Annotated in this window: 52 protein-coding genes (1 of these 52 cut by a window edge); 25 read left to right on the top strand and 27 right to left on the bottom strand. The window is 72.1% G+C overall.

Translation table 11 applies throughout. From position 1 onward, the window contains the following. From ACWD38_RS00260 to ACWD38_RS00230, 7 genes are all read right to left on the bottom strand, one after another. Positions 1 to 386, bottom strand: the 5' portion of a protein-coding gene (locus tag ACWD38_RS00260) for a sulfotransferase family protein (protein WP_184479193.1). The gene continues 277 nt to the left of window position 1, outside the view; only the first 386 of its 663 coding nucleotides appear in the window; the start codon lies at positions 384 to 386; its stop codon lies off the left edge, out of view. Between the two features lie 62 nt (positions 387 to 448). After that, positions 449 to 1,735, bottom strand: coding sequence for a sulfate adenylyltransferase subunit 1 (locus tag ACWD38_RS00255; RefSeq protein ID WP_450122984.1), 1,287 nt, complete (start codon positions 1,733 to 1,735; stop codon positions 449 to 451). Next, positions 1,735 to 2,646, bottom strand: a complete 912-nt coding sequence (cysD, locus tag ACWD38_RS00250) for a sulfate adenylyltransferase subunit CysD (protein WP_184479191.1) — start codon at positions 2,644 to 2,646, stop codon at positions 1,735 to 1,737. The genes ACWD38_RS00255 and cysD overlap by 1 nt, the downstream gene beginning before the upstream one ends. Then, positions 2,646 to 3,422 carry a 3'(2'),5'-bisphosphate nucleotidase CysQ gene (locus tag ACWD38_RS00245; protein WP_450122983.1) on the bottom strand — a complete coding sequence of 259 codons (777 nt, stop codon included), beginning with the start codon at positions 3,420 to 3,422 and terminating at the stop codon, positions 2,646 to 2,648. The genes cysD and ACWD38_RS00245 overlap by 1 nt, the downstream gene beginning before the upstream one ends. Further along, a complete protein-coding gene (locus ACWD38_RS00240) occupies positions 3,419 to 4,315 on the bottom strand; it encodes a TSUP family transporter (protein ID WP_184479189.1) in 897 nt (298 codons plus the stop codon). The genes ACWD38_RS00245 and ACWD38_RS00240 overlap by 4 nt, the downstream gene beginning before the upstream one ends. Then, positions 4,300 to 5,781 (bottom strand): adenylyl-sulfate kinase, encoded by a 1,482-nt coding sequence (gene cysC / locus ACWD38_RS00235; RefSeq protein ID WP_450122982.1) that lies wholly within the window; start codon positions 5,779 to 5,781, stop codon positions 4,300 to 4,302. The genes ACWD38_RS00240 and cysC overlap by 16 nt, the downstream gene beginning before the upstream one ends. Positions 5,782 to 5,945: 164 nt before the next feature. Further along, positions 5,946 to 8,897 (bottom strand): alpha-L-rhamnosidase, encoded by a 2,952-nt coding sequence (locus ACWD38_RS00230; protein WP_184479187.1) that lies wholly within the window; start codon positions 8,895 to 8,897, stop codon positions 5,946 to 5,948. A 419-nt stretch (positions 8,898 to 9,316) separates the two neighbouring features. Here ACWD38_RS00230 and ACWD38_RS00225 point away from each other — a divergent pair, with 419 nt between their 5' ends. Next, positions 9,317 to 10,777 carry an MFS transporter gene (locus tag ACWD38_RS00225; RefSeq protein WP_184479186.1) on the top strand — a complete coding sequence of 487 codons (1,461 nt, stop codon included), beginning with the start codon at positions 9,317 to 9,319 and terminating at the stop codon, positions 10,775 to 10,777. A gap of 19 nt (positions 10,778 to 10,796) precedes the next feature. Here ACWD38_RS00225 and ACWD38_RS00220 read toward each other — a convergent pair whose 3' ends face one another. The 4 genes from ACWD38_RS00220 to ACWD38_RS00205 are packed head-to-tail and all read right to left on the bottom strand — an operon-like array spanning position 10,797 to position 13,324. Beyond that, positions 10,797 to 11,054 (bottom strand): hypothetical protein, encoded by a 258-nt coding sequence (locus ACWD38_RS00220; RefSeq protein ID WP_184479185.1) that lies wholly within the window; start codon positions 11,052 to 11,054, stop codon positions 10,797 to 10,799. Then, positions 11,051 to 11,272: a non-oxidative hydroxyarylic acid decarboxylases subunit D gene (locus ACWD38_RS00215; protein ID WP_184479184.1), complete on the bottom strand. Its 222-nt coding sequence runs from the start codon at positions 11,270 to 11,272 to the stop codon at positions 11,051 to 11,053. Before ACWD38_RS00215 ends, ACWD38_RS00220 begins: the two co-directional genes overlap by 4 nt. Before the next feature lie 30 nt (positions 11,273 to 11,302). After that, positions 11,303 to 12,727 carry a non-oxidative hydroxyarylic acid decarboxylases subunit C gene (locus tag ACWD38_RS00210; protein ID WP_184479183.1) on the bottom strand — a complete coding sequence of 475 codons (1,425 nt, stop codon included), beginning with the start codon at positions 12,725 to 12,727 and terminating at the stop codon, positions 11,303 to 11,305. 9 nt (positions 12,728 to 12,736) lie between these two features. Continuing rightward, positions 12,737 to 13,324 (bottom strand): non-oxidative hydroxyarylic acid decarboxylases subunit B, encoded by a 588-nt coding sequence (locus ACWD38_RS00205; protein ID WP_184479182.1) that lies wholly within the window; start codon positions 13,322 to 13,324, stop codon positions 12,737 to 12,739. A gap of 139 nt (positions 13,325 to 13,463) precedes the next feature. On the opposite strand from ACWD38_RS00205, the gene ACWD38_RS00200 reads away from it, so the two are divergent. Next, positions 13,464 to 13,919 carry a MarR family winged helix-turn-helix transcriptional regulator gene (locus ACWD38_RS00200; RefSeq protein WP_343071369.1) on the top strand — a complete coding sequence of 152 codons (456 nt, stop codon included), beginning with the start codon at positions 13,464 to 13,466 and terminating at the stop codon, positions 13,917 to 13,919. 502 nt (positions 13,920 to 14,421) lie between these two features. After that, positions 14,422 to 16,179, top strand: a complete 1,758-nt coding sequence (locus tag ACWD38_RS00195) for a GAF domain-containing protein (protein ID WP_450122981.1) — start codon at positions 14,422 to 14,424, stop codon at positions 16,177 to 16,179. A 291-nt stretch (positions 16,180 to 16,470) separates the two neighbouring features. On the opposite strand, the gene ACWD38_RS00190 is transcribed toward ACWD38_RS00195, so the two are convergent. After that, entirely contained in the window at positions 16,471 to 16,644 is a 174-nt protein-coding gene (locus tag ACWD38_RS00190; protein ID WP_184479180.1) for a hypothetical protein, read from the bottom strand. A gap of 370 nt (positions 16,645 to 17,014) precedes the next feature. Here ACWD38_RS00190 and ACWD38_RS00185 point away from each other — a divergent pair, with 370 nt between their 5' ends. Then, positions 17,015 to 17,722, top strand: a complete 708-nt coding sequence (locus ACWD38_RS00185; RefSeq protein ID WP_184479179.1) for a response regulator — start codon at positions 17,015 to 17,017, stop codon at positions 17,720 to 17,722. A 37-nt stretch (positions 17,723 to 17,759) separates the two neighbouring features. Here the strand turns inward: ACWD38_RS00185 and ACWD38_RS00180 are convergent, their stop codons facing one another. After that, entirely contained in the window at positions 17,760 to 19,001 is a 1,242-nt protein-coding gene (locus ACWD38_RS00180; protein ID WP_450122980.1) for an acyl-CoA dehydrogenase family protein, read from the bottom strand. 40 nt (positions 19,002 to 19,041) lie between these two features. Beyond that, positions 19,042 to 20,166: a dimethylsulfone monooxygenase SfnG gene (sfnG, locus tag ACWD38_RS00175; protein ID WP_343071368.1), complete on the bottom strand. Its 1,125-nt coding sequence runs from the start codon at positions 20,164 to 20,166 to the stop codon at positions 19,042 to 19,044. Positions 20,167 to 20,706: 540 nt separating this feature from the next. Between sfnG and ACWD38_RS00170 the strand changes: the two genes are divergently transcribed. Further along, positions 20,707 to 21,192, top strand: coding sequence for an NUDIX hydrolase (locus ACWD38_RS00170; protein ID WP_184479176.1), 486 nt, complete (start codon positions 20,707 to 20,709; stop codon positions 21,190 to 21,192). 162 nt (positions 21,193 to 21,354) lie between these two features. Here ACWD38_RS00170 and ACWD38_RS00165 read toward each other — a convergent pair whose 3' ends face one another. Continuing rightward, on the bottom strand, positions 21,355 to 22,536 hold the full coding sequence (locus ACWD38_RS00165; RefSeq protein WP_221315805.1) for a family 43 glycosylhydrolase: 1,182 nt from the start codon (positions 22,534 to 22,536) through the stop codon (positions 21,355 to 21,357). Between the two features lie 516 nt (positions 22,537 to 23,052). On the opposite strand from ACWD38_RS00165, the gene ACWD38_RS00160 reads away from it, so the two are divergent. The 11 genes from ACWD38_RS00160 (at position 23,053) to ACWD38_RS00110 (ending at position 32,409) form a co-directional block, all read left to right on the top strand. Then, complete coding sequence (locus tag ACWD38_RS00160; RefSeq protein ID WP_184479174.1) at positions 23,053 to 23,871, top strand: CoA-transferase; 819 nt, start codon at positions 23,053 to 23,055, stop codon at positions 23,869 to 23,871. After that, a complete protein-coding gene (locus ACWD38_RS00155; protein WP_184479173.1) occupies positions 23,868 to 24,638 on the top strand; it encodes a CoA-transferase subunit beta in 771 nt (256 codons plus the stop codon). Before ACWD38_RS00160 ends, ACWD38_RS00155 begins: the two co-directional genes overlap by 4 nt. Next, complete coding sequence (locus tag ACWD38_RS00150) at positions 24,635 to 25,816, top strand: thiolase family protein (protein WP_184479172.1); 1,182 nt, start codon at positions 24,635 to 24,637, stop codon at positions 25,814 to 25,816. The genes ACWD38_RS00155 and ACWD38_RS00150 overlap by 4 nt, the downstream gene beginning before the upstream one ends. 14 nt (positions 25,817 to 25,830) lie before the next feature. Beyond that, a complete protein-coding gene (gene pcaH, locus ACWD38_RS00145; protein ID WP_184479171.1) occupies positions 25,831 to 26,580 on the top strand; it encodes a protocatechuate 3,4-dioxygenase subunit beta in 750 nt (249 codons plus the stop codon). Further along, positions 26,580 to 27,149, top strand: a complete 570-nt coding sequence (gene pcaG / locus ACWD38_RS00140) for a protocatechuate 3,4-dioxygenase subunit alpha (RefSeq protein ID WP_184479170.1) — start codon at positions 26,580 to 26,582, stop codon at positions 27,147 to 27,149. Before pcaH ends, pcaG begins: the two co-directional genes overlap by 1 nt. 7 nt (positions 27,150 to 27,156) lie before the next feature. Continuing rightward, a complete protein-coding gene (gene pcaB, locus ACWD38_RS00135) occupies positions 27,157 to 28,485 on the top strand; it encodes a 3-carboxy-cis,cis-muconate cycloisomerase (RefSeq protein ID WP_450122979.1) in 1,329 nt (442 codons plus the stop codon). After that, complete coding sequence (gene pcaD / locus ACWD38_RS00130) at positions 28,482 to 29,267, top strand: 3-oxoadipate enol-lactonase (RefSeq protein WP_184479168.1); 786 nt, start codon at positions 28,482 to 28,484, stop codon at positions 29,265 to 29,267. The genes pcaB and pcaD overlap by 4 nt, the downstream gene beginning before the upstream one ends. Before the next feature lie 199 nt (positions 29,268 to 29,466). After that, the gene (gene pcaC / locus ACWD38_RS00125; protein WP_184479167.1) at positions 29,467 to 29,856 is read left to right on the top strand and encodes a 4-carboxymuconolactone decarboxylase; all 390 of its coding nucleotides are present in this window, start codon (positions 29,467 to 29,469) and stop codon (positions 29,854 to 29,856) included. A gap of 135 nt (positions 29,857 to 29,991) precedes the next feature. Continuing rightward, a complete protein-coding gene (locus ACWD38_RS00120) occupies positions 29,992 to 30,789 on the top strand; it encodes an IclR family transcriptional regulator (protein WP_184479166.1) in 798 nt (265 codons plus the stop codon). Positions 30,790 to 30,898: 109 nt separating this feature from the next. Further along, complete coding sequence (locus tag ACWD38_RS00115; protein WP_450122978.1) at positions 30,899 to 31,408, top strand: MarR family winged helix-turn-helix transcriptional regulator; 510 nt, start codon at positions 30,899 to 30,901, stop codon at positions 31,406 to 31,408. After that, positions 31,405 to 32,409, top strand: a complete 1,005-nt coding sequence (locus tag ACWD38_RS00110; RefSeq protein ID WP_221315803.1) for an MsnO8 family LLM class oxidoreductase — start codon at positions 31,405 to 31,407, stop codon at positions 32,407 to 32,409. Before ACWD38_RS00115 ends, ACWD38_RS00110 begins: the two co-directional genes overlap by 4 nt. Before the next feature lie 32 nt (positions 32,410 to 32,441). On the opposite strand, the gene ACWD38_RS00105 is transcribed toward ACWD38_RS00110, so the two are convergent. From ACWD38_RS00105 to ACWD38_RS00085, 5 genes are all read right to left on the bottom strand, one after another. Then, on the bottom strand, positions 32,442 to 33,479 hold the full coding sequence (locus ACWD38_RS00105) for a DUF3616 domain-containing protein (protein ID WP_450122977.1): 1,038 nt from the start codon (positions 33,477 to 33,479) through the stop codon (positions 32,442 to 32,444). 138 nt (positions 33,480 to 33,617) lie between these two features. Beyond that, entirely contained in the window at positions 33,618 to 34,538 is a 921-nt protein-coding gene (locus ACWD38_RS00100) for a sugar kinase (protein ID WP_450122976.1), read from the bottom strand. Between the two features lie 79 nt (positions 34,539 to 34,617). After that, positions 34,618 to 35,832: a D-mannonate dehydratase ManD gene (gene manD / locus ACWD38_RS00095; RefSeq protein WP_184479163.1), complete on the bottom strand. Its 1,215-nt coding sequence runs from the start codon at positions 35,830 to 35,832 to the stop codon at positions 34,618 to 34,620. Continuing rightward, on the bottom strand, positions 35,829 to 36,851 hold the full coding sequence (locus tag ACWD38_RS00090) for an alcohol dehydrogenase catalytic domain-containing protein (RefSeq protein ID WP_450122975.1): 1,023 nt from the start codon (positions 36,849 to 36,851) through the stop codon (positions 35,829 to 35,831). The genes manD and ACWD38_RS00090 overlap by 4 nt, the downstream gene beginning before the upstream one ends. A gap of 76 nt (positions 36,852 to 36,927) precedes the next feature. After that, positions 36,928 to 38,256, bottom strand: coding sequence for an MFS transporter (locus ACWD38_RS00085; RefSeq protein ID WP_184479161.1), 1,329 nt, complete (start codon positions 38,254 to 38,256; stop codon positions 36,928 to 36,930). 177 nt (positions 38,257 to 38,433) lie between these two features. Between ACWD38_RS00085 and ACWD38_RS00080 the strand changes: the two genes are divergently transcribed. Then, positions 38,434 to 39,177 carry an IclR family transcriptional regulator gene (locus ACWD38_RS00080; protein ID WP_184479160.1) on the top strand — a complete coding sequence of 248 codons (744 nt, stop codon included), beginning with the start codon at positions 38,434 to 38,436 and terminating at the stop codon, positions 39,175 to 39,177. A 368-nt stretch (positions 39,178 to 39,545) separates the two neighbouring features. Beyond that, on the top strand, positions 39,546 to 39,776 hold the full coding sequence (locus tag ACWD38_RS00075) for a hypothetical protein (RefSeq protein WP_184479159.1): 231 nt from the start codon (positions 39,546 to 39,548) through the stop codon (positions 39,774 to 39,776). Between the two features lie 3 nt (positions 39,777 to 39,779). Here ACWD38_RS00075 and ACWD38_RS00070 read toward each other — a convergent pair whose 3' ends face one another. Genes ACWD38_RS00070 through ACWD38_RS00060 form a run of 3 tightly spaced genes read right to left on the bottom strand, consistent with a single transcriptional unit; the run spans position 39,780 to position 42,738 of the window. Beyond that, positions 39,780 to 40,364 (bottom strand): GNAT family N-acetyltransferase, encoded by a 585-nt coding sequence (locus ACWD38_RS00070; protein WP_184479158.1) that lies wholly within the window; start codon positions 40,362 to 40,364, stop codon positions 39,780 to 39,782. After that, the gene (locus ACWD38_RS00065) at positions 40,354 to 41,871 is read right to left on the bottom strand and encodes an APC family permease (RefSeq protein WP_343071367.1); all 1,518 of its coding nucleotides are present in this window, start codon (positions 41,869 to 41,871) and stop codon (positions 40,354 to 40,356) included. Before ACWD38_RS00065 ends, ACWD38_RS00070 begins: the two co-directional genes overlap by 11 nt. Positions 41,872 to 41,913: 42 nt before the next feature. Then, complete coding sequence (locus ACWD38_RS00060) at positions 41,914 to 42,738, bottom strand: GPP34 family phosphoprotein (RefSeq protein WP_184479157.1); 825 nt, start codon at positions 42,736 to 42,738, stop codon at positions 41,914 to 41,916. Positions 42,739 to 43,212: 474 nt separating this feature from the next. Between ACWD38_RS00060 and ACWD38_RS00055 the strand changes: the two genes are divergently transcribed. Then, positions 43,213 to 45,138, top strand: a complete 1,926-nt coding sequence (locus tag ACWD38_RS00055) for an ABC transporter ATP-binding protein (RefSeq protein ID WP_184479156.1) — start codon at positions 43,213 to 43,215, stop codon at positions 45,136 to 45,138. 368 nt (positions 45,139 to 45,506) lie between these two features. Here the strand turns inward: ACWD38_RS00055 and ACWD38_RS00050 are convergent, their stop codons facing one another. Then, complete coding sequence (locus tag ACWD38_RS00050) at positions 45,507 to 45,995, bottom strand: MarR family winged helix-turn-helix transcriptional regulator (RefSeq protein ID WP_184479155.1); 489 nt, start codon at positions 45,993 to 45,995, stop codon at positions 45,507 to 45,509. Between the two features lie 82 nt (positions 45,996 to 46,077). Here ACWD38_RS00050 and ACWD38_RS00045 point away from each other — a divergent pair, with 82 nt between their 5' ends. Continuing rightward, positions 46,078 to 46,869: a dioxygenase family protein gene (locus tag ACWD38_RS00045; protein WP_450122974.1), complete on the top strand. Its 792-nt coding sequence runs from the start codon at positions 46,078 to 46,080 to the stop codon at positions 46,867 to 46,869. Between the two features lie 117 nt (positions 46,870 to 46,986). On the opposite strand, the gene ACWD38_RS00040 is transcribed toward ACWD38_RS00045, so the two are convergent. Next, positions 46,987 to 47,958: a PHP domain-containing protein gene (locus ACWD38_RS00040; RefSeq protein WP_450122973.1), complete on the bottom strand. Its 972-nt coding sequence runs from the start codon at positions 47,956 to 47,958 to the stop codon at positions 46,987 to 46,989. Between the two features lie 81 nt (positions 47,959 to 48,039). On the opposite strand from ACWD38_RS00040, the gene ACWD38_RS00035 reads away from it, so the two are divergent. Together ACWD38_RS00035 and ACWD38_RS00030 are read left to right on the top strand one after the other, a co-directional pair. After that, on the top strand, positions 48,040 to 48,918 hold the full coding sequence (locus ACWD38_RS00035; RefSeq protein ID WP_184479152.1) for a LysR substrate-binding domain-containing protein: 879 nt from the start codon (positions 48,040 to 48,042) through the stop codon (positions 48,916 to 48,918). Between the two features lie 69 nt (positions 48,919 to 48,987). Then, complete coding sequence (locus ACWD38_RS00030; RefSeq protein ID WP_184479151.1) at positions 48,988 to 50,052, top strand: tartrate dehydrogenase; 1,065 nt, start codon at positions 48,988 to 48,990, stop codon at positions 50,050 to 50,052. A 191-nt stretch (positions 50,053 to 50,243) separates the two neighbouring features. Here the strand turns inward: ACWD38_RS00030 and ACWD38_RS00025 are convergent, their stop codons facing one another. Further along, the gene (locus tag ACWD38_RS00025) at positions 50,244 to 52,067 is read right to left on the bottom strand and encodes a cellulase family glycosylhydrolase (protein WP_450122972.1); all 1,824 of its coding nucleotides are present in this window, start codon (positions 52,065 to 52,067) and stop codon (positions 50,244 to 50,246) included. 154 nt (positions 52,068 to 52,221) lie between these two features. Between ACWD38_RS00025 and ACWD38_RS00020 the strand changes: the two genes are divergently transcribed. Beyond that, positions 52,222 to 52,791 (top strand): TetR/AcrR family transcriptional regulator, encoded by a 570-nt coding sequence (locus ACWD38_RS00020; RefSeq protein WP_450122971.1) that lies wholly within the window; start codon positions 52,222 to 52,224, stop codon positions 52,789 to 52,791. 38 nt (positions 52,792 to 52,829) lie between these two features. After that, positions 52,830 to 54,005: a GDSL-type esterase/lipase family protein gene (locus tag ACWD38_RS00015; RefSeq protein ID WP_221315801.1), complete on the top strand. Its 1,176-nt coding sequence runs from the start codon at positions 52,830 to 52,832 to the stop codon at positions 54,003 to 54,005. 37 nt (positions 54,006 to 54,042) lie between these two features. On the opposite strand, the gene ACWD38_RS00010 is transcribed toward ACWD38_RS00015, so the two are convergent. Then, positions 54,043 to 54,846 carry a hypothetical protein gene (locus tag ACWD38_RS00010; RefSeq protein ID WP_450122970.1) on the bottom strand — a complete coding sequence of 268 codons (804 nt, stop codon included), beginning with the start codon at positions 54,844 to 54,846 and terminating at the stop codon, positions 54,043 to 54,045. Between the two features lie 256 nt (positions 54,847 to 55,102). On the opposite strand from ACWD38_RS00010, the gene ACWD38_RS00005 reads away from it, so the two are divergent. After that, entirely contained in the window at positions 55,103 to 55,816 is a 714-nt protein-coding gene (locus ACWD38_RS00005; RefSeq protein ID WP_450122969.1) for a GntR family transcriptional regulator, read from the top strand. Positions 55,817 to 56,101: the final 285 nt, after the last annotated feature.

Genomic DNA, 56,101 nt, shown 5'->3' with positions numbered 1-56,101 from the left:
CGCTCGATGGTGGGGCGCAGCTTCGTGGTGAACGCGTCGTCGGCGTCGCCGGGCGGGTCCTGCACGAACTGGTAGATCGTGTTGTAGGTGCTGTCGTACCAGCGCTCCGGGTCGCGCGTGGTCAGCAGGACCTTGGCGTCGGGGTAGGCCGCCATCAGTTCCCGCCAGAACGTACAGCCAGGCCAGTCCACAGTGGACTTGTAGCCGCCGAGGACCTGGTCCCAGTCGACCGGGCCGTCCAGGGCGCGGGCCCAGTCCTGCATCCGCTCGGGTTCCGCGATGACCTCGAACATGTGGTAGCACGGCCCGAAGCCGAGGTGCTCCAGCGCCGACTTGATCGACGCCGTTCCGGTGCGGCCGAACCCGGCCCCGATGATCTTCACCATGGTGTTGCTCCTTGTTGTGCTCGCCCGAGCGGTCGGGCCTTCCCGCTGTCCCCAGCGCGCGGTCAGCGCGCCTCGGTGATCATCACCGCGCCGACGGTGGCGTGCGTGGACTCGTCGATCAGCAATCCCCCGCCGGTGAGCCGGTTGCGCTCGTAGGGGTCGCAGAACACCGGCTGCGCCAGCCGCAGCCCCACCTCGCCGATGTCGTTGAGCCCGAGCTCCCGCGCCGGATCGCGTCGCAGCGTGGTGACGTCGACCTGGTGGTGCACCTCGGTGACCACGGCCTTGACGGTTCGCGTGGTGTGCTTGAGCAGCAGCCGCGCGCCCGGCCGCAGCGCGGACTTCGCGCTCATCCAGCACACCCGCACCGACAGCTCGGTGGCCGCGGCGGGCGCGACGTCCGGCGCGCACAGCAGATCACCGCGGCCCACGTCGATCTCGTCGGCCAGCCGCACCGACACCGACTGCGGCGCCCGCGCCTCCGCCAGCGCGCCGTCGGCGGTGTCCACCGAGGTCACCCTGGTGCGCAGCCCGGAGGGCAGGTGCAGCACCTCGGCGCCCTCGTGCACCCGGCCACCGCTGATCTGCCCCGCGTAGCCCCGGTAGTCCTGCCCCTGCGCGCGGATCACGTACTGCACCGGCAGCCGGAAGTCGCCCGCCGACCGGTCCTCGTCGATGTGCACCTGCTCCAGGTGCTCCAGCAGCGCCGGGCCGTCGTACCACGGCATCTCCGCGGACCGGTGCACCACGTTGTCGCCGCGCAGCGCCGAGATCGGGATGGCCGCGACGTCGCGCAGCTCCAGTTCGTCGGTGAAGCGCGCGAACTCCGCGGTGATCTCGTCGAACACGCCCTGGTCGTAGCCGACGAGGTCCATCTTGTTCACCGCCAGCACCAGCCGCGGGACCCGCAGCAACCCGGCCAGCACGGCGTGGCGGCGGCTCTGCTCGGTGAGCCCGTTGCGGGCGTCGACGAGCACGATCGCCAGGTCCGCGGTGGACGCCCCGGTGACCATGTTCCGGGTGTACTGGGCGTGGCCCGGGGTGTCGGCGATGATGAACGCCCGGCGCGCGGTCTCGAAGTAGCGGTGCGCCACGTCGATGGTGATGCCCTGCTCGCGTTCCGCGCGCAGCCCGTCGGTGACCATCGCCAGGTCGAGCACCTCGTCGCCGCGTTCCTTGCCCGCCAGCTCCAGCATCTCCAGCTGGTCGGCCAGCAGCGAGCGGGAATCGTGCAGCAGCCTGCCGATCAGGGTGCTCTTGCCGTCGTCGACGGCACCGGCGGTGGCGAACCGCAGCAGGCTGTCGGCGGGCGCGAAGACCTGCTGCTCGGCGTCGGTGGACAGGCTCATCAGAAGTATCCCTCTCGCTTGCGGTCCTCCATCGACGCGGCGCTCGCGCGGTCGTCGGCGCGGGTCTGGCCGCGCTCGGTGACCTTCGTGGCGGCGATCTCGGCGATCACCTCGGCGACCGTGGCCGCCGTGGAGGGCACCGCGCCGGTGCAGGTCATGTCGCCGATGGTGCGGAACCGCACGGACTTCTCCACCAGCGGCTCGTCCGGGTCGCGGTGCACGAACGGGTTGTCGGCGAGGTACATGCCGTCGCGTTCGAAGACCTTGCGCCGGTGGGCGAAGTACAGGCCGGGCAGTTCCACCCCGTCCTGGTCGATGTAGGTCCAGATGTCTCGCTCGGTCCAGTTCGACAGCGGGAAGGCGCGCACGTTCTCGCCCGGCGAGATCAGCCCGTTGTAGAGGTTCCACAGCTCCGGGCGCTGGTTGCGCGGATCCCACTGGCCGAAGGCGTCCCGGAACGAGAGCATCCGCTCCTTGGCCCGCGCCCGTTCCTCGTCGCGGCGGGCCCCGCCGAACAGCGCGTCGAACCGGTGCTCGCCGATGGCGTCGAGCAGCGTCACCGTCTGCGCGCGGTTGCGGCTCGCGCCGCGGCCTTCCTGCTCCACGACGCGCCCGGCGTCGATGGAGTCCTGCACGGAGGCCACGACCAGGCGCACGCCGAGCTCCGCGGCCCGGCGGTCCCGGAACTCCAGCACCTCGTCGAAGTTGTGGCCGGTGTCGACGTGCAGCACCGGGAACGGGATCGGCGCGGGCCAGAACGCCTTCTCCGCGAGCCGCAGCAGCACGGCCGAGTCCTTGCCGCCGGAGAACAGCAGCGTGGGCCGGTCGAACTCGGCCGCGACCTCGCGGATCAGGTGCAGCGCCTCGGATTCGAGGATGTCCAAGCGGGACAGTGCGGGTTCGGCGGGCATCACGAGCTCCCCTCGGGACGGGTCGCGGCCGAGCGGGACAACGCCGTCAGCAGCGGCTCGGCCAGTTCCGCACGGCACACCAGCAGGTCCGGCAGCCACGGGTCGGGCCGGTCGTAGACGAGCGGGGAACCGTCGAGGCGGCTGGTGTGCAGCCCGGCGGCGCGGGCGACGCCGATGGGGGCGGCGCTGTCCCACTCGTACTGGCCGCCCGCGTGCACGTAGGCGTCGACGTCGCCGAGGACGACGGCGGCGATCTTCGCGCCCGCCGATCCCATCGGCACCTGTTCCGCGCCGATGGCGGCGGCGACCTCGCCGACGAACTCCGGCGGGCGGCTGCGGCTCACCGCGACGCGCGGCGCGCCGGCCCGTTGCGCGGGCGGCTTCGGCGGCGCGCCGGTGTCGAGGACCAGCCCTCTGGCGGGCAGCGCGACGGCGGAGGCGAGCACGTCGTGGCCTTCGGCGAGCGCCACGTGCACGGCCCAGTCGGTGCGGCCCGGCTCGGAGAACTCCCTGGTGCCGTCGAGCGGGTCCACGATCCACACCCGGCCCGCGGGTTCCCGCGCGGGCCCGGCTTCGCCGTGCTCGGAGAGCACCGCGTCGTGCGGGCGCTGCGCGGCTAGGGCGTTCACCAGCAGTTCGTGCGCGGCGGCGTCGCCCTCGTCGCCGAGGGTTTTGCCGTCCACTTCGGACTGTCTGCGCTCGCGGAGCTCCAGGAGGCACTGACCCGCCTCGTTCGCCAGCCGCGCGGCGAGTTCGTGATCATCGTCCGCCTTCACCCGGTTCCTCCTTCTGCGCCGGCGTCGATTCGGTCTCCCGCCGGGGCCGGCGCCCGATCGCGGGAGAACTTCCCGGACGTCGTGATCGCCGCGGCCAACGCGACCACCGTCCCCAGTGCGGCGGCCAGGACCGCCCCCAGTCCGAGCAGCATCGAGCCGGTCACCGCGAGCATCCCGCCCAGCAGCACCCGCACCGGCCGGTCCGGGATGCGCGCCGACAGCAGTGCGCCGGCGAGCACGCCCGGCAGCGAACCGGCCAGCAACGACCCGACGAGTCCGAAGTGGACCTCACCGTGCAGCAGGTGCCCGAGCGCCGCGACCAGCACCAGCGGGACCGCCTGGACGAGGTCGGTGCCGACCAGCCGGGCCGAGCTCATCGCCCGGTCGAGCAGCAGCAGGCACACGATGACGATCGAACCCGAGCCGACCGAGGTGGTGCCGACGATGAATCCCGCGACCGCGCCCAGCAGCACCGTGGGCACCGGCCGCACCCGCGGCCCGCCGCTCGCGCTGCCACGACCGCGGTCCAGGTACATCCGGACCACCAGGGTCGCCGCGGCCAACAGCACCGCCACGGCGCTGACCGCCTTGAGCACCGATCCGGTGCCCGCGCCCAGCGATCCCGCCAACACCGAGCCGACCGCCGCGCAGGGCAGCGAACCGAGGCACAGCAGCCCCACCGTCGGCAGGTGCACCGTGCGGCGGCGCAGGTGCACCGCGGCGCCCACCGGTTTCATCACGGCGCTCGCGACCAGGTCCGTGGACACCGCGGCCAGCGGCGGCACGCCGAACACCAGCGTCAGCAGCGGCATGGTGAGAGCTCCGCCGCCCATCCCGGTCAGTCCGACCAGCAACCCGGTCAGCAGACCGGTCAGGGTCACTCCCAGGTCCACGACCCCACCCAGCCCCGCTCCCGCAGCAGCGCCACGACCCGGCCGACGGCTTCGTCCTGGGACAGTCCGGAGGTGTCGAGCACCAGGTCGGCGTCGGCGGGTGCCTCGTAGGGCGCCGACACCCCGGTGAACTCGGGCAGCGCACCGGCGCGGGCCTTGCGGTACAGGCCCTTGCGGTCGCGGCGTTCGCACTCGCCGAGCGGGGTCGCCACGTACACCAGCACGAACCCGCCGCACTCGGCGACCATCCGGCGCACCGCGTCCCGGTCGTCCTCGTAGGGCGCGATGGGCGCGCAGATCGCGGCGCCGCCGTGGCGGGTCACCTCGGAGGCCACGAAACCGATGCGCCGCACGTTGCGGCTGCGATCGGCGGCGGAGAACCCGAGGCCCTCGCACAGGGTCCGGCGCACGACGTCCCCGTCGAGCAGCGTCACCGCCCGGTGGTCGTGCTGGCTGAGCACGTCGCGCAGCGCGCGGGCCAAGGTGGACTTGCCCGCGCCGGAGAGCCCGGTGAACAGCACCGTGAACCCGCGCCGGTTCAGCGGCGGGTGCAGCCGCCGCTGCTGCTCGGCGATCTCCGGGGTGGTGAACCAGGACGGCAGCGGGGCACCGTCGTCCAGGCGGGCGCGCAGTTCGGCGGTGCTCAGGCCGCCGCTGCCGGGCCCGATGCCGGCGCGGGTCCAGCGGTCCTCGGAGTCCCGGAGCATCTCGGGCGGTTCGACCACGGGGATCGGGCAGCCGTCCACCTGCCGCTCGGTGATCAGGTGGGTCGCGCCGTAGGCGGCGGCGACCTGGGCGGCCAGCGCCGCATCGCCGTCCGGGTCGGCGCGGCGCGCCAGCGGGACCGGCACGATCGTGGTGCCCGCCGGGAGGTGCGGGCGGGCGGCGAGCAGGGCCTGCACCAGGATCTCCGGTCGCGGCCCCGTCATCCGCGGCAGCAGCAGCACGTGCGCGTCGAGTTCGGCGGCGAGTTCGCGGACCTGCGCGAGTTCCCGATGGTGCAGCGGCTCGTCCGCCACCAGCCCGAGCACCGGGCCCGCGGGCAGTCCCGCCCGGACCTCCGCGGCCGGGGGGCGCATCCGGCGCAGCGCTCCACCGGGTGCGGCGGCCGGGCGCAGCGGACCGGAGACGTGGCAGGTGGTGCCGTCGGACCAGGGGGCGATGTTGCGCAGCAGCGCGACCGGGGCGCCCTCGGCGTCGCGCAGTTCGATCTCGTCGGCGGTGGCGACCTCGGCAGGGACCGGCAGCGTGATCGGCGCGGGCCACGGCGTCCCGTCGCTCAACCGCCGCCGGGTGCGCACCGATTCGGCCTCGGCCGCGTCCAGGAATCCGCCCAGCGGCGGGAAAGCACCGTCGAGCAGCAGTTCCACATCGGACAGCTCAGCGGGTTCGGGCACCCAGCCGAGGACCGTCACGTCCTCGGCGAGGTCGTCCGAACATTCAGGCTCCGCTCTGTTCGCGCTCACACGCACCTCTGTCCGCTGTTCGGGGCCGACTGGATCCATACCGTGGCCGAGACGACCGTGCGGGAGAACCCCGGTGACCATTTCTCGCCAGATCGCGTTATTCCCACCACGGTTGGATCAATTCCACCGCAACTGCGGGTGAATTCCGGCATTGCTCGCGAAATTCACCGCTCCTCCCCCGCGTCCGCGCGCGGGAGCGTCGAGCGGAACGTGCGCACCCCCGGCCCCACCTCGAAGATCCCGCGGCCGTCCCGAATCCGGCTCGCCCCGGCGATCCGGCCGGGCACGTGCACCTGCGCCGTGGTGTTCGGCGGAATCCGCACGGTGAGGGTGAATTCCCGGCCGTCGCGGCGCCAACGGGACTCGACGCGCCCGGCCGGAGTGGTGTAGTGGCCCTCGACCCAGCGCAGTTCGCCCACCACCTTCGGCCGAATGCGCAGCGTCCGGAACCCGGCGGACCCCGCCGCCTGGGTGATCCCGGCGAGTCCGGTGTGGAACCACTCGTCGAGCTGCGTGAGGATCATGTGGTTGAGCGAGTTCCGCATGTCCCACTGCTCCGGGATCGTCGTGAGCCCGCCCGGATTCGCCGCGGTGTCCCGCAGGAACGCCCCGTAGCTCGGTTCCGCGTCCTGCCGGGACACCTCCCACAGCACGTCGTCGCGGTCGGCGTCGCGCAGCGCCCGCACCACCGGGCCGAGCCCGAGGTGCCCTGCGCGCAGGTGCGGGCCGTCCGGCGTGCGGATCCGTTCGACCAGGGCCGCAAGCACCCGCTCGCGTTCGGCCGAAGGCACGATACCGGCGTCCAGCGGCATCGCCTGCGCCGCTTGCGTCGCGCCCGCCTCGGTGCCGTCCCCGCTGTAGCGGCCGAGCTCCGGGACGTAGAACCGCCGGTGGAACGCCGCGGCGATCTCGTCGGCGAGCTCCCCGAATTCCCGGGAATCCGCGTGATTCCCCAGAATTCGCGCCATCTCGGCCAGCGATCGGGCCGTGGCGTGATAACCCCACGTTCCGGTCAGTTCACCGGAGGTCTCCTCCGCGGCGACCCAGTCTCCCAGCTCCCCCGTCACCAGGTTCGCGTGCGCCTTGCGACGGCGCAGGTAGTCGAGGAAGCCCGTCATGTTCGGGTAGTGGTCCGCCATCGTGCGGGTGTCGCCGTAGATGCGGTGCAGCAGCCACGGCACCAGCACGATCGCGTTGCCCCAGTTCACCTCGTCGCCGAACGCGCCCTGGTAGCCCCAGTCGTAGACGGGGGCCTTCAGCGCCACGTTGCCGACGTCCGGCCCGCGGCCCGCTTGGCCCTCGGCGAGGTGGCGCTGCATCGTCGGCAGGTACGCGGCGAGGTCGAAGTGCCGCGACAGCACCCCCATCGGATGCGTGTAGTCGGCGCCGTAGGCCAGCTTCTCCCGTCCCGGGCAGTCGGTGAGCACCGACATCAGGTTGGACGCCACCGAGAAGTGCGCCATCCGGTGCAACCGGTCGAGGCGTTCGTCGGAGGTGCGGACCGCTCCGGCGCGCGGCGCGTCCGCCCGCAGCTGCAAGCCCAGCACCTCGGGCCGCACCGGAGCCGTGACCTCGACGAACCTCATCGCGAAGTACTGGAACGACGGGCGCCACCGCTCCCCGCGCGGCAGGCCGCACGCCGTGTAGGTGTGCAACACGTCGGTGCCGCGCTGATCGTTGCGGATCGAGGTCTGGTCCACGGTGCCGTCCGGGTGCAGCGACTCGCCGGGCCGCAGCGTCACCACCGTGCCCGGCGGCACCGGCGGCAGCCGCAGCTGCGGCCAGCCCGCGATGTTCTGCCCGAGGTCGAACACCCAGCGGCCGGGCGACACCTCGTGCACCGCGACCGGCCGCCACTCGCGGACCACGCGGACCGGCGGGGCCTGGCGCCACACGAGTTCCGTGGTGCCGTTCGGCGGGGTGGTGCGGACCGCGTCGACCCAGCCCGTGGGCGTGCCGTCGCGGCGCGGCGCGGACGCGGAATGATCGGCGCCCGGCAGGTCCCAGCCGGGCTGTTCGCGGCGAGCGTCGTGGTCGGTGCCGGAGAACCAGTTGTCGGTCACCACCGGCCCCAGCGCGACGCGCCAGTCCGGCCCGCTGACCACCGCGCTGCACCCGTCCGGGCCGGTGATCTCCAGCCTGGCGAGCAGCCGGGGCGAGACCGCCGCGCCCGCGGTCGGTTCCCACTCCGCGACCGGATCGCCGGAGCCCACCACCGGGGCACCCGCCGGATGCCCGTGCTCCAGCGGCGGGGTGATGATCAGCCCGCGGGCGTCGACCGCCGCGATCTGCCTGCTCTCCCAGCACTGCCGGGTACCGACGGTGACGGAGCTCCCGACGTGGTGCGCCGCGGGTTCGGCCACTCGGATCCGGTCGGCTCCCGGGTGCACCGGCACCAGCAGCGCACCCGTGGCGGGTTCCTCGCTCGTCCACCACGAGTAGGGGTCGCGCGCGCCGCCGTTGGTGCCGTGCCGGTGCACGTGCGCGGTGCCGTGGCCGAGCGCGACGCCCAGGGTGTTCTCGCCGTCGTGCAGCAGCTCCGTCACGTCGTGCACCCGGTGTTCCGCGGAGCGCTGGTAGTTCGAGTTGCCCGGCGCCAGCACCTCGTCGGTGACGGGCCGCCCGTTGAGGGTGACGACGTGGACGCCGAGCCCGCACACGTGCAGCCGCGCCCGGCTCACCGGCGCCCGCGCGGTGAACGACCGCGCGAAGATCGGCAGCGGATCACCGGGTTCCCGTTCGGGGTGGGCGATCCAGCTCGCCTCGGCCCAGTCGCACCGGGTGAGCAGCCCCAGCTCCCAGTGGGACCAAGCGCTCCACGTCGACCAGCGGTCGTGCTCGTCGCGGACCCGCACCCGCCAGCGGAGCCGTTGCCGGGCGCCGGGTTCCGGCCCGGCGTAGCGGACCTGGGCGAGGCCGGACTCGACGATCCCGGTGTCCCACCAGACCGCGCCGTCCGGATCGGTGACCACCACGTGGCAGGCGGTCTGCACGCCGCCGGGTTCGTCGTCCTCCGGTACGAAGGACCAGCTGAGCACCGGCGCGAGGTCGTCGACGCCGAGCAGCGGCCCCGGCCGCCCGTCGATGCGCGGGTTCTCCGGGCGGATTCCGGTCATCGGCCACTCCAGCACATCGCCCCACCGGTCATCGCCCAGTGTTCTACGCACCACCACGCCCGCCGTCAATCGTCCACAATGGATAAACACGGCTCGCCCGGGCGGCCGGATGGCGAAACCCGCCTATCGTTGATCTTGCCCTGGGAGCGACGTTGTTGTCTTTGTCCTGTCAGCGGCGAAGCCGCTGAGCAGCGACCAGCCAGAGCAAGCCGACCACCAGCGGGTTCTCAGTTGCTTCCTCGCGAGGACAGCTTTTTCCCTCGTGGCGGAGCCACTTGGGAAAAAGATCCCGCAGCGAGGAAGCAACTGAGGTTCCGCCACCCGACCCCTACCCAGGCCAAGAACAGTGCCGGTAAGAGTGCGGACACCTATTCTCGGTGGGTCGAGGAGGTTCCAGTCCAGCTCCTGGAGAGGACCGCATGAGCAGCCCGGATCCCACCGCGTCCATCCCGCTGGCCAGCAGCGCCGGCCGGTGGATCATCGTCGGCACCATCCTCGGTTCCGGAGTGGCGTTCCTGGACGGCTCGGTGGTGAACGTGGCGCTGCCCGCCATCGGGCGCGACACCGGCGGCGGGTTCGCCGTCCTGCAGTGGGTGCTCGACGCCTACCTGCTCACGCTGAGTTCGCTGCTGCTGCTCGGCGGCGCGCTCGGGGACCGCTACGGCCGCCGCCGGGTGTTCCAGGCCGGGCTGGTCGTGTTCACCGCCGCCTCCCTCGGCTGCGGGCTCGCGCCCAGCGGGGAGGCGCTGATCGTGGCGCGACTGGTGCAGGGCGTCGGCGGTGCACTGCTGGTCCCCGGCAGCCTCGCGCTGATCAACTCCACCATCGCCGCCAACGACCGGGGCCGCGCCGTGGGCACCTGGGCCGGGCTGACCGGGGTGTCCTCGGCGCTGGGACCGTTCGTCGGGGGCTGGCTCGTCGACGCGGTGTCCTGGCGCTGGGTGTTCTTCATCAACGTGCCGCTGGCCGCGGTCGCCCTGTTCGTCACCGCCAAGCACGTGCCGGAGACGCGCAGCGGTCGCGCGGGAACACCCGACCTGGCCGGGGCGGGCAGCGTCACGCTCGGACTCGCCGGTGCGATCTACGCGCTCATCGAACTGCCCGCGCGCGGCTGGAACCCGCTCACCGTCCTCGCGCTGGCCGCCGGTGTCGCCGGGCTCGTCGCGTTCCCGCTGATCGAACGCCGCACCCGGGACCCGATCCTGCCGCTGAACCTGTTCGCCTCGCGGCAGTTCACCGGCGCGAACCTCACCACGTTCACCGTCTACGCCGCGCTCAGCGGCGCGTTGTTCCTGCTCTCGCTGCAGCTGCAGCAGACGCTGGGGTATTCGGCGCTGCGCGCCGGGGTGGCTACCCTGCCGATCACCGTGATCATGCTGCTGATCTCGGGCCGGATGGGGGCGCTGGCCCAGCGCACCGGGCCGCGGTTGCCGATGACGATCGGCCCCTTCGGTTGCGCCGCCGGGCTGGCGCTGATGACGCTGGCGGTGCCGGGTTCCAGCTACCTCACCGGCGTGCTGCCCGGTGTGGTCGTGTTCGGTCTCGGCCTGTCGATCACCGTCGCGCCGCTGACCTCCGCCGTACTGGCCTCCGTGGAGCAGGATCGCGCCGGGGTGGCCTCCGGGGTGAACAACGCGATCTCCCGGCTGGCCGGGCTGGTCGCGGTGGCGGTGCTGCCGCTGGTGGCGGGGATGACCGAACCAGGCGGCACCGTCGGTGCCGGGTTCGGGCTCGCGATGCTCATCTCGGCGGCGGTGTGCGCGCTCGGCGGCGTGCTGTCCTGGTTCACCATCGGCACGCGGCGCGTCGAGGTGGAGCCGCTGCCCCTCCCCGGCCTCAACCACGCCTGCCAAGACCCCTGCACCCGCGAACGCACCTGAGCGCCCCACCGCGGGCTCGTCACAGCACGCGGTCGAACGTCCACTGGTGCGGCGGCCGGGCCGCGAGGTGCGGCGGAGGTTCCGGCAGCACCGGTGCCTCCGCTGCCGCGAAGTGGGCGATGAGCACCACCCGTTGCTGCTCCGACCGGTACAGCCGCACGTCGCGGCAGCCTGCCGCGCGCACGGCGGGCACGGCGTGCTCCCGCGCCCAGTCGAGCAACCGGTGCTGCTCGCCGGGCACGACCCGCACCTCCCACATCAGCGCGACCTCGTTCATGAGCGCAGCGGCGGGATCGCGGGCATCTCGGAGGCGGCGTCGATGTCGCGCTGCGTCATGCGGAACGCCTCCGGGTACGACTCCCGCTCGGTGCGGCGGGCCGGTTCGGTGCTGCGCCAGAAGTAGCGGCACCGCTCGCAGCGCCACACCTCCCACACGCCCTCGACCGGCGACACGGCTTGCCTGGTCAGGTCCTCAGCGGCACAACGCGGGCACATCGGGCACTCCTCTCGTTCGGCGACGTCGCATCACTTCTCGCGCAGCAGGGTCCGCAGCTTCTCCACCCACCGGCCGGTTTCGGGCAGGTCCCGGACGGGCTGGCCGTAGTGGCCGCGCACGTCGGGGGCGACGGGCGTCGTCGCGTCGATCACCAGCTTGTTGCTGATGCCGGAGGGCTGCGACCCCGGATCGAGCTCCACGACCGACATGTTCGGCAGGTTCACCAGGTCGCTCGCCGGGTTCACCTTCGTCGACAGCGCCCACATCACCTGCGGCAGGTCGAACGGGTCCACGTCCTCGTCGACGACGATCACGACCTTCGTGTAGCCGAGCCCGTGCGGGGTCGTCATCGCCCGCAACCCCACCGCGCGGGCGAATCCGCCGTAGCGCTTCTTCGTCGACACGATCGCCAGCAGCCCGTGGGTGTACATCGCGTTGACCGCCTGCACCTCGGGGAAGTCCGCGCGCAGCTGCTGGTACAGCGGCACGCAGGTCGCCGGGCCGATCAGGTAGTCGATCTCGGTCCACGGCTTGCCCAGGTAGAGCGATTCGAAGATCGGACCGGTGCGGAACGAGATGCGGTCGATGCGCACCACCGGCATGTTCCGGCCGCCGGAGTAGTGCCCGGTGAACTCGCCGAACGGCCCTTCGATCTCCCGCTTTCGCCCCACGACGACGCCTTCCAGCAGGACCTCGCAGCCCCACGGCACGTCGAACCCGGTCAGCGGGCCGGTCGCGATGGGCGCCGGTGCGCCGCGCAAGGCGCCCGCCATCTCGTACTCGGACTGCTCGTAGCCCAGCGGGGTGCCGCCGACGACGGTGAGGATCGGGTCGTTGCCGAGCGCGATGGCCACCGGCAGGTCCTCGCCGCGCTCCTCGGCCTTGCCCAGGTGCAGCGCGATGTCGTGCATCGGCACCGGTTGCAGGCCGAGCTCGTTACGGCCGGTGACCTCCATCCGGTACACGCCGACGTTCTGCTTGGCGAAGTTCTCCGGATCGTCCGGGTCGCGCGAGACCACGGCGGCCTTGTCCAGGTAGAAGCCGCCGTCGCCGTCGTTGAGCCGGAACAGCGGCAGCACCTCGAACAGGTCCACCTCCGCGCCTTCGCGCGAGTTCGCCAGGAACGGCGGATCGGCCCGGCGTTCCGGCGGCACCGGGAAGTCCTCCCAGCGCCGGATGAACTCCTGGACCTGCTCGCGGGTCGAGGTCGTCGGCGGCAACCCCATCGCGATCGCGTGGTTCGCCCAGGAACCGTGCGCGTTGAGCGCGATGCGCGCGTCGGTGAACCCGGTGACGTCGTCGAAGTACAGCGCGGGCGCCCCTTCGCCGAGCCGCGAGACCGCGTTGGCCGCCGCGCCGAGATCGGGCTCGGGGTCGACCTGCTCGGAGATCCGCAGCAGCTGCCCCTGCTCGTCGAGCGCGTCCAGGTAGGACCGCAGGTCGTCGTGGGCCACTTCTCCTCCTCAGGGTCGGTCGCCGCGGCGGGCTTCGGCGAGCCCGTTCCAGCGGCGGGCGCCGGGCATGGGCAGCTCGAACTGGTCGAGCACCCGCGCCACGACGTGGTCGAGCACGTCGCTCACGGTTTCCGGGTGGTCGTAGAAGGCGGGCATCGGCGGCACCAGGACCGCTCCCATCCGGGAGAGCGCGAGCATGTTCTCCAGGTGGATCTCGCTCAGCGGCGTCTCCCTGGGCACCAGGACGAGCTTGCGCCGCTCCTTGAGCACCACGTCGGCCGCGCGGCCGACGAGCCCGTCGGCGTAGCCGATCCGGATGCCCGCGAGGGTCTTCATGCTGCACGGCACGATCACCATGCCGTCGGTGCGGAACGAACCGGACGAGATCGACGCGCCCTGGTCACCGGATCCGTGCACCACGTCGGCGAGCTCGGCGACCTCGCGCGCGGTGTGTCCGGTCTCCAGCTCGATCGTCGTGCGCGCCCAGCGGCTCAGCACCAGGTGCGTCTCCACGCCGGGCTGCTCGCGCAGCGCGCGCAGCAGGCGGACTCCGAGCGGCGCGCCGGTGGCCCCGGTCATCCCGATGATCAGCCGCACGCCGCCCTCCATTCGTTCGTATGCGAACGTTCGTGTACAGACTACCACTGGTCGCGGCGAGGTCCCGAGATAACGACCTCCCCGATGGCACTGATCTCGTAGGATGCGAGCCCACCGACCCGCCATCGAGGAGTGCGTTGTGCAGCTGGAAAACGCGGTGTTCCACCTGATGCGCCGAGTCATCCAGGACCACGGCGCGCGCTGGCAGGCGCGGTCGCCCGAGCTCACCAAGCCGCAGTACGCCGCGCTCACGGCGATCGACGAGAGCCCCGGCATCGAGCAGGCCGCACTGGGCAGGCGGGCGGCGATCGACAAGGCGACGCTGGCCGCGATGCTCACCCGCCTCGAACAGCGCGGCCTGGTGGTGCGCAGCGTCGACCACTACGACCGCAGGCGCCGCCAGCTGGAGCTGACCGCCGACGGCCGCCGCGTGCTCCGCGACACCACCGCGCTGGCCGACTCGATCAACAGCGGGATGCTGGACCGCCTCAGCCCGGAAGAGTCCGACCGCCTCCGCGAACTGCTCGCCAAGCTCGCCGCCGACGACTCGGGCGAACTGGCCCCACCCCCGGAAGGTTCCCCGGCGCCCGCCTGAGCACGGATCTTCATCCTCGGTGTCCCGCGAGCGCTGCGGCAATGACCCGGCACGCAGCCGGGCCGACCGCGGGTTCTCACGCGCGGATGGCGATTTCGCGGTACAGGGAAGAGAAATCGATCCCGCAGCGAGGAAACCGCCGAGAGACTCCCCCGCCCTCCCCTGCTCAGGGTCAAGATCAAAGGCAGGGTCCGAGCCACCGCCACGCGCCCCTGCGCAGGCCGACCCGGGACCCCCTCTAGAACGACTAGCTGGCGACGGAACGGTCGGTCACACTCGGGTCATACGCTCGACCCCGCGCCGACGGCACGCGGCCGGCACACCGAGCACAGGCACGTCCTCCGCGGGCACGACTGCGGGCTCCGGCATCGCGGCTCGCGCCCTCCGACGATCCGGCACGAGCTCGGCCGCCGGCCCCACTCCCCCAGCCGCCCGGCACCCGGACGAGCGGCGCGTCCCTCCCGGAAACGCCGCGCGCTCCGCCCACACCGATGGATCAGCGATGTCCGATGCCTCCCGTCCCGACCCGGTCACCGACCGGCTGCAAGAGGTGGCCTCCACCCTCGGCGACCTGCGGCTGGACGAACTGCTGGGCGAGCTCCAGGAGCGGCTGGCCCGGGTGGTCAGCACGCGGGACCGGATGCAGGACCTGCTGGACGCGGTGCTGGCCATCGGCACCGAGCTCGACCTAAACACCACGCTGCACCGCATCGTGTCGGCCGCCGCGGAACTCGTGCAGGCCCGCTACGGCGCGCTCGGGGTGCTGGGCCCCGGCGGGGAGTTCACCCAGTTCGTGCACGTCGGCATCGACGCCGGCACGGCGGCCCGGATGGGGCCGACGCCGCGCGGACGCGGCCTGCTCGGCCAGGTCACCCGGGACCCGCGCCCGCTGCGGCTCGCGGACCTCGCCCAGCACCCGGCGTCGATCGGCTTCCCCGAGGGGCATCCGCCGATGCGGAGCTTCCTCGCGATCCCGATCCGGGTGCGCGACGAGGTGTTCGGCAACCTGTACCTGACCGAGAAGCTCGACGGCGGCGAGTTCGGCCAGGACGACGAGGTGGTGCTGCGGGCGCTGGCCGCCGCGGCCGGGGTGACGGTGGAGAACGCGCGGCTGTTCGACCAGGCCCGGCTGCGGCACCGCTGGTTGCAGGCGTCCAGCGAGATCACCACGGAGCTGCTGTCCGGCGTCAGCACGGCCGATGGCCTGCGCCTCATCGCGCAGCGCGCGATGGAGATCTCCCGCGCCGACTGCGCGCTGATCGTGCTGGCCCGCCACGGCACCTCCTCCGGGCAGGCCCGGGTGGAGGCGGTCGCCGGGGAGGCCGACATCGAGGTGGGAATCCCGGTGAGCACGGACGGCCCGGTGCTGGCCAGCCTCACCGGGGACACCCCGGTGTTGGAGGCCGACGTGTCGGCGGCCCCGGTCAACGGGCTCAAGCACGTGCTGCCCGGCTACGGTCCGGCGCTGGCGGTGCCGCTGCACTCGGGCGAAGCGGGCGCGGGCGCGGTGATCGCGTTGCGCCGCAAGGACAGCAGGCCGTTCGGGCCGGGTCAGGTCCCGCTGCTGGCCTCGTTCGCGGACCAGACGGCGATCGCGTTGGAGCTGGCCGCGAAGAACCGGGCGCAACGGCAGCTCGACGTGTTCGGCGACCGGGATCGGATCGCCCGCGACCTGCACGACCACGTGATCCAGCGGTTGTTCGCGACGGGCCTGAGCCTGCAGGGGACGTTGCGCCGCGCCACCGACACCGACGTGCGGCGCCGGTTGCAGCAGTCGGTGGAGCAGCTCGACGACACGGTCCGCGAGATCCGCACCGCCATCTTCGACCTGCACTCGGCTCCGGAGGCCGACGATCCGGTGAGCCTGCGCCGCCGGTTGCTCGACACGGTGGCGGACGCGAGCAGCGGGGCCGGTTTCACCCCGGCGGTGCGGATGTCCGGCCAGATCGACACCGCGGTGCCCGCGGCGTACTTCGAGCACGCGGAGGCGGTCGTGCGGGAAGCGGTCACCAACGCGCTGCGCCACGGCGAGGCCACCGCGATCACCGTGTCCATCGACACCGGCACGGACCTGACGATCGAGGTCCGCGACAACGGCCGCGGACTCGGCGCCGGCTCGTCCGGGAACGGCCTGCGGAACCTCCGCGACCGGGCGGTCCAGCTCTCCGGGACCCTGGAGCTGACCGACGCGGACCCGACGGGAACCCTGCTGTCCTGGCGCGTCCCCCTGCTCACGCCCCCCGAACCGGACCCCACCTGACCCCCGGTCGAACCTGCTTCAACCTCCCGCAATTTCGCGAGAGATCACCGAGCCCCGCAGGCCCGCAGTGATCACCAGCGCGAAGTGTCCTCACTGGTCACGGCACCTTTTCCAAGGGCGCACCAGGCTCCGTTCGGGTGCGAACTTCTTTCGATTTCTCGCGAAATCGCGAGGAATCCGACACGCCGGAGTGGGCGCGGTCCGTCCGGAGTGGGCGGTTCGGTGGTGCTGGTCGCCGATGGGCGTCCCGGGCGGGTGCGGGGGTGCCTCGTGGCGCCGGGGCCGGGTGTTTCAGCCGCCCAGCCAAGTGGCGACGAACTTCGCGACGCGGCTGACCCGGCGCACCTTCGGCTCGGTGCCCGCGACGCCGTGGATCTCCCAGTGCTGACCGCACTCCGGGCACGTCCACGGACCCAACCGGCTCGCGTCCGGCTCGCACGGATGGCCCCGTCGTCCTCGCCGCATCCCGCCGCCCCTCCAACCCCGAGTGCCGCCGCGACCGCAGGGGCCCGCGACGATGATCAGCACCGATGACACCACAGCGCAGCGAGAGTCGGAACCACTCCCGGCCCCGGTCATCCGACCGGGGGTGGGACCTTTGACCGTGTTACGCGGTGTGTCCGTTTCGTACCCTCGAACAGGTGAAGAGAACTGGGGGCGACCGTGGTCACCACGCGGGACGGGAGACGGTCGGATGACGACGCGCAGGAGCACCACCACCGGAGTGCGGATCAGCTGACCCGCCGCAACCGAGCGACGCGGGAGCCGCGGCGCTTAACCTGGGGAAAAGGGGGTCAGGCACTCGCGCACCGCGGGTGGAAGCGGGGGCTGCGGCATGGACACGACCGACGACGTCCCGGAGGCACCGGGCACCACCGAGGCGCGCGACGGGGGCGGCGGGCAGACCCGCATCGCCCTCGTCGACGACCACGAAGTGGTGCGCCGCGGCATCGCCGACCTCCTGGAGGACGAATCCGACTTCACGATCGTCGCCGAGGTCGGCACGGTCCGGGAGGCGCTGGTGCGGTTGCCCCCGGCGCGCCCCGACGTGGCGGTGCTGGACGTGCGGCTGCCGGACGGCAACGGCATCGAGCTGTGCCGGGACCTGCTGTCGGTGCTGCCGGGCGTGCGCTGCCTGGTGCTGACGTCGTTCTCCGACGACGAGGCACTGCTGGACGCGATCATGGCCGGCGCCTCCGGCTACGTGCTCAAGCAGGTGCTGGGCTCCGACCTGCGCTCCGCCATCCGCGAGGTAGCGGCCGGGCGGTCGCTGCTGGATTCCAGCACGGCCACCGCGGTGCTGGAACGCCAGCGGCGCAAGCACGCCCAGGACGACCCGCTGCGCGGGCTCACCGAGCAGGAGCGGGCCGTGCTGGAGCTCATCGGCGCGGGCATGACGAACCGGCAGATCGCCGAACGGATGTTCCTCGCCGAGAAGACGGTGAAGAACTACGTCTCGCAGCTGCTCTCGAAGCTCGGCATGCAACGCCGCACCCAAGCGGCGGTGCTGGCCACCGAGATCCGCCAGTCCAGGCCCGGTTGAGCGAACGGGGCCCGGACCGGCGGGACGAGCGGTCCGGTCACGTGTACCAGGTCGGCTCGGGGATCTCACCGAGCAGCGTGTAGCGGCCCACTTCGACGCGCTTGTACGCCACCGGGTCGTGCAGCGAGTGGGTGCGCAGGTTGCGCCAGTAGATGTCCAGGCCCGTCGAGTTCGACGTGGCCCGCGCCCCGGTCACCTCGAAGATCTTCGTGGCGATCTCCAGCCCGGTGGCCACGATCCGCTCCTTCGCCGCGGCGATGAGCACCGCCGCCGCACCGCGCTGCTCGGCCGTCACGCTCGCCCGCTCCGCGTGCAGCAGCCCTTCGATGCGCTCGCCGGCGCGGTCCACCAACGCCTCCGCCGCCCACAGCTTCGCCTGCAGATCGCCGTAGGCGTCGAGGACGTAGAACTCCTCGGTGGCGCTGTCCTTGTCGTCCCCGCCGAACGGCCAGGCGCGGGTCTTCTCCTTCGTGTAGGAGGTCGCCGCGTCCAGCGCGCCCTGCGCGATGCCGAGGTAGAAGTTCGCGAACACCAGCTGGATCGTGGGCGTGTTCAGCGTGTTGTAGACCAGCGGCTGGAACTCCTTGTCGACGTACCCGGCCGCCGACGCCCACGGCACCCGCACCCCGTTGATCTCGACGCTGCCGGATTCGGTGAGCCGCTGGCCCAGGTTGTCCCAGTCGTCGCCGTAGACGATGGCCTCCTGGTCGGAGGGCACGATGGCGAAGATGTGCTTGTCGGTGCCCTCCAGCACGCCTTCGAGCACGGTCAGGTCGGAGACCTTGCTCCCGGTCGAGAAGGACTTCCGCCCGGTGTAGACGATCTCGTCGCCCTCGTCGGTGATGACCACGTCGGAGTCGCGCGGGTTGACCGCGCCGCCGAAGAACAGGTCGCTCTCGGTGTAGAGCCGTTCCACGGCGTCGATCTGGGCGTCGGTGCCGACCAGGCGCACCGCCCACGCCCACAGGTAGTGGTAGCCGAGCAGCTGGCCGATGGAGCCGTCGCCCTTGGCTACCTCGCGGATCACCTCGTAGGCGGTGCTCCAGGTCTGCCCGCCGCCGCCGTGTTCGACGGGGCCGAGCAAGGTGACCAGCCCGGATTCCTTGAGCAGCCGGACTTCGGCGTGCGGGGTGGCGCCCGCGCGGTCGCGGGCGACGGCGTCGGTGGCCAGCAGCGCCGCCACGTCCTGCGCCCGTTCCAGCCAGCCCTCCCTGGTGCCGGGCCGCTGTCCCCAGCGCCCGGCGGTGTCGTTGACGGTATCGGCCTCAGTGGTGCTCATGTGCGTTTCTCCTTGCTGTGCGGGGAAGGAATCAGGTGCTTCAGGAGACGCCGATCGGGTCGCCGGTGCGGTCGAGGTCCGCTTCCAGCTCGCGGACGATGGGCAGCACGTGCTTCCCGAAGTGCTCGACGTCTTCGAGGTAGTGCAGGAATCCGAGCAGCAGCAGGTTCGCGCCGCGCTTCTTGTACTCGATGATGCGGTGCGCGATCTGCTCCGGAGTACCGATCAATCCGGTGCGGAATCCGTCGTTGTACTGGACGAGGTCGGCGAATTCGGAATCCGCCCACATTCCCTTGCCGTCGGAGGTCGATTTCCCGGCTTGGCGCACCGATTTCCGGAATCCTTCGACGGCGTCCACGTCGGCCTTGTCGACGATCTCCTTGAGCACGGCCTTCGCCTCGGATTGCGTCTCCCTGGCGATGAGGAAACCGTTGAGCCCGAAGCGCACGGTGCGCCCGTTGGCCGCGGCCCCTTCCCGGACATCGGCGACCTGCTCGCTGAATCCGTCGAAGTCCTTGCCGTTGCTGAAGTACCAGTCGGAGACGCGCCCGGCCAAGGTGCGCGCCGCCGAGGAATTGCCGCCCTGGAAGATCTCCGGGTGCGGCCGTCCCGGAACGTCGAACGGCTGCGGACGCAGGCTGAAATCGCGGATCTGGTAGAAGTCCCCGGCGAGGTCGAAGTTCGACTCCGTCCACAATCCGCGCAGCACCCGGATGAATTCCTCGGTGCGCCGGTAGCGCTCGTCGTGCTCCAGCCACGGCTCGCCGAGGCCGGTGAACTCCTCCTTGAGCCAGCCGCTGACGATGTTCACCGCGAACCGGCCTTCGGAGAGGATGTCCGCGGTGATGCCGAACTTCGCCAGGATCGCCGGGTGCCACAACCCCGGGTGAGCGGCCACGATGAGCTTGAGCCGCTCGGTCGCCAACAGCAGTCCGAGGCTGAACGCCGCCGGGTCGTGCTGCTGCGCGGCGCCGTAGCTGGAGGCGTAGCGCACCTGGCTCAGCGCGTATTCGAATCCGCTTCGTTCGGCGAGCACCGCGAGTTCCTTGTTGTACTCGAATCCGAAGTTCGTGCGCTGTTCGATCTTGCTGGTGACCAGGCCACCGCTGACGTTGGGCACCCAGTAGGCGAATTTCAGCGGCTCGGCAGGGCTGTCTGCGGACACGTTCGTCTCCCGTCGTGGAGCAGGCGGCGCGAGCGGTGCGCGGGAAGGATTTCCGGGCATCGCGGGGAAAGGGGAACCGGACCGTCGAACATCGCCGGTCCGGATTCGGATCGGCGGAAACGGCCGAGTGGAACGGGAACGCCGGGCGGGGCCGCGCGGTGCGGCGCCCGATCGGCGATCACCGGAGAGGAAAGGAACTGATGTCGCCTCCGAAACGAGGCGCGACGATCAGATCAGCGACGACAGCCCTGCGCGCCGACGCGGGCGAAATCCACGTGGCGCCTTCTGGTCAGTCTGGTCGCGATGAACACCATTTCATCCGACCAGAGCACCGGAATGGTGTCAACAGCGCAACGGGGCGGTTCCACTCATCGGACACCCGTCACCGTTCGATCCACAGTGGATGATCGACCGACCGGATCGGGCGGTCGTGGAGATCTCCGCGCGGCGAAGCGCGACTTGCCGCCCCGCGCCCGGTAACGTGATCGGTTCGATCATCGGCGGACGCCCCGCCGGGAGACGCAGGAAGGGGATCCCGCCATGGCCAAGTTCACCTGGCACACCCGCGCCGTCCCGAAGGGCCTACCCGTCCGCCAGGTGTACGGCTTCCTGTTCGCACCGGACGGACGGGTGCTGATCCGGGTGGACGGCGCCAAGCACTCGCTGCCGGGCGGTCGCCCGGAACCGGGCGAGTCCGCCTACGTGGACATCCTGCGGCGGGAGACCTACGAAGAGGTGACGCTGGACATCGCCGAGCCGCACTACCTCGGCTACCAGTGCGTCGACGACGGCTTCGCGCCGTACGCGCAGGTGAGGATGGTCGCCGAGATCAGCGGCGTGCACCCGCCGGAACCGGACCCCGACAACGGCCGCACCTACCTGCGGCTGCTGGTGCACCCCGGCAAGGCCGGAGACCTGCTCAACTGGGGCGAGACCGGCCACCAGCAGGCCTCGGCCGCCGCGAACGCGGCCATCGGCGTGCTCGGACTCCCCCACGAGGGCCTGCCGGAAAGCGGCTACCTCTGAGGAGTCCTCGCCGTCCCCGCGCGCACGAGCGGCCGCGCGACGGCGACCGGTACCCCGGCCGCGAGCACCCGGTGACCGCGGCGGCGCTGGACACGATCAGCACCCTCGCGCAGGACCTGCTCCCGCAGTCGCGGTGAGGCTCGCGCCGACGGCGGGGCACGCTCAGCGCCGCCGGACGTAGATCCGGTCTCCGTCCGGTCCGGTCCACTCCATCCGCACCACGCCCGGCACCGCGGAGTCCCCGACGCGCGAGTCGTGGGACCAGTAGCCCGCGGCCGGGTTCCGGAAGAACGTCGCCCACAGCCCGCCCTCGGCGTCGACGAAGAGGTTGTTGTGACCGGCGCCGACACCGGCGGTCCAGCGCTTCGAGTACGGCCCTTCGAACGCGTCCGACACGGCGATGATCGCGTCGTACTGGCACTGCTTCCCGTCCCGCACGTCGTAGGCGTACCGGTCCGCACCGGCCTCGCGGCTCCAGGCGGCGTGCACCAGGTAGTACTTCCCCTCGTGCTTGAGCACGTACGCGCCTTCGAGGTACGGCTCCTCCGAGTACCGCGTCTGCTGGAACTTCGGGAGGTCCGTCTTCGGGACGATGTCCTCCATGTCGTCCTGGAAGCGCGCGTACAGGTCGTTGTGCAGCACCAGCCACGCCCGGTCGCCCTCGGTGTGCAGGCCGCCGTCGATGTGGAAGTAGACGTCCGGATCCACCCCGTCCGGCGCGTCGCCCACCAGGTCACCGAACGGCTTGTCCAGGTTGCCCTCGGCGACCCGGTACGGCCCCCCGATGCCGCCTTCGCTCTTGAGCAGGAACGTGCCGACCTTGCGGGAGTGATCGCCCATGCACGCGACGACGTACCAGGTGCCGCGGAAGTGGTGCACCTCCGGCGCCCACACGTTGCCGCGCTTGCCCTGCTCGTCGTGCCAGTACTCCTGCCACGGGGCGACCACGGTGCGTCCGGGCTCGTTCTCGCCCGCGAACTCCGGTGACCACACCTTGCCCTTCTCCGCCTCGGGCCTGATCCCGGTCGTGTCCACCAGCGTCCACGGCCCGTCCAGCGCCGCGGCGGTCCACACGAAGATGCCGTCGTTCCACGGGGACGGACCGGAGCGGCCGGCGGGACGGGTGGTGCCGGTGGCGACGTAGATCGGACTTCCGTCGACGACGAAGCAGTTGACGTAGGTGTCCCGGATCCAGATCCTGTCGAGCTCCTCGTCCCGAGGCCGCAGTTCGAGGTCGAGCACGCACGAGTTGTCCCCGCGCGGCCACAGGTCGTCGCGGGTGTCCGCGGTGCCGTAGGGCTCCTTCTCCGGCCAGTTCGGCGGATGCTCCTGGTGCGCGGACATCGGTTCCTCCCGGTCGTGTCGACTCCTGGGCCGACGCCTCCCTTCCCCGGCGAAAGCCCCGCCGGACAGCACACCGCACTCGCCCGCCACCGCAGCGACCGCCGAGCACCCGTGAGGGAAAACCTCCGCACCCACCCGCGCGATCCGAGTGAACGGACCGTTCGTCCAATCCGGTTGGACGAACGGTCCGTTCACTCCATCCGACTCCACCGCCGCGCGGGCCGGCCGCACCGATCTGAGCGGGTGAACGGACCGCTTGTCCAATCCCGTTGGACGAACAGGCCGTTCACTCCGAACCGCAGCCGCACTGATGCACTGCTCATCGCGCCATGCGACGAATCTCCGCATGGCGCACGGGCTTTCCCGAGTGAACGGACCGTTCGCCCAACGAGATTGGACGAACGGTCCGTTCACTCCGCTTCCGCCGCCTCGGTGGGTGCTTGACCGCCGCGGGCTCGCCGCATAGCGTTCGCAGGAAGCACATCTGTTCACTATGCGCACGATCGGAGCGGATCGGTGGCACGCATCCTGACCCTGAGCGAGGCGATCTCGGAGCTGGTCGCCGACGGCGACTCGATCGCGCTCGAGGGCTTCACCCACCTCATCCCGGTCGCGGCCGGGCACGAGATCATCCGGCAGGGCAAGCGGGACCTCACGTTGTGCCGGATGACGCCGGACATCGTCTACGACCAGCTCATCGGCGCCGGGTGCGCTCGCAAGCTGGTGTTCTCCTGGGGCGGCAACCCCGGCGTGGGATCGCTGCACCGGTTCCGGGACGCGGTGCAGCACTCCTGGCCGCGCCCGCTGGAGATCGAGGAGCACAGCCACGCGGGCATGGCCAACCGCTACGCCGCAGGCGCCTCCGGGCTGCCGTTCGCGATCCTGCGCGGCTACACCGGCACCGACCTGCCCGCGCAGACCGACTCCATCAAGACCGTGACCTGCCCGTTCACCGGCGAGGTGCTGGCCGCGGTGCCCGCGCTGAACCCGGACGTCGGCGTCGTGCACGCCCAGCAGGCCGACCGCGAGGGCAACGTGCAGATGTGGGGCATCACCGGCGTGCAGAAGGAGGCGGTGCTCGCCTCGAAGCGATCCTTGGTGACCGTCGAGGAGATCGTCGACGAGCTCACCCCGCGTCCGGGTGCGGTCGTGCTGCCGAAGTGGGCCGTCACCGCCGTCGCCGAAGTCCCCGGCGGAGCCCACCCCTCGTACGCGCAGGGCTATTCGGAACGCGACAACTCCTACTACCGGCGCTGGGACGCCCTCTCGCGGGACCGCGCGGAGTTCGAGTCCTGGCTGAAGACCGAAGGACTCGCCGAGAGGAGCGCACGATGACCGGGACGTTCACCGCCGACGAGATGATGAGCGTCGCCGCCGCGCGCTCGCTCACCAACGGCGCCGCCTGCTTCGTCGGCATCGGCCTGCCCAGCACCGCCGCGAACCTGGCGCGGCGCACCCACGCGCCCGAGCTGGTGCTGATCTACGAATCGGGCACGCTCGGCGCCAAACCCGACCGGCTGCCGCTGTCCATCGGCGACGGCGTGCTCGCCGACACCGCCGACTCGGTGGTGAGCGTGCCGGAGATCTTCAACTACTGGCTGCAGCCCGGCCGCATCGACTTCGGCTTCCTCGGCGGCGCGCAGATCGACAAGTTCGGCAACATCAACTCGACGATCATCGGCGGGGACTACGCGGACCCGAAGGTGCGGCTGCCCGGTGCGGGCGGCGCACCGGAGATCGCCGCGTCCTGCCGCGAGGTGCTGGTGGTGATGCGCCAGAGCACCCGCAGCTTCGTGGAGTCCGTCGACTTCATCAGCTCCGTCGGCTACGGCACCGGCAAGGGCGACCGGGAACGGCTGGGCCTGCGCGGGCGCGGACCCGTGAAGGTGATCACCGACCTGGGCATCATGGAACCGGACCCCGAGACCTGCGAGCTGACGCTGACCCGGCTCAGCCCCGGCGCGGACGTCGAGCAGGTGCGCGCCGCCACCGGCTGGGACCTCGCGGTGGTCCCCGAGCCCGCGGTGCAGCAGGCTCCGAGCGAGACCGAGCTGCGGGTGCTGCGCGAGTTGAAGGCGACGATCGAAGGAGATCAGGCATGACCGAGGCCGCCTACGTCCTCGATTCGGTGCGCACCCCAGTCGGCCGCTACGGCAAGGGCCTCGCGGCGGTGCGCCCGGACGACCTCGCCGCGCACGTGGTGCGCGCCCTCGTGCGGCGCGCGCCCGGCCTGGACCCGGCGCGCGTCGAGGACGTCGCGTTCGGCAACGCCAACGGCGCCGGCGAGGACAACCGCAACGTCGCGCGGATGGCGGCGCTGCTGGCGGGCCTGCCCACGAGCGTCGCGGGCGCCACCGTCAACCGCCTGTGCGGCTCCGGGTTGGAGGCCGTGATCGGCGCGAGCCGGGCCGTGGAGACCGGGGACCAGGAGCTCGCCATCGCCGGCGGGGTCGAGTCCATGAGCCGCGCACCGTGGGTGCTGCAGAAGCCGGAGGGCGGTTTCCCGCGCGGCCACGAGACGCTGCACTCGACCACGCTGGGCTGGCGGATGACCAACCCGGAGATGCCCGAGCGGTGGACGATCGCGCTGGGCGCTTCCGCGGAGCAGCTCGCCGACCGCTACGGGCTCACCCGCGAGCAGCAGGACGAGTTCGCGGTGCGCAGCCACCGGCGCGCCGCCGCGGCGTGGGACGCGGGGGCGTTCGACCGCGAGGTGGTGGCCGTCCCGGACACCGAGCTCACCCGCGACGAGGGCGTGCGGCCGGACAGCTCCGTCGAGGCGCTGGCGAAGCTCAGGCCCGCGTTCCGCGCGGACGGTACGGTCACCGCGGGCAACTCCTCGCCGCTCAACGACGGGGCCGCCGCGCTGCTCATCGGGTCCGAGTCCGTCGCCGGTGAGCTCGGCGCGACGCCGCTGGCGCGCATCGCGGGCCGCGGGGTGGCCGGGGTCGACCCGGACGTGTTCGGCATCGGGCCGGTAGCGGCGGCGAACACCGCGCTGCGCCGCGCGGGCATCGGCTGGGGCGACCTGACGGCGGTGGAGCTCAACGAGGCGTTCGCCGCGCAGTCGCTGGCCTGCCTCGCCGAGTGGCCGGAACTGGATCCCGAGATCGTCAACGTCCAGGGCGGTGCCATCGCGCTCGGCCACCCGCTGGGGGCGTCGGGAGCGCGCATCCTGGGGTCGCTGGCCCACCAGCTGCACCGCGCCGGTGGCGGCTGGGGCCTGGCCGCCATCTGCATCGGCGTCGGGCAGGGCCTGGCCGTGGTCCTGCACGCGTGAAGGAGGAGTCGACGATGCCAGCCGAGACCACCCCGCAGCGTTCCGAGCTGCTGCTGCCCCGCTACCGGCGCGACGACGCCTCGCACCCGGCGCTGAACACGCCCGAATACCGCTCCTCGGCGTTGCGGTACCCGAAGCAGCCGCTGCAGCTGCTGCCGCAGTACCTCACCGAGGTCACCGGCCCGCTGCTCGGCCACGACCGGGTCGCCGAGACCGATCACGACCTGACGACCGGCCACGAGGGCGAACCGCTCGGCGAGCGGATCATCGTCAGCGGCCGGGTGCTCGATTCGGACGGCAAACCCGTGCCGCACACGCTGATCGAGCTGTGGCAGGCGAATTCGGCGGGCCGCTACCGGCACGCCGGGGACCGGCACCCGGCTCCGCTGGACCCGAACTTCACCGGTGTCGGGCGGGCCATGAGCGACGAGCAGGGCGAGTACCGGTTCGTCACGATCAAGCCCGGCGCCTACCCGTGGCGCAACCACGACAACGCGTGGCGGCCGGCGCACCTGCACTTCTCGTTGTTCGGGCAGGCGTTCACGCAGCGGCTGATCACCCAGATGTACTTCCCCGGCGATCCGCTGTTCCACCAGGACCCGATCTTCAACTCGGTGCGCGATCCGCGGGCGCGCGAGCGCATGATCAGCCGGTTCGACCTGGACGGCACGGTGCCGGAGTGGGCGCTGAGCTACAAGTTCGACATCGTGCTGCGCGGCAGCGCGGCCACCCCGTTCGAGGACGACGAGGAGGACGACGACTGATGGCGGATTCCGCTGAGGTCACCACGCCGTCGCAGACGGTCGGCCCCTTCTACGCGCTGCCCGACGGTCTGCTGTGGCCGGACGGCCCAGAGGTCGTCCCGGCGGGCGCGCCGGGAGCGGTGGTGGTGCGCGGCACGGTCCTCGACGGCAACGGCGATCCGGTGCCGGACGCTGTGATCGAGATCTGGCACGCCGACGAGCGCGGCAGGTTCTCGCACCCCGCGGATCCGCGCGGGGAACCGGCCTCGTTCCAGGGATTCGGTCGCTGCGGCACCGATCCCGAGGGCGGGTTCTGGTTCCGCACCGTCAAGCCGGGCCCGCTGCCGACGCCGGACGGGCGCACCGAGGCTCCGCACCTGAACGTGACGGTGCTGGCCCGCGGCATGCTCAACCGCCTGATCACCCGCGCGTACTTCCCCGACGAGGCCGCCGCCAACGAGGCCGACCCGGTGCTGTCCGAGGTGAGCCCGCAGCGCCGGGGCACGCTGGTGGCGGTGGCCGAGCCGGACGGGGTGCGCTTCGACATCCGGTTGCAGGGCGACGCCGAGACCGTCTTCTTCGAGCTCTGAGGCCGCCGTGTTCAACCCGATGTTCAGCACCCCGGACGCCGAGCGGCGCACCGGCCGCGCCGCGTGGGTGCAGGCGATGCTCGACTTCGAGGCCGCCTTGGCGCGGGCGCAGGCGCGCGCCGGGGTGATCCCGGCGGCCGCCGCCGACGAGATCGCGGCGCATTGCCGGGCGGAGGAGTTCGACCTGGATTCCGTCGCGCGGCGCGCGGTCGCTTCGGCGACGCCGGTGATCGCGCTGGTCGGCGACCTCACCGAACTGCTCGACCCCGCCGCTCGCCCCTACGTGCACGTCGGGGCGACCAGCCAGGACGTGCTGGACACGGCCGCGATGCTGGTCGTGCGCCGCACGTTGCGCGGGGTGCTGGGCGACCTGCGCGGCGCGGCGGACCGGTGCGCGCGGCTGGCCGAGCAGCACCGCGGCACGCTGATGATCGGGCGGTCGCTGCTGCAGCAGGCGCTGCCGACGACGTTCGGGCGCCGGTGCGCCGGCTGGCTCACCGCGCTCACCGAGGCCACCGCCGCACTGGACCGGGTCGTGTCGCGGCGGCTCGCGGTGCAGTTCGGCGGCCCGGCGGGCACGTTGGGGTCGCTGGGCGATCAGGGCGTGGCGGTGCTCGGACACCTCGCCGCGGAGCTCGGACTGGCCGAGCCGGTGCTGCCGTGGCACACCGACCGCACCCGAATCGGTGAGCTGGCGGGCGCGCTGGGAACGGTCTCGGGCGCGCTCGGCAAGATCGCGCTGGACGTGGAGCTGCACGCGCAGACCGAGGTCGGTGAGCTCGCCGAGGGCAGCTCCGGCGGCTCCTCGGCGATGCCGCACAAGCAGAACCCGGCCGGGTCGGTGCTGATCTCCGCCGCGACCCATCGCGTTCCGGGCCTGGTGTCGACCTTGCTCGCGGCGATGCCGCAGGCGCACGAGCGAGCGGCCGGGTCGTGGCAGGCGGAGTGGGAGCCGTTGGCGGAGCTGCTGCGGCTGGTCGCGGCTTCCGCCGCCGGGACGGAGCGGCTGCTGTCCGGTCTTCGGGTGAACACCGGGCGCATGGCGTCCAATGTGGACATCACGGCGGGTCTGGTGATGGCCGAGAGCGCGTCTTCGGCGCTGCGCGGTGAACTGGGCCGCACCGAGGCGCAACGGGTGGTGCGGGAGCTGTGCGCGCAGGTCGTCGAACGCGGCGGCACGCTGCGCGCGGCGCTGCTCGGCGACGACCGGGTGCGCGCCGCGCTGTCCGAAGCGCAGATCATCGAGGCGACCGAGCCCGGCGACCACCTGGGCGCTGCGGGCGCGTTCATCGATCGCGCGCTGGCGCTGCACGAATCGGGAGGGAATCCGCAATGACCCCGCACTACGAACTCGCCGGCCCCGAAGGTGCAGAGGTGGTCGTGCTGTCGAACTCGCTGGGCACCGACCTCGGCCTGTGGGACGCGCAGCTGCCCGCGCTGGCGGAGCGCTTCCGGGTGCTGCGCTACGACCAGCGCGGCCACGGCCGCACCCCCGCCGCGCCCGGCCGCTACGACCTGGCCGACCTCGGCGGCGACGTCCTGGAACTGCTCGACCACCTCGACGTGGAGCGGGCGCACTTCGCCGGGGTGTCGCTGGGCGGCATGACCGGCATGTGGCTGGCCGAGCACGCCCCGCAGCGCCTGGACCGGCTCGCGCTGATCTGCACCTCCGCCGAGCTCACCCCGCGCCAGGCGTGGCGCGACCGCGCCGCGCAGGCCCGGCGCGACGGCACGGCGTCCATGGTGGACGGATCGCTCGGCCGCTGGTTCACGCCCGCGCTGGCCACCGACCCGGACGTCGTGGCCCGCTTCGGCGGCGCGCTCGCGGCCTGCGACGACGAGGGGTACGCGAGTTGCGCGGAGGCCATCGCGGAGCTGGACCTCGTCGACGGGCTCCCGCGCATCACCGCGCCGACGCTGGTCATCGCCGGTCGCGACGATCCGGCCACTCCCCCGCCGCACGCGGAGCGCATCGGCGCCGCGGTGCCCGGCGCGCGGGTGGAAGTGCTGACCGACGCCTCCCACCTGGCCAACGTCGAACGCGCCGAGACCGTGAACCGCCTGCTGCTGCACCACTTCACGCGGAGCCTGCACGAGTCCTCGCACGACGCCCCCTGATCAGCACCACCATTGACCTTGCCGACCTCAAGTGAGCGGCGTAGGCGGCGAGAACAACAGGTACACCGCGGGTTCGCGGCGACGACGGCACTGTCCCGCGTGGCGGAGCCACTCGAAAAACGATCCGACAGCGAGAAGGCGGCCGAGGTTCCACCACCCGACCCCCGAAGCAGAACGAGACGACGACGGGACTGCACAGATGACCGACGACACCACCCGGCACCAGCGAGGAATGGCGGTGCGCCGGGACGTGCTCGGCGACGCGCACGTCGACCGCGCGGTGGCGAACACGACGGAGTTCACCGCGGGGTTCCAGGACTTCATCACCCGCTACGCGTGGGGCGAGTTGTGGACCGGCGAGGGCGTTGCGCGCCCGACCCGCAGCTGCCTGACGCTCGCGATCCTCGCGGCGACCGGCTGCGAGGAGGAGTTCGCGATGCACGTGCGCGCCGCCCGCCGCAACGGCGTGTCGCAGGAGGAGATCCGCGAGGTCCTCATGCACGTGGCCGTCTACGCCGGGGTGCCGAAGGCGAACCGCGCCTTCGCGCTCGCCCGCGACGTGCTGGCCGCGGAGGAATCCGCCGGGTGAGTCGACGCGGGACGCCTGATCGCCGCCGGTCAGCGCGCGGCGGCGGCGGGGACGGGTACCGGGGTGGTCCGTCCGGTATGCAACGGTGGTGGCGGGACGGCGGCGTCCGGCCACACCGGATGAGCGAGGAGAGCGATGGAACCGGCTTCGGAATCGAGCGGCTACGTGCAGTCGCTGGCGCGCGGCCTCGCGGTGATCCGCGCCTTCGACGAGTCCCGGCCGGAGATGACGCTCAGCGACGTCGCCCGCGCCACCGACCTGTCCCGCGCCGCGGCCCGCCGCTTCCTGCACACCCTGGTGCAGCTCGGCTACGTGTGGACCGACGGCCGGGTGTTCGCGCTGACCCCGCGCGTGCTGGAGCTCGGTTTCGCGTACCTGTCGAGCGTGTCGCTGCCGGAGATCGCGCAGCCGCACCTGGAGCGGCTGGTCTCGCGGGTGCACGAATCGGCGTCGGTGTCCGTGCTCGACGGCGAGGACATCGTCTACATCGCCCGGGTTCCGACCAGCCGCATCATGACCGTCTCGATCAACATCGGCACCCGGTTCCCCGCCTACGCCACCTCGATGGGGCGGGTGCTGCTGGCGCACCTGCCCGCGGAGCGGCTCGACGAGTTCCTGGCGGGGGTGCGGCTCGATCCGCTCGGCCCGCACACCGTCGGCAGCGCCGAGCAGCTGCGCGCCGAGCTCACCCGCATCCGGGAGCAGGGCTGGGCGCTGGTCGACCAGGAGCTGGAGGCCGGGCTGCGCTCGATCGCGGCGCCGATCCGGGACCGCTCGGACCAGGTGGTCGCGGCGGCGAACATCTCCTCGCACGCCAGCCGCACCACCGGCGAGCAGGCGCGGGAGAACCTGCTGCCCGCGCTGCTGGAGACCGCCGAGGCGATTCGCGCGGACCTGCGCGTGGCGCCCCGCTCGGCGTCGGCCGCGCGCTGATCCTGCGCTGAGGGCCGCTCCCCCGAGTGCCCTTCGACCCGGCTGGGTCCGGCCTCCGCCGAGATACCGGTACGATACCGGTATCAGCACCGGAGTGAGGGAGGACGTCTTGGCCGAGCCGCCCGCTTCCCGCGACGACCGGATCTCCGGCGACGACCAGTGCGACGCGCTCGACGTGATCGAGTTCCAGACCGCGGTACTGGTGCGGAACCTGGAGATGCTGTGCCGCCGCGGCGACCTCTACCAGGAAGTCGACCGCGCCGGGTATCTGCTGCTGCGGACCCTGATCGCGCGCGGCCCGCAGGACATCACCTGCCTGGCCGCCGCGCTCGGCCTCGACCCGTCGACGACCGGCAGACAGGTGCTGGCGGCCCAGCGGTCCGGGTGCGTCACCCGCACACCCTGCGAGGCCGATCGGCGCCGCTCGATCGTGCACATCACCGAACAGGGCGCCGCAGCCGTCGACGCCGTGCACGCCCGCCGCCGAGCGGGCACCGCGGCCATGCTCACCGGCTGGAGCGAGCAGGACCTGCGGACGCTGTCCGACATGGTCACCCGCTACAACCAGGCCATCGCCGACGAATTCCTCGACACCGACCCGCCCGGAGGGGCTTCGTGACCACACCGCACGTCCCGCTCAACGTCCTCGACCTCGTGTCCGTCAGCGACGGTTCCACGATGGCCGACGCGATCGCCTCGTCCATGGCGGCGGCCGAGCTAGCCGACGAGCTCGGCTACTCGCGGGTCTGGTACGCCGAGCACCACAACACGCAGTACCTCGGCGCCACCGCCACCGCCCTGCTCATCGCCCAGGCCGCGGGCCGCACCGAGCGGATCCGCGTCGGGTCCGGCGGCATCATGCTGCCCAACCACGCGCCGCTGCAGGTCGCGGAGTCGTTCGGCACTCTCGCCCAGTTGCACCCCGGCCGCATCGACCTCGGCCTGGGTCGCGCGCCCGGCACCGACCAGCTCACCGCGCAGCTGCTCAACCGCTCCGGCTCGGACGCGCAGAGCTTCGCGAACTCCCTCTACGACCTCACCGGCTGGTTCGGTGACGAAGGCCGCGCGCACAGCGCCCCCGTCACGGCCGGCCCCGCAACCGGTACGCACGTGCCGCTGTGGGTGCTCGGGTCGACGGTGAACGGCGCGTCCATCGCCGGGCAGCTGGGGCTGCCGTTCGCGGTGGCCTCGCACTTCGCCCCGGCGGGTCTCGACGAGATCCTGGACGTCTACCGCTCGTCGTTCTCCACCGAGGCCCCCACCGCGCAGCTCACCGAACCGCGCGTGATGGTCGGCGTCAACGTCGTCGTCGCCCCCACCGACGAGGAGGCCACGCGGCTGTGGACCACCGCGCAGCGCATGTTCCTCGACGTGCGCAGCGGAAACCGCCGCGGCCTGCAGCCGCCGACGGAACCAGAGGAGGTCGGCGGCGAGCACGAGCGCCGCTTCGCGGACTCGATGCTGAGCATCAACGCGATCGGCTCCCCGGCGACGGCGGTGCGCGAACTTGAGGCGCTGGTCGACCGCACCGGAGCGGACGAGCTCATCACCGTCACCTACTGCCACGACCCGGCCGACCGGCTCCGCTCCCTGAAACTCCTCGCGGGCTCCTGGTTCTGAGGCCCTTCGACCTGCTCGACGGGCCGGGCCGCTCAGTCCAGGCGGAGCACGTCGGCCAGGACCGTGCCCGGAGCCGGGAGGCGAGCGGGGGCTGGGCTGTCGTGGACGACGAGGACGTCGCCGTCGGGTAGCACGGTGATGCCTTCGGGGTGGTCGTCGCCCTCGCCGAAGGGCAGGTCGGCTTCGCGGACCAGTTCCGCGCCGCGCACCACGTCGGGGGCGTCGAGGGTCGCCGCGCCGGGCCAGCGGTACAGGCGCACCGGGCCGTCCAGCGCCATCGACGGCCCGGCCAGCACCAGCAGGTCGTCGCCGTGCGGGCACAGGTCGCGCACTCCGAGGCCGTCGAGGTCGAGGAAGTGCTTGGCGTAGCGGCGCGAACCGTCGACCTTGCGCAGCACCAGCTCCCCGTCGTCCTCGCGCGGAGCGAGCCGCAGCACCACGGCCCATCCGCGCAGGACCGGTCCGCGCAGGCCGAGGAAGACCCGTTCCGCTCCGGGTTCGCCGTGCACGGCGATGCCCTCGACGTCGAAACCGTTGTCCTTGCCGGGAATCGCGAGGAACGGGCCCAGGTGCGGATCATCGGCGAGCAGGTCCCGCAGTCCCGGTTCACCGAGCGCGGCGCTGCGCTCGCCGTGCGGGCCGCGGCGCATCGGGACGCCGTCGGCGGACAGCGCGACCCGGGCGAGGACCCGGCGGCTCGGCTCCGCCGACACCGTCGCCAGGCGCTTGGCGGCCTTCGCGTCCGAGTGGTGCGCCTTGGGCTTCTTGCGCTTGGCGCTGTGCGAACCGACCGCCCACAGGAACGGACCGCTGCGCGCCAAGCCCTCGATGTCGATCTCGTCGTCGGCCGAGCCGGGCAGCTCCAGCACCTCGGTCAGGTTGAACGAGGTGTGTTCGGCGTACTCCACCTCCCGGGCTCCGGTGCGCGTGAACCGTTCGACCGTGGAGGTCTCGTCGCCGCCGACCCACAGGTGCCTGCCGTCGGTGCGGACCGCGGACAGGTTGACGTGCGTCTCCGCGCGCACGGCGTCCGCGTGGAAGCGCAGTGCGGCCGAACGTGTGATGCCCATGGTTCTTTGTACACCGGACCTCACCCGTTCAGCGCAGCGACCGGTGGGCCGGATTTCGGCTGCGGGCCGGGGAAATCATGCCGGGCCGCCACTTCGGACGAACTCGCTCACTCCGGGCGAATCGCGTCACGCGCCGGCTCACCCGCGCTTGGGCAGCACCGAGTCGGCGACGATCGCGCCCGGATGCCGGATCACCGTCGCCGCCAGCTCCTGCGCCCGCCGCGCGGCCTCCACCGGTTCGGCACCGGTGAGCCTGCCCGCCAGGTACGCGGCGTCGAACGCGTCCCCGGCCGCGGTGGAGTCCACGACGGTCTCCACCGGCACCGCGGGCAACCGGACGACCCGGTCCCCGTCGAGCACCGCGCAGCCCCGCGCGCCGTCCTTCACCGCGATGTCGGGCACGCCCGCCGCGCGCAGGCGTTGCACGGTGGACTCCACGTCGGCGTCGGCGAACAACGCCTGCTCGTCGGAGAAGGTGGGCAGCGCGATCGACGTCAGCTCCCACAGCTGCCGCACGTGCTCGGCGGCCTCCGCAGCGTTGCGCCAGCCCGCCGGGCGGTAGTTGCTGTCGAACGCCACCCGGCCACCGCCGTCGCGGAACCGCACCAGCGCGGCGCCCAACCGCTTGCGGGCACGGGGCGTGAGGATCTGCAGGCTGATCGCCGACAGGTACACCACGTCGTAGTCGCCGAACTCAGGTTCCGCGCCGGAGTCCTCGTCGAACAGACCGCGCGCCGCCGACTGCGAGCGGTAGTAGGTGAACGAGCGCTCCCCGTGCTCGTCGGTGCGCACCAGGTACAGGCCGGGCTGGGCCGCGGGCACGCGGCCGATCCGGTCGGTGCCGAGCCCTTCCGCGCGCATCGCCGCCAGGATCCGGTCGCTGTAGTGGTCGTCGCCGAGCAGCGTCGCGTAGTCCACCCGCAGCCGATCCGGCGCGGTGACCCGGGACAGGTAGGTCGCGGTGTTGAACGTGTCGCCCGCGCAGCCCATCGACAACGCGTCCGCACCCCGGTGGGTGAGCTCGATCATGCACTCGCCGATCGCCAAAACCCGGATCACGCCCGGTCCTCCCTGTCGTACTCCGCCCCGGCGGACACCGGGGCGGTCCACGCGATTCTCCCGCGAGGGCGCCGCGTGCTCACCAGTCGTGCATCGAGCCGTCGCGCAGGCGGTTCACCGGCAGGTACTTCGGTTCGTACGGGTAGCGGGCGGCGGCCTCCTCGTCGATCTCAACGCCGAGGCCCGGCGCGTCGCCCGGATGCATGTACCCGTCCCGGAAGGCGTAGTTCGTCTTGAAAACCTCGCTCGCCGGTTCCAGGTGACCCATGTACTCCTGGATTCCGAAGTTCGGCACCGTGATGTCCAAGTGCAGCGCGGCGGCGAACGAGATCGGCGAGAGGTCGCCCGCGCCGTGCGACCCGGTCCGCACCCCGTGCAGCGCGGCGAGGTCGAACACCTTGCGCAGGTGCGTGATGCCGCCGGTGTGCGACACGGAGGTCCGGATGTAGTCGATCAGCCGCTCGGTGATCAGGTGCTGGCAGTCCCAGATGGAGTTGAACACCTCGCCCACCGCGACGGGAGTGGTGGTGTGCTGCCGGATCGTGCGGAACGCCTCCTGGTCCTCCGCCGGGGTGGGGTCCTCGATCCAGAACATCCGGTAGGGCTCCAGCGACTTGCCCAGCTGCGCCGCCTCCAGCGGGGACAGCCGGTGGTGCACGTCGTGCAGCAGGTGGAAGTCGTAGCCGAACCGCTCGCGCACCGCCCGCATCAGCTCCGGCGCGAATTCCAGGTAGGCCGGGGTGTGCCAGACGTTGTCCGAGGGCATCGCGGCGTCGGCCGGTTCGTAGGTCGCACCGGTGCCCGGGTGGTGCAGCCCGTAGGTGCTCTCCAGTCCGGGGATCGCGGCCTGCACGCGGATCGCCCGGTAGCCCTGCTCGCGGTAGGCGGCCACGTCGTCGAGCAGCTCGTCCACGCTCTGCCCGCTGGCGTGGCCGTAGATCAGCACCCCGTCGCGGGCGGCGCCGCCGAGCAGCCGGTGCACCGGCAGGCCCGCCTCCTTGCCGAGGATGTCCCACAGCGCGCAGTCCACGGCGGCGATCGCGGTCATCGTGACCGGGCCGCGGCGCCAGTACGCCCCGCGGTAGAGGTACTGCCAGATGTCGTTGATGTGCGCCGAATCCCGGCCGATCAGCAGCGGGCACACGTGGTCGCGCAGGTACGACGCCACGGCGAGCTCGCGGCCGTTGAGCGTGGCGTCGCCGAGTCCCGTCACCCCGTCCGCGGTGGTGATCTTCAGGGTGACGTAGTTGCGGCCGGGGCAGGTCACGATGACTTCGGCTGCGGTGATCCTCATGCGGACTCCTCGGACAGGACGGCGATCTTCAAGTGGTCTCGTTCGGTCAGGGCGGTCTGCAGCGCGCGGTCGGCCTGCTCCAGCGGGAACCGCCCGGTCACCATGCGTGCCAGGTCGACCCGGCCCGAGCGCAGCAGCGACACGGCGGTCCGGAACGCGCCGGGGCCGTAGCGGAAGCAGCCGCGCACGTCGATCTCCCAGCGCTGCGCCGCCGCGAGCAGGTCGGGCGCGGCGGGACGGGCGGCGGGGATGCCGACGAGGGCCACCGCTCCGCCCGGTACCAGCGCCGCCAGGTTCACCGCCTCCGGCGCACCGGAGCACTCCAGCTGCCGGTCGAAGCTCCCCGCTTCGGGCTGTTCGGCGGTGGTGTCGAGGACGTCGTCGGCTCCGGCACCGGCTGCCGTCGCGAGCCGCCGCGCGTCCACGTCGGTGAGCACGATGCGCGTCGCGCCCGCCGCCCGTGCCGCCGCCACGGTCAGCTGACCGATCGGCCCCGCCCCGGTGACCAGCACCGATGATCCGCTGAGCACCTCGGCGCGGCGCACCGCCCAGCACGCCACGGCCAGCGGCTCGACCAGCGCGGACACCGCCGGGTCGATCTCGGTGGGCACCGGGTGCACCAGTTCCGCGTCCACGACCAGGGTGCCGCGGAGGGTGCCGTGCACCGGTGGTGAGCCGAAGCAGCGTCCCGACGGGCACAGGTTGTACCGGCCGGCCGCGCAGGTCGGGCAGCGGCGGCACGGCCGGGCGGGTTCGACGGCGACGGTCCTGCCGAGCAGGTCCGGGTCGGCGCCGTCGCCGAGTTCGGTGACCACGCCGGACGCCTCGTGCCCGAGCACGGTCGGGCTGCGCAGCACGTTCGGCCCGTTGCGGCCCTCGGCGTAGTAGTGCAGGTCGCTGCCGCACAGCCCGGTCGCGCGCACGGCGACCCGCACGGCCCCCGGCCGCAACGGCTCCGCTTCGACCTCGTCGACGCGCAGGTCGCGCACCCCGTGCAGGACGGCCGCTCGTTCGCTCACCGGGTGATCCTTTCTCGATTTCCGCTGCACCACAACGAATCCTGCTGCCGCAGCAGCCCGTAGTCCGCCACGCGGCTCATTCGGCCGCTACCCGCACCGGCAGCGGTTCGACCTTGCGGATGAGCACGCCGTAGGAGAACGCGCCGATCAGTCCCAGCGCCCCCGACAGCACCAGCGGGGCGACGAAGGATCCGCCGGTGGCGGTCTGCAGCACGCCGGTGACGATCGGGCCGATGAACCCGGCGATGTTCGAGGCGCAGTTCTGGATGCCCGCCAGCGAGGAGACCTGGCCGGGCTGCGGCGCGACGTCGGCGGGCAGCGAGGCCACCGAGGCGGCGCTGAACGCGAGGCTCGCGTACGAGACCGACAGCAGCACCACGGCCATCGCCGCGTTCGGCACCACGACCGCCAGCGCGATCACCGAGCTCAGCAGCATGCCGGGGATGAGGCAGGTCTTGCGTGCCTTGGTGAGGCTCCAGCCCCGCCGCACCAAGGAGTCCGACACCCAGCCGCCGAGCAGGCTGCCGCCGATGGCCACCACGCCGGGGACGGCGCCGACCGTGCCCAGTTCGAGCAGGTCGAAGCCGCGCGCCTGCACCAGGTAGCTGGGGAACCAGGTGATGAAGAAGAAGATGATGTAGTTCAGGCAGAAGAAGCCCAGCATCATCGCCCACACCGTCCGGTAGCGGAACAGGTCCCGCCAGCGGACCTTCGCCCCGCTGTCCGAAGTGGACTCCTCGCGAGCGCCGCCCGCCCTGATGTAGGCGAGTTCCTGCTCGGTGACCCGCGGGTGGTCCTCCGGCTCGTGGTAGGCCCGCCACCACCACACCGCCCACAGCAACGCCAGCACGCCGACCACGAGGAACGCGGCCCGCCAGCCCTCCCACGCGATGATCGCGGTGACCACCGGCAGCGCGATCGCGGTGCCCGCCCGCGCCCCGTTGTCCCAGATGCTGTTGGCGAACGCCCGCTCCTGGCGCGGGAACCAGCGGGAGACGACCTTCGCCGAACCCGGGTAGCCGGTGGACTCGCCGATGCCCAGCAGGAACCGGAACACCAGCAGCGCGAGCAGTCCGGTGACCAGGCCGGTCAACATCGTCGCCACGCCCCACACCAGCGCGCCCAGCGCGAAGGAGCGCTTCGCGCCGATCCGGTCGATGAGCACCCCGGCGGGCAGCTGGAAACCGGCGTAGGCCAGGAAGAACGTGCCGAGGATCAGGCCTTGCACGCTCGGGTCGAAACCGAGGTCGTCGTTCATCGAGGGCAGCGCCACGCTCAGCGCGGAGCGGTCGATGTAGTTGACCGACAGGCCGACGAAGCACAGCAGCGCCATGCCCCAGCGCAGGTTGTTCGCGCGCCCCTTCGGACGGGTCGCCCCGTCCGCGGCCTCGGATCGCACGGCCATCGCTCCTCCTTGAGCCGAGCCGCCTCCGCTCTCGGGGCGCGACCCGACCGAGGGGTCGTTCCGATATGCGGAATGACGTTCTGATTTAATGAACGGTAGCGTAAGGGGACGATCACCGGAAAATCAACGCCCGGCCCCTCCACGTCCGAAGACCCCCACATCCGAAGGCGGTGCACCATGACCTCCGGCGCCAGCGAAGGCAGCGCGCTGCGGACCCTGCGCGTGCTCGAAGCGGTGGCCCGGCCCGGCGGCCCGCACCGCCTCGGGGAGATCTCCGCCGCGACCGGCATCGCCAAACCGAGCACCCACCGCATCCTCGGCGGACTCACCGGCTCCGGCTACGTCGTCGGCGATGGCGACGGCGCCTACGGGCTCGGCCCCCGCAGCTACGCGCTGTCGGCCACCATCGCCTCGGCCGAGGACACCGGCGGGGACACCGTGCTGCGGCGCTTCCAGTCCGAGGTCGACCAGACGGTGCACGTCGCGCTGCGCAGCGGCGATCACGCGATCTACGTGCGCAAGGTCGACAGCGAAGGCCCGTACCGGATGGCCTCCCGGATCGGTGGCGTGCTGCCGCTGCACTGCACCGCGATCGGCAAGGCGGTCCTGGCACACCTGCCGGACGAGGAGCGCGCGGGCCTGCTGCGCGGCCTGCCCGCGCGCACCGAGCGCACGCTCACCGATCCGGCGGCGCTGGAACGGGAACTCGCCCAGGTCCGCGCCGACGGCTACGCCCTCGACGACGAGGAGAACGAGCCGACGATCCGCTGCATGGCCGCGCCGCTGCTGGATCGCGACGGGCGCCCCGTCGGAGGCGTGAGCATCTCGACGATCACCTTCCAGACGCCCAAGGAAGCTCTGCTGGTCCACTCCGCGCGGCTCGTCGAGACCGCGGCGCTGCTGGCTCCCCTCTACACCTGACGAGCGGTTCACGCTCCGCAGCGGCGCGGGTTTCGGCACCGCTCGGCACCGAACTCCCGCGTTCTGGACGAATCCGCCGCTTTCGGGAGAACAGCGCGGAATTCCGGCGCACCCGGCGCCGATGCGGCGATCGCTCGCAGCCGGATCGAAACCCTCCGGCAACCTCGGCGGTAGTACGCTCGGTGACCACATCGGCGAACACGGATCAAGGCGGGTCTTCCGCTCCCCGCACCGCATCGCGACGGCGGAGCACCCGGTCGGACCCGCGCCCCGCCGCTCCGGTGATCACTCGATCCGGTGAGGCCGGGAACCGGGTGGGACGGGGCCGAGTCAGAACCTGTTGCCGCTCGGTGAAGGGAGTCAGGTCAGTGGATCAAGTCCGCGCCCGGTTGCGCGGCGGGCCCGAGGACGGCCGCGAGGTCAGCGTTCCCGCCGACCACACCGGTCACCCCGTTCCGCGCATCACCGTGCCCGTGCGCCCGCAGTCCCCGCCGCGCTGCGCCGCCGGACCGCCGCCGCTGCTGATCTACGAGCGGTCCGGCTCGCACAGCACCGGCACCTGGGACTTCGACTACGTCGGGGCCGAATCCCAGAACTGAGCCCTACCGCCGCTCACCTCCCCGACCGCCCACCTCGCGCCACATCGGGTACAGCTCCGGACCGCCGGGGAGCTCGATCGGGCCACCGAGGTCCGCGAACCCGAGCCGCGAGTACAGCGCACGGCTCGCGAGGCTGCTCGCCTCCAGGTACGTCGGCAGCCCGGCGCGGTCGTACTCCCGCAGGCTCGCCGCGAGCGCCGCCGTGCCGACTCCGGTGCGCTGGTGGTCCGGCACCACCCCGATCAGCGACAGGTACCAGTGCGCTTCCAGCGGATGCCGCGCACCGGTGAGCTCGCCGAGCGCGCCGATGCGGTCGAGGAACGGTGCCGCCGACTCGGCCATCCGCCGCTCACCCTCCTCGTCGAGCATCCGCGGCGGCTCCCCCTCGGTGCCGCGCAACCACACCTCCACGACGGGCCCGGCGGCCTTCACCGCGCCCACGCGGTCGGCGTGCTCGACGACCAGGTCGAACCAGTCGAGGTAGACCTGCTCGCGCGCGTCCGCGTCCGGCACCAGCCAGCGCGACACCGCGTCGTCGACGAACGCGCTGACCAGCGTCCTGGCCCGCACGTCGGTTTCAGCCTGCATCGATGAGCTCCTCAGAACGACGGATGGTGATCGATCGCGCGCCCATCCCGATGCGCGCGTAGGAATCCGGGTACCGGGCCCGCAGCACCGCGCCCCAGCCGAGTCCGGCCAGCACCACCGCCAGGTAGGCGCCCGGCAGCACCCAGGCCGCCGGGTCGCCGGGCGGCACTCCCAGCACGGTGCCGAACGAGCGGATCGTCAGGAACAGGACGCCGCCGAGCACCAGCGCGGCCGAGCCCGGCGCCAGCAGCGTCCGCCAGATCCCGTGCCCCGGCGCGGGCACCCGCAGGAAGTAGCCGACGACCGCCATCGAGGTCGCCGTGACCAGCAGCAGCACGCCCAGCGCACCGCCCGAGGCACCCCAGAAGAACAAGTAGGTCACCGGGTCCCAGCCCGTCACCGCGAACAGCCCGACTACCAGCACCGTGAGCGCCGATTGGGCCAGCGAACCCGCGAGCGGCGCCGAGGTGCGGCTGCTGGTGGCGGCCAGCGCGCGCGGCCCGATGCCTTCGCGACCGAGCGCGAAGAAGTAGCGGGCGCACACGTGGTGGAACGACAGCATGCCCGCGAACAGGCTCGTCACGTACAGCGCGGATCCGGTCGTCACCAACCCGGCGGGCAACCGGTCCGAAGCGAGCGCGAACAGCAGCTCCGTGGAGTGCTCCTCGGCCTGCGCCACGATGTGCTCCGGCCCGGTGGCGACGGTCATCGCCCAGGTCGAGAACCCGTAGAGCCCGCCGATCACGACCAGCGAGAGGTAGGTCGCGCGGCTGACCGTGCGGGGATCGCGCGCCTCCTCTGCCAGCACGGTCGAGTTCTCGAAGCCGATGAACCCGGTGAACGCGATCACCAGGATCACCCCGGCCGCGCCGGTGCCAAGCTGCGCCGGGTTCAGCGTCGTCAGCGAGACCCCCGGCTCGGCCGGGTCGGTGAGGAACGCGAAGTCGTAGAACAGGATCACGGCGATCTCGGCGATCAGCAGCACGCCCAGGACCCGGCCGTTGACGTCGATGCGCAGCAACCCCAGCAGCCCGACCATGCCCAGTCCGAGACCGGCGAACAGCCACCACGGCAGGTCCGGTCCGCCCACCTGGCGCAGGAAATCCGCCGCCCCCACCCCGAATCCGCCGATGAGGCTGATCTGGACCATGGTGTAGGCGAGCACCGCCACCCCGCCCGCGGCGGTGCCGGGGACCCGGCCGAGCCCTTTGGCGATGTAGGCGTAGAAGGCGCCCGCGTTCTCCACGTGCCGGGCCATCGTCACGTACCCGACGGCGAACAGGCCGAGCACCAGGGCGACGGCCAAGTACCCCACCGGAATCCCGTTGACGCCGGAGACGGCGAACCCGCTCACCGCTCCCCCGCCGACCACGGTTTCGGGTGCCGCGGCGGCGACGGTGAAGAAGATGATCGACCACGTCCCCAGGCGGGAGGCGGCGAGCGAGTTCGACACCGGTCCGGTGCGGTGCGGAACCTCCACCGTTCTGGAGGTCTTGGACGACGGCACGCGCGTACTTCCCCTCGTTGTGCGATGTTCCGCGGGCGGTGGTCACCGGCGCGGGGTCATGGCCCACTGCTCGCGGGCCGCGGTCACCTCGGCCACGACCGTGCGCAGCCCGCCGGGCAGCCGCGGCAGCCAGTCCTCGGAGCGCCGCTCCGCCTGCCGCAGCACCGGCCGGGACAACCCCAGCCGCCCGGTGACGCCGGTGCCGGTGGCCAGCAGCGCCAGCGCCACCTCGGCCTTCGCCTCCGGGACGGTGATCATCCCGGAGCGGGTGGCCGCCGATTCGGCGTGCGCGAACAGGTCCACGAGGTCCTCCACCGGTGTTCGGTGGTCCAGCGAGCCGGTGCGCCAGGCGACCGCGGGTCCGCCGCGCCACCCGGCGGAGACCGGGACTTCCCGCACCACGTCGGTGATGGTGAGCCTCGCGCGGACCTTCTCCGTCGCGGTGCGCGCGAGGTAGCGGATCCAGGTGCGCACGGCGTGGTCCGGTTCGTTCCGGATCTCGCGCAGCACCGACCAGGACAGAAAGTCGGGCGGCATTCCCTTGCCCGCGGGGCGCACCGTCGGCTCGACCCCGATCTCGTCCTCCAGCAGGAGCTCGACCAGCAGTCCGCCCGCGCAGCCCAGCGCCACCAGCGCCGGATCGACCCGCGCGGTGAGCCGGTCCGCGCCGGCGTGGGCGGCGAGGAAGTAGCGGTCGGCCAGCCGCAGCGGGATGCGGCCGGTGCGGGTCGGCCGCTCCCGCGCCACCTGCTCGCCGCGCACGGCCGGTGGATCCGGCCGATCAGCCGGCTCCTCGGCGGTGACCAGGTTGTTCCGGGGCAGGCGGCGGCCCCGGCGGCCGTTCACGGCCCCTCCGTTGATCGACATGAGCACCCCAGTGAACTCGGCTCCCCCGGAAACGCAGGCGGCTCGCGGTTGATCGCGCTGCGTTTCCAACCTTGGACACAGAGTAATCCTTCCCGCCCCGTTGCAAGATCCTCCAGAAGCGCGAAATCGACTGTGATCAAGCCGACCGCGCTTCGCTCGATCGAGTGGTCATTCCGGTTGGAGCACCCGAAAGCACTTGACGCACAAGGGTTTTGGGCCTCATCGGACGGCGAACCGAGGTGCCGCGAGCCGGACTCCGCGACCGCCGCCGGCTCGCGCCGCGGAGATCGACCGACTTCCGCGGGGAACACCCGGCGCGGGCGGCGTGTTTGACTTCGAGTTAACGCGAAGTCGCAGGATCGACGCCGGACACCGCACCACCGGAACCGGCACACCCCGCGCGGGGCCGCCCCGAACCGGTCGCCGCGCCGGCCCGCCACCGAACCGGGCCGCTCACCGAGAGGAACCACCACCATGACCCCCACCGGCGTCAGCTGGGAGACGATGCGCTCCTTCGCCAGCGACGAGTCGGTGACCCGCCAGCGCCTCGCGCGCGGCCTCACCCGGCGGATCATGCGCTACGCCCGGCCCTACCTGCGGGACATCGTCCCGTTCCTGGTGCTGGTCGCCCTGGCCGCGGTGCTCGGCATCGTGACCCCGCTGCTGTTCAAAGCGATCATCGACAACGGCATCCTGCCCCGCGACATGGGCGTGGTCGTCTGGTTGTCGCTGGCCGTCGCCCTGGTGGCCGTGCTCGAAGCGGCGCTGTCGCTGCTGCAGCGCTGGTACTCGGCGCGGCTCGGGGAAGGCCTGATCTACGACCTGCGCTCCGAGGTCTTCGACCACGTGCAGCGGATGCCCGTCGCGTTCTTCGTGCGGGCCCAGACCGGTTCCCTGGTCAGCAGGCTCAACACCGACGTCATCGGCGCGCAGCGCGCCCTGACCAGCACCTTGTCCTCGGTCGTGTCGAACGTGCTGAGCCTGGTGCTGGTGCTGGCCACCATGTTCACGCTGTCCTGGCAGATCACGCTGATCGCGCTGGCGCTGCTGCCCGCCTTCCTGCTGCCGGTGCGCTGGGTCGGCCGGAAGCTGCAGCGCATCACGCGCGAGCAGATGAAGACCGACGCCGAGATGAGCTCCCTGATGACCGAGCGGTTCGGGGTGGGCGGCGCGATGCTCGCCAAGCTCTACGGCCGCACCGACGAGGAGGCCGGGTTGTTCTCCTCGCGGGCCGCGCGGGTCCGCGACCTGGGCGTCGTGTCGGCGATGTACAGCCGGGTGTTCTTCGTGGCGCTGACGCTGCTGGCCTCGCTGGCGACGGCCGTGGTGTACGGGCTCGGCGGCGGCCTGGTGGTGTCCGGGGCGTTCGAGCTCGGCACGCTCGTCGCGCTGGCCACGCTGCTGAGCAGGCTCTACGGCCCGCTGACCGCGCTGTCCAACGTGCACGTGGACGTGATGACGGCGCTGGTGAGCTTCGACCGCGTCTTCGAGGTGCTGGACCTGCGGCCGATGATCGAGGAGAAGCCGGACGCGGTGGAGCTCGGCGCCCGCTCCGAGCCCGCCGCCGTCGAGTTCGCCGACGTCTCGTTCCGCTACCCCGCCTCCAGCGAGGTCTCGCTGGCCTCGCTGGAATCCGTCGCCCGCCCGGAGAACGCGCCGGCGCACGACGTGCTGCACGACATCACCTTCCGCGCCGAGCCGGGCCAGACCATCGCGCTGGTCGGGCATTCCGGCGCGGGCAAGACGACGATCACGAACCTCGCCGGACGCCTCTACGACGTGGACGCGGGCGCCATCCGCATCGCCGGGCACGACGTGCGCGACGTGACGCTGCGCTCGCTGTACTCCACGGTCGGCGTCGTCACCCAGGACCCGCACCTGTTCCACGACACGATCCGCGCGAACCTGTCCTACGCACGGCCGGGTCTCTCCGACGACGATCTGATCGCGGCGTTGCGCACGGCGCAGCTCCAGGACCTGGTGGACGAGCTGCCGGACGGGCTCGACACGGTCGTCGGCGACCGCGGCTACCGGCTCTCCGGCGGGGAGAAGCAGCGCCTGGCGATCGCCCGGCTGCTGCTGAAGGCCCCGCCGGTGGTGGTGCTCGACGAGGCCACCGCGCACCTCGACTCGGAGTCGGAGGCCGCCGTGCAGCAGGCCCTGTCCACGGCGCTGGCCGGGCGCACGGCGCTGGTCATCGCGCACCGGCTCTCGACGATCCGGGAGGCGGACCGCATTCTGGTGATCTCCGGCGGCACCATCGCCGAGCAGGGCACCCACCAGGACCTGCTCAGCCGAGGCGGTCTCTACGCCGAGCTCTACCGCACCCAGTTCGCCCAGCAGCCCGACGCCACCGAGAACGGCCAGCGCTCAGCAGAACCCGCAGCACCGATCCGCTGACCGGGCGGGCTCAGCCGACCCGCACGGCTCGGCTGAGCCCGCTCGATCCTGGAAGGCGGCCTGCACCTCACGGCGAGGGCGGAGCGTTGGCCGGAGGTCGCTGAAGCGTCGCTCGCGACCCGCTACCGCTGCGCGCAGCGATCCCGTCGATCACGACGGGGCCGACTTCGGCATCGCCGGGTGACTACCGGAAGAGCGTTGGCGCGCAGGGTGATCGGCCGTGCGATTGACGCCGGACGAACCCCTGGATCCTCGATCAAGGGCGATCTACCTCGCTCGCACCGGCGACCGCGAACGTTCGGCCTGGCCGCGTTCGCCGCACTGCCGGACCTCACCAGCAGGTCACCTGAGCAACGCGCCCAGCCCGATCACTCCGTCAGCGGACGAGTGCCCATCCGGCCGTCCGGGTCGATCTTGCGGAGCATGGCTCCGCAGATCTCGCCCATCTGCTGGACCTGGGTGCTGGTGAGCGCGTCCAGGACGAGGTCCCGCACTCGGTCGACGTGGCCGGGAGCGGCTTCGACGACCTTGCGGTATCCGGCGTCGGTGAGTTCGGCGAGGTTGCTGCGGCCGTCGCGGTCGGAGCGGGCGCGGCGCACCCATCCGTTCTTCTCCAGCCGGGCCACCACGTGCGAGACCCGCGAGGGCGAGGCGCTGGCGCGGGCGGCGAGGTCGCTCATCCGCAGCGAGCGCTCGGGCCGTTCGGAGAGCATCGCCATCACCCAGTAGCCGAAGTGGGTCAGGTCCGAGTCGCGCTGGAGCTGCGCGTCCAGGGCGGGCGGCAGCAAGGTCATGAGCATCGCGAGCTGGCGCCACGCCTTCTGCTCGTCCTCGCTCAACCACCTCGGCTCGTCCATCCGGCCAGTCTAACCGGACAACTTGAAGCGTCATGCACCTTTGCCTAGGCTGTTATTTGAAGCTTCAAGCATGGAGGCAGCGATGACCACCCCGCACGCCGAGCGGATGCCGGCGCTCTACCTCAGCCACGGCGCCCCACCCCTCGTCGACGACGAACTGTGGACCTCGCAGCTCGCCGCCTGGGCGGATGAACTGCCGCGCCCGCGGGCGATCCTGATGGTCTCCGCGCACTGGGAGTCCGCGCCGCTGATGCTCGGCGCCACCGACACCGGCGTGCCGCTGACCTACGACTTCGGCGGGTTCGCCGAGCGCTACTTCCGCACCCGGTACCGCAGCCCCGGCGCGCCCGAACTCGCCGCGAAGGTCACCGCGCTGATGCCGGACACCGAACCCGTCGCGCACCAGCCGAACCGGGGGCTCGACCACGGCGCGTACGTGCCGCTCACGGTGATGTACCCGGATGCGGACGTCCCCGTGCTGCAGATGTCGCTGCCGACCCTGGCGCCGGCGAAGCTGCTGGAACTGGGCAGGCGGCTGCGGCCGCTGCGCGACGAGGGCGTGCTGATCATCGGCTCCGGGTTCACCACGCACGGCCTGCCGTTCCTCACCGAGTGGCACCCGAACGCCGCGGCTCCCGGCTGGTCGCAGGAGTTCGACCTGTGGGCCGGGGAGGCGCTCTCCCGCGGCGACGTCGACGAGCTGGCGGCGTACGCCGACCGCGCCCCCGGCATGCCCTACGCGCACCCGACCGCCGAGCACTTCGCCCCGATGTTCGTCACCCTCGGCGCCGCGACCGGCCAGGACGTCCCGCCGAACCAGACCATCGACGGCTACTGGATGGGCTTGGCGAAGCGCTCCTTCCAGGTCGCGTGACCCCGAGGGGCCGATCGAGGTCGCCGGGTGCCCCGCGCTCGGCGCCCGCCCGGCCACCGGCGGCTGGCGATTCGCCGTGCATCGATCCCGCGGCGAGGGAACCGCTGATGCTCCGCCCTACGCGAGTCGCCCCGAAGCGCAATTCACCACGCGGGACGCGGGGATGCCGCAGCGTTCGGCTCGGGCGCAGCCGTGGATCTGCCAGTCCAGCTGGCCCGGGGCGTGCGCGTCGGAGTCGATCGCGAACTCGCAGCCCAGCTCGAACGCCTCGGCCAGCAGCGCCATCGGCGGATCCAGGCGCTCCGGCCGCGAGTTGATCTCGACTGCGGTGCCGTGGTCGCGGCACGCCCGGAACACCTCGCTCGCGGCGAACTCCGACGGCGGGCGTCGTGAGCGCAACCGTCCGGTGCAGTGGCCGAGCACGTCCACGTGCGGATTCGCCACCGCGGCGCACATCCGGCGGGTCATCTCGCGCGAGGACATCCGCAGCTTCGAGTGCACGCTCGCCACCACGAGGTCCAGCTCGGCGAGCACGCCCGGGTCCTGGTCCAGGGACCCGTCGTCGAGGACGTCGACCTCGATGCCGGTGCGGATCCAGAACGGCGCGAGCGCCGCGTTCAGCTCGGCGACGAGGTCCAGCTGCGCCCGCAGCCGCTCGACGCTCAGGCCGCGCGCCACGGTCAGGCGCGGCGAGTGGTCGGTGAGCACCATCCACTCGTGGCCCAGGTCCCGCGCGGTGCGGGCCATCTCCTCGACCGGGCTGCCCCCGTCGGACCAGTCGGAGTGGGTGTGGCAATCGCCGCGCAGCTCGGCCCGCAGCGCGGACCCTTCCTGCTGCTCGGGGGCGTCGGCGCGCAACTTCGCCAGGTAGTCCGGGGTTTCGCCGCGCACCGCCTGCTCGATCACCTGGGCCGTGGTCTTGCCGATCCCGGCGAGCTCGGTCAACCGGCCGGATCCGGCGCGCGCGACCACGTCGTCGTGCGCCGCGACGACGTCGGCGGCCCGGCGGAACGCGCGGACCCGGTAGGTCGGCTCGTCCGCCCGTTCCAGCCAGAATGCGATCTCCCGCAGCGCGGCACCGGCGTCCATCTCCCGTTGGTAGCCGGTCCTCGCCCGGATCGCACTCCGGCGGGAGGATGCGGACGGAGCACGCGGAGGCGAGGAGGCACGGTGGACGCGCGGCAACTGGAGTACTTCGTCACGATCGTCGACGAGGGCGGGTTCCACCGGGCCGCCGAACGCCTGCACGTCGCGCAGCCCTCGCTGTCGCAGGCGGTGCGCACGCTGGAGCGGGACGTGGGGGTCGCGCTGTTCCACCGGCTGGGCAGGCGCGCGGTGCTCACCGAAGCGGGCCGGGCGATGCTCGAACCCGCCCGGCAGGTGCTGCGGGACCTCGACACCACGCGCGCCACCGTCGAATCGGTGAAGGGCCTGCACACCGGGCGGGTTCAGGTGGCGGTGCTGCCCTCGCAGTCGGTGGAACCGCTGACCGCGATGATCGGGCGGTTCCACGAGGTCAACCCCGGTGTGCTCGTGGCGGTGCAGCCCGCGTTCACCGCGCCGGAGGCCGCGGACATGGTGCGTGGCGGGCGCAGCGAACTGGGGCTCATCGGCGCGGCCGAGGACTTCGCGCTGCCCGGACTGCGCGCACACCTGGTGGAACGGCAGCGGTTCGTCGTGGTCACCGGCCCCGACGGGCCGTGGGAACCGGCTCGCGCGACGGTGGGGCGCGCGGAGCTGGCCGGACAGCGGGTGATCACCTCACCGCAGGGCAACCGGATGCGCCACGTCGTCGACGAGATCATCGCGCAGGGCGTGGACCTGCGGATCGTGGTGGAGACCGCGCACCGGGAAGCGATCCTGCCGCTGGTGCTGCGCGGCGCGGGCCTGGCGGTGCTGACCGAGGGCTGGGCGGAGTTCGCGCGCGGCAGCGGAGCTCGGGTGTTCGACCTGGACCCGGCGGCCGAGCTGCGGATCTCGCTGATCCACCGGCCCGCTCCGCTGAGCCCCGCCGCGCAGCGCTTCCTCGACTCGGCGCTGCGACGATAAGCAACGCCTATCAGCCGGATGCGAACCCGGTCTTGGACGCCACCCGGACGATCGGCGTTGGATGGCGGCATGTCCAGCTACGAGATCGCGGTCCTGCCCGGCGACGGCATCGGCGGCGAGGTGATGCCGGAGGCGCTGCGGGTGCTCGACGCGGTGGCCGGCGAGTACGGCACCTCGTTCACCTTCCGGCACTTCGACTGGAGCTGCGAGACCTACCGGGAGACCGGCCGGATGATGCCGGAGGACGGCCTCGACCGGCTGCGCGACCACGATTCGATCCTGCTCGGCGCCGTCGGCTACCCCGGCGTGCCCGATCACGTGTCGCTGTGGGGGCTGCTGCTGCCGATCCGCCGCGAGTTCGACCAGTACGTGAACCTGCGCCCGGTGCGGCTGCTGCCCGGAGTGACGCCGCCGGTGCGGGACAAGCAGCCCGGCGACATCGACTTCTGGGTGGTGCGGGAGAACACCGAAGGCGAGTACTCCCGGCTCGGCGGGCGCCAGGGCGAGGGCACTCCGGCGGAGATGGTGCTGCAGACGGCGGTGTTCACCCGGCACGGCACCGACCGGATCCTGCGCTACGCGTTCGAGTTCGCCGAGCGCATCGGCAAACCGCACGTCACCTCGGGGACGAAGTCCAACGGCATCTACCACTCGATGCCCTACTGGGACGAGCGGTTCCGGGCCATCGCCGCGGAACATCCGGACGTCGCGGTCGACCAGGACCACATCGACATCCTGTGCGCGCGGTTCGTCATGTCGCCGGAGCGGTTCGACGTGGTGGTGGCCAGCAACCTGTTCGGCGACATCCTCTCCGACCTGGGGCCGGGCGTGACCGGGACGATCGGCGTGGCCCCGTCGGGCAACATCAACCCGGAGCGGCGCTTCCCGTCCACCTTCGAGCCGGTGCACGGCTCGGCGCCGGACATCGCCGGGCGCGGCATCGCGAACCCGATCGGGCAGATCTGGTCGGCGGCGATGATGCTCGACCACCTCGGCGAGCAGGAGGCAGGCGCACACGTGGTCCGCGCGATCGAATCGGTGCTGGCCGCCGGTGCCGTGCGCACCCCGGACCTCGGCGGCACCGCGAGCACCGAGGACCTCGGCAAGGCCATCGCCGCCGAGATCACCGGCTGAGCCGCCCACCGACTCCGACCGAAGTGAGCGGCCCGTCCGTCCAATCCCGATGGACGAACGGGCCGCTCACTCACTCCCACCCCACACCGAGCCCGCCCGCACGAGCGCCGCAGACGGCTTCCGGATCGCAGTGAACGGCCCGTTCGTCCAATGCCGTTGGACGAACGGGCCGTTCACTCGGGTTCGGTGGGTCAGCGGAGCTTCGCGGTCGCCCAGGTGTCGAGTTCGGCTCGGGCTTCGGCGAGGAGGTCGGGGGCCGGGGCCTCGGGGCCGTTGGCGACGAGGGCGTAGTGCACGGTGCCCGGCGCGTCGGGCGCGGTGATCAGCAGGCGGTCGTCGTGGCGCTGCGCGGCGTCGCCGAGGTCGGAGAGCACCGTGGTGCGCTGCGCCCCGAAGCTCTCCGGCAGGTGCAGTTCAGTCGGCGCGGTGCCCGGTCCGTCGCGCCACACGAGCACGCCGAACTGCCCGTCGCCGACGACTTCGCGCACCGCGGGCATGTCCTCCGGGATGCGGTTCCACGTCAGGGTCTGCTCACCGTCGCGGGAGCGGTCCTCGTAGGTGAAAGCGACCGTCGTGCCGTCGACCGCTCGCGGGTACAGCCGGTCGAGGACCCGCGGGTCGGCGCGCAGGCCGAGGGTGCCGGTGTCGTCGCGGCCGACCGCGGAGAAGTCCTCCCCGTTCCACCCGTCGGCCTCGGTCTGGATCTTGTCGGGGTTCCCGTTCATCGCCTCGTGGTGGCGGTCGTAGTAGATGTCCCACTGCCATTGCGTGCCGGACAGCACCGACCCGGATTCGGCGGGCGCTCTCCACCAGTCGGCGCCGGACAGCCGCGAGTCCATGCCCTGGTAGATGCCCTTCATCACGGTCGGGAACTTGTCGGCGGTGCTACCGCCCAGCGGGTGGCCGAACTCCGAGACGAATCCGGTGGTGCCGAGGTCGGCGGCGCGGTCGCGGATCTCGGCGAAGTCCGCGGTGTTCTCGCCGTCCTCCGCCTTGCCGTACAGCCCGGATTGGGCGAGCGCGTGGTAAAAGTGCGAGTTGAACACGTAGCGGGTGCCGAGGCCGTCGAGCTCCTCGAAGCCGCCCGGTTCCTTCACGAAGGACACGTTGTTGTTCCAGAACACGGTGGGTTCCACGTAGGCGGGTTTGTCCTTCCACCCGGTGCGGTCCATGACGGCGCGGAACCGTTCGAAGAACGGCCACAGCACGTCGCGTTCCCAGGCCGCGGCGTCCTGGCCCTCGTCGAGGTTCCCGGCGTGCGGCTCGTTCATCGGGTCGAAGCCGAGGATCCGCTGGAACTGGGCTTCGGTGAGGTGCGCGGCGAGGTGGTCGAGGGTGGCTTCGGCCTGCGCGAGGAACGCGTCCTGCACGCCGACCTCACCGACCGGGGTGGGGATGCGGCGGTTCGTCCAGAAGTCGGCCTTGGCCTGCTTCACCGCCTGGTTGTTCATCATGTTCTGCCCCCAGTGGAAGCAGATTCCGCAGCTCTCCGCCGGGTAGTCGCCGCCGTCGACGACCCACTTCGGGGCGCCGTCGCCGGTGTACCAGCTGTCGGGGCGGAACAGGTGCCGGGAGTAGAGGTCCTGGTGGTAGTCGGGCAGCACCCAGAAGCCTTCGTCGGCGAACGCGGCGATCTGCTCGGTGACCTGGCGCAGGTACTGCTCGTCGATGCGGTCGGGAGCCGGTTGCACTCGTTCCCAGGACAGCAGGAACCGCACCGAGTTCGCTCCGGTCTGCTCGCGCAGCGCCACGGCGGATTCCCGGGCGTCGGCGGCGTCGGCGAACGGCAGGTTGCCGTTCTCGGCGAGCTTGACCTCGCCGGAGACGTTGTAGCCGCGCAGCACCACTTCCCGGCCGTGACCGTCCCGATAGGACACTCCCGATTCGGAGGGCACGAGGGTGAGCGTGCGGCTCGCGGCGTCGTCGGCGGGCCGCTGCGGTGCGGCCCCCGCGACGGGCGCGAGCGGGAACGCCATGAGGGACAGCGCGCAGGCGGCGCCGAGCAAGCGGATCATGCGCCACAAGCTACGAAGCCTGGACAGACCGGACAACAGCTGATCGTGAACAGTGTTCACGTTTCACTCGTTCGGCCCAGCACTGGCCCGATCACGCCGACGAATCCAGTTAGCCACTTGCCTAAATGTATTAGGCACCTGCATAATGGTCGACATGGCACGCGCAGGACTGACCACGGAGCGCCTCACCCGCGCCGGGGCCGAACTCGCCGACGAGGTCGGGTTCGATCAGGTCACGGTCTCGGAACTCGCCCGACGCTTCGACGTCAAGGTCGCGAGCCTGTACTCGCACGTCAAGAGTTCCCAGGACCTCAAGACCAACATCGCGCTGCTAGCACTGGAGGAGCTCGCAGACCGGGTCGCGGCCGCCCTCGCGGGGCGCGCGGGCAAGGACGCGCTGGCCGCGTTCGCCGACGCCTACCGCGACTACGCCCGCGAGCACCCCGGCCGCTACGCCGCCGCCCGGCTCCCGCTCGACCACGAGACGGCCGCCGCCAGCGCCGGAGTCCGGCACGCGCAGATGACGCGGGCGATCCTGCGCGGCTACGACCTCGACGGCGACGACCAGACGCACGCGGTCCGGCTGCTGGGCAGCGTCTTCCACGGCTACGTGAGCCTGGAGTCCAGCGGCGGGTTCAGCCACAGCGCCCCCGCCTCCGAGGAGACCTGGACCCGGATCGTCGACGCCCTCGACGCCCTCCTGCGCAACTGGCCCGCGGCCTGAGAACACCAACGAAGAACCGAGAAATGCGGATCGAGATCATGAGCGACGAACAGAGCTGGACCACCACTCCCATCACCGCCGAGCTGCTGCGCGGCGCGATCGAGCTGCAGCGCACCGAGCGCGGACTGGCACCGCTGCGCCTGCCCGCGCGGGCCCGCGCGCAGTGCCCCGACGAGCGACTGCTGGTGGCGCAGGCGGAACCGTCGGGCGTGCGCCTCGTGCTGCGCACCCGCGCCACCGCCGTCGAGCTGGAGACCTTGCCGACCAAGAAGGAGTTCCCCGGCTTGCCGCCGCGCCCGGACGGCACGTACGACCTGCTCGTCGACGGCCGGCTGACCGACCGCACCACCGTCGCCGGCGGCAACGTGATGACCGCCGAGGTGACCACCGGATCCGGCGAGGTCCGTCCCGGACCGACCGGCACCGCCCGGTTCTCCGGCCTGCCCGAGCGGGACAAGGTCGTCGAGATCTGGTTGCCGCACAACGAGATCACCGAACTGGTCGCGCTGCGCACCGATGCTCCCGTCGAGCCCGTCGCGAGCGAACGCCCGGTGTGGCTGCACCACGGCAGCTCGATCAGCCACGGCTCCAACGCCGCGAGCCCCAGCACCATCTGGCCCGCGCTGGCCGCCGCCCGCGGCGACGTGGAGCTGATCAACCTGGGCTTCGGCGGCAACGCCCTGCTCGACCCGTTCGTCGCCCGCACGCTGCGCGACACCACCGCCGACGTGATCAGCGTGAAGCTCGGCATCAACGTGGTCAACGCGGACCTGATGCGGCTGCGCGCCTTCACGCCCGCCGTGCACGGCTTCCTCGACACCATCCGGGAAGGCCACCCGTCGACGCCGCTGCTGGTGGTCTCCGCGATCCACTGCCCCATCCACGAGGACACCCCCGGGCCGGGTTCGGTCGACCTCGACGCCCTGCGCACCGGGGAGCTCCGCTTCACCGCCACGGGCGATCCGGCCGAGGTCGCGAGCGGGAAGCTGACGCTGCGCGTCATCCGCGACGAGCTGGCGCGCGTCGTGCGGCAGCGGGCGGCCGACGACGCGAACCTGCACTACCTCGACGGATGCGAGCTCTACGGGGAGGACGACTCGGCGGAGCTGCCGCTGCCCGACGCCTTGCACCCGGACGCCGCCGCGCACGAGCGCATCGGCCACCGGTTCGCGGACCTGGCCTTCGGCGCCGGAGGTCCGCTCGCGAAGGCCTGAGGGACCGGCGCGGTTCTCCTTCCGCAGAGCCGTTTCCTCACGCGGCACCGTCCGGCACGGCGCGAGCGCGTGCGGCCGTGACGGCACCGAACGCGAACGCGGCTCCGGCGGTGAGCGCCGTCAGCACCGCCGGCCCGACGCCCGCGTCCACCGGAGCGAGCACGCCGACCAGCACCGCCTTCGCACCGGTGCAGGCCAGCAGGGCGGCGGGCACGCTCGCGGGCATCCGGTGCAGCGCTCGGTCCACGAGGCCGAACGCGGCCCGCGCGCCCAGCAGCGCGGGCACGGCCGCGCAGCACAGCACCGCGGCGTGCTCCGGCGAGCCGCGGCCCGCGCTCAGCGCGAACACGGCACCGGCGACGCCCGCTCCGGCCAGCACCAGCCACGGAGCGGGCGCCGCGGGTGCGCTCGGCTCCGGGTGCTCCGATCGGCGGAACCACCACCAGCCCGCGCCGAGCACGGCGGCCCCGAACACCGCGACCGGCCAGCGCGCGCCTCCGGTCGAGAACGAGAGCACCGCGCGCAGCACCAGCGCGCACCCGACGGCGAGCAGCACGACGTGCCACTTCAGCGCCTCCGCGACCGCCACGGAGCCGACCGCGAGCACCACCACCAGGTCGAGGCAGCGCGACCACGAGGCCGCCCATTCGACGAAGAACTCGGCACCGGCGCCGCCGTGCGCGAACGCGGTGCCCAGCACGGCGGTGACGGCGATCTGCCCGAGCCACCACGCCACCGGAGCGCGGGCGTCCGGGCGCCTGCGAGCCCGGATGAAGTCCCAGCCGAGCACGACGGCCGCGACTCCGATCGTCACCGCCCACCACGGAAACCACGCATCCATGAGCGCCTCCGGCCGCGGTCGAGATCGTCGCCCGCATCGATCTCCGGTTGTATGCCCGCCGCCGAGCCCGAGTCCACCCCTCGACCGCCGAGCCAGTCGAACGGCCTAAATCATCCACAATGGACAAATGGTCTTCGGCGCGGACCGGACCGCGAGCGGACGCGGAACGCCCACCGAACGCGGCGAATACTGTATTCTCCGAACAATCTCCTCTGAACAGCAGGAATTCGTCGTTTCGACCGCCGCGGAGCCGCTCATGCCGCCGTCCTCCTCCCCCGCACCGGCCGGACGTCAGGTCGCCCGGCCGGTGCCGCTGCGGGAAAGCGTGCACGAGGCGATCGTCGAGATGATCGTCACCGGCGAGCTGGAACCCGGCAAGCACCTGGTCGAGAAGGAGCTGGCGGAGCTGCTGGGCGTGTCCCGCCAGCCGGTGCGCGAAGCGCTGCAGTGGCTCCAGAAGGAGGAGTGGGTCGACCTGCGACCGGGCTACGGCGCGTTCGTGCACACCCCCACCGATGAGGAAGCCGACCAGCTGCTGAGCGTGCGCACCCTGTTGGAGGCGGAGTCGGCACGGCTGGCCGCGGCGCACCGCACCGAAGAAGGCGTGTCCGAGCTGCGCGAGATCCACGCGGAGGGCGTGCGCGCGCTGGACGCAGACGACATCGAGGCTGTGGTGCGGGCGAACGCCGCACTGCACGCCCGGATCACCGCGCTGTCCGGCAACCGCGTGCTGGGCGAGCTCGCCGACCAGGTGCACCGCCGGGTCCGCTGGTACCACACGCCGGTGGCGCGCTCGCGCGGCAAGAAGTCCTGGGACGAGCACGCCGCGCTCATCGACGCCATCGAACGCGGCGACGGCGACCGCGCCGCCCGCCTGATGCGCGAGCACACCGAGCACACCCGCCTCACCTACCTGGGCCGCGCTGAGACTCCGCCGAAACCCACCCGCAAGCGCAAACCGAAGCCCTGACCCGGCGACGACCAAACCGGGGCCCGGCGCGCACATTTCGCCGCTGCACCACAACAACTTCGTCGCACGCAGAAACCAACAGCTCCCACGCGCCGCTCAAGCCGCACCAGTCCTGTCAGCGGCGAAGCCGCTGAGCAGCGACCAGCCTGAGCAAAACGACCACCCGCGGGTTCTCAGTGGCTTCCTCGCGAGGACAGCTTTTTCCCTCGTGGCGGAGCCACTCGGGAAAAAGATCCCGCAGCGCCAGGGAGCGCAGCAGGTCGTCGAGCGCGCTGCGGGCTTCGG

This window comes from Saccharopolyspora sp. NPDC002578, from assembly GCF_053592695.1.
The sequence above is the reverse complement of the archived record's forward strand: the minus strand, read 5'-3'. Positions and strand labels throughout refer to the sequence as shown.

What these genes read in the sequence shown, in the direction of transcription:
- ACWD38_RS00255 (WP_450122984.1), bottom strand. Translation starts at nt 1,735, where the DNA reads ATGAGCCTGTCCACCGACGCCGAGCAGCAGGTCTTCGCGCCCGCCGAC.
- cysD (WP_184479191.1), bottom strand. Translation starts at nt 2,646, where the DNA reads ATGCCCGCCGAACCCGCACTGTCCCGCTTGGACATCCTCGAATCCGAG.
- ACWD38_RS00230 (WP_184479187.1), bottom strand. Translation starts at nt 8,897, where the DNA reads ATGACCGGAATCCGCCCGGAGAACCCGCGCATCGACGGGCGGCCGGGG.
- ACWD38_RS00225 (WP_184479186.1), top strand. Translation starts at nt 9,317, where the DNA reads ATGAGCAGCCCGGATCCCACCGCGTCCATCCCGCTGGCCAGCAGCGCC.
- ACWD38_RS00220 (WP_184479185.1), bottom strand. Translation starts at nt 11,054, where the DNA reads ATGAACGAGGTCGCGCTGATGTGGGAGGTGCGGGTCGTGCCCGGCGAG.
- ACWD38_RS00215 (WP_184479184.1), bottom strand. Translation starts at nt 11,272, where the DNA reads ATGTGCCCGCGTTGTGCCGCTGAGGACCTGACCAGGCAAGCCGTGTCG.
- ACWD38_RS00195 (WP_450122981.1), top strand. Translation starts at nt 14,422, where the DNA reads ATGTCCGATGCCTCCCGTCCCGACCCGGTCACCGACCGGCTGCAAGAG.
- ACWD38_RS00190 (WP_184479180.1), bottom strand. Translation starts at nt 16,644, where the DNA reads ATGCGGCGAGGACGACGGGGCCATCCGTGCGAGCCGGACGCGAGCCGG.
- ACWD38_RS00185 (WP_184479179.1), top strand. Translation starts at nt 17,015, where the DNA reads ATGGACACGACCGACGACGTCCCGGAGGCACCGGGCACCACCGAGGCG.
- ACWD38_RS00180 (WP_450122980.1), bottom strand. Translation starts at nt 19,001, where the DNA reads ATGAGCACCACTGAGGCCGATACCGTCAACGACACCGCCGGGCGCTGG.
- ACWD38_RS00170 (WP_184479176.1), top strand. Translation starts at nt 20,707, where the DNA reads ATGGCCAAGTTCACCTGGCACACCCGCGCCGTCCCGAAGGGCCTACCC.
- ACWD38_RS00165 (WP_221315805.1), bottom strand. Translation starts at nt 22,536, where the DNA reads ATGTCCGCGCACCAGGAGCATCCGCCGAACTGGCCGGAGAAGGAGCCC.
- ACWD38_RS00155 (WP_184479173.1), top strand. Translation starts at nt 23,868, where the DNA reads ATGACCGGGACGTTCACCGCCGACGAGATGATGAGCGTCGCCGCCGCG.
- ACWD38_RS00150 (WP_184479172.1), top strand. Translation starts at nt 24,635, where the DNA reads ATGACCGAGGCCGCCTACGTCCTCGATTCGGTGCGCACCCCAGTCGGC.
- pcaH (WP_184479171.1), top strand. Translation starts at nt 25,831, where the DNA reads ATGCCAGCCGAGACCACCCCGCAGCGTTCCGAGCTGCTGCTGCCCCGC.
- pcaG (WP_184479170.1), top strand. Translation starts at nt 26,580, where the DNA reads ATGGCGGATTCCGCTGAGGTCACCACGCCGTCGCAGACGGTCGGCCCC.
- pcaD (WP_184479168.1), top strand. Translation starts at nt 28,482, where the DNA reads ATGACCCCGCACTACGAACTCGCCGGCCCCGAAGGTGCAGAGGTGGTC.
- pcaC (WP_184479167.1), top strand. Translation starts at nt 29,467, where the DNA reads ATGACCGACGACACCACCCGGCACCAGCGAGGAATGGCGGTGCGCCGG.
- ACWD38_RS00120 (WP_184479166.1), top strand. Translation starts at nt 29,992, where the DNA reads ATGGAACCGGCTTCGGAATCGAGCGGCTACGTGCAGTCGCTGGCGCGC.
- ACWD38_RS00105 (WP_450122977.1), bottom strand. Translation starts at nt 33,479, where the DNA reads ATGGGCATCACACGTTCGGCCGCACTGCGCTTCCACGCGGACGCCGTG.
- manD (WP_184479163.1), bottom strand. Translation starts at nt 35,832, where the DNA reads ATGAGGATCACCGCAGCCGAAGTCATCGTGACCTGCCCCGGCCGCAAC.
- ACWD38_RS00085 (WP_184479161.1), bottom strand. Translation starts at nt 38,256, where the DNA reads ATGGCCGTGCGATCCGAGGCCGCGGACGGGGCGACCCGTCCGAAGGGG.
- ACWD38_RS00080 (WP_184479160.1), top strand. Translation starts at nt 38,434, where the DNA reads ATGACCTCCGGCGCCAGCGAAGGCAGCGCGCTGCGGACCCTGCGCGTG.
- ACWD38_RS00070 (WP_184479158.1), bottom strand. Translation starts at nt 40,364, where the DNA reads ATGCAGGCTGAAACCGACGTGCGGGCCAGGACGCTGGTCAGCGCGTTC.
- ACWD38_RS00060 (WP_184479157.1), bottom strand. Translation starts at nt 42,738, where the DNA reads ATGTCGATCAACGGAGGGGCCGTGAACGGCCGCCGGGGCCGCCGCCTG.
- ACWD38_RS00055 (WP_184479156.1), top strand. Translation starts at nt 43,213, where the DNA reads ATGACCCCCACCGGCGTCAGCTGGGAGACGATGCGCTCCTTCGCCAGC.
- ACWD38_RS00050 (WP_184479155.1), bottom strand. Translation starts at nt 45,995, where the DNA reads ATGGACGAGCCGAGGTGGTTGAGCGAGGACGAGCAGAAGGCGTGGCGC.
- ACWD38_RS00045 (WP_450122974.1), top strand. Translation starts at nt 46,078, where the DNA reads ATGACCACCCCGCACGCCGAGCGGATGCCGGCGCTCTACCTCAGCCAC.
- ACWD38_RS00040 (WP_450122973.1), bottom strand. Translation starts at nt 47,958, where the DNA reads ATGGACGCCGGTGCCGCGCTGCGGGAGATCGCATTCTGGCTGGAACGG.
- ACWD38_RS00030 (WP_184479151.1), top strand. Translation starts at nt 48,988, where the DNA reads ATGTCCAGCTACGAGATCGCGGTCCTGCCCGGCGACGGCATCGGCGGC.
- ACWD38_RS00025 (WP_450122972.1), bottom strand. Translation starts at nt 52,067, where the DNA reads ATGATCCGCTTGCTCGGCGCCGCCTGCGCGCTGTCCCTCATGGCGTTC.
- ACWD38_RS00020 (WP_450122971.1), top strand. Translation starts at nt 52,222, where the DNA reads ATGGCACGCGCAGGACTGACCACGGAGCGCCTCACCCGCGCCGGGGCC.
- ACWD38_RS00015 (WP_221315801.1), top strand. Translation starts at nt 52,830, where the DNA reads ATGAGCGACGAACAGAGCTGGACCACCACTCCCATCACCGCCGAGCTG.
- ACWD38_RS00010 (WP_450122970.1), bottom strand. Translation starts at nt 54,846, where the DNA reads ATGGATGCGTGGTTTCCGTGGTGGGCGGTGACGATCGGAGTCGCGGCC.
- ACWD38_RS00005 (WP_450122969.1), top strand. Translation starts at nt 55,103, where the DNA reads ATGCCGCCGTCCTCCTCCCCCGCACCGGCCGGACGTCAGGTCGCCCGG.